The following is a 56,259-nucleotide window of genomic DNA, read 5'->3' as shown; positions in this document are numbered from 1 at the left end:
GCGTGAGCGGGATCGAGCGCGTTGGCAACTAGTTGGGCCACGGTCGGGTCGAAAGCCAGGCCGACGTGACCGACCGTGTCCAGCGGGCAGGTGTCCTGGACGTACTCGTTCGTCACACCGGGCTCGCGGATGAACGACGTCTCGTGCGGCGTCACCAAGGCGTCGAAGCGCGAGGCGATCATCGAGTACTTCACCCCTGGCTGCGCGATCGGGCCCTGGGTCAGCTTCGCCACCGCCGACCCGCCGACGATCAACTCGTCACAGGCCGGGCAACCGAACTGCCGCAGTACCTGGTCGACCAGCGGCCGGAGCCCCAGGTAGTCGCCCACGCTGACCAGCCCGCCGAACGTCGTACCGTGCGTGGGCGGCGCCAGCGCGACCACCTTGCCCACCTGGCCGGCGTACCCGCGGACCTTCGGGCCGTAGACCGACTGGAAGCCGCCCTCGCTGTGCCCGACGATGTCGACCTTCGCGGCACCGGTCGCCTGACGGACCCGCTGGACGAACGCGGCGACCTCGTGGGACGACTGCTCGATCGAGACCGTGCCGCCGACCGGGATCTCCGGCGTGGCCTGCCCGTAGGTGAGGGTGAAGGCGCAGTAGCCCTTCGCGGCCAGGAACGGGCCGAGGTAGGAGTAGTTGCCTGGGCCGTTGCCGCCGAGACCGTGCAGCAGGACGAGCGGGTTCGGATGCGCGGCCGACGGCTTGCAGGTCCAGTCGTCGAACCCGGCCGACGTGGCCGCGCCGGCAGGTGCGCTCAGCGTGGCGGTGAGCAGGGACGCGGCGAGCAGGACCGCGGCGGTCCGGCGGAGGCGGTGACGCATGACAACTCCCCGTATGGTGTCGTTCGGTGATCAGTAGATCACGGGTAGTGGAGCACGTCTCCGGGTTACAAACAAGAGTTTGTGTTCGAAACAAGATCTCTTGGTTACGACTCGGCCACGCGGGGTAGCGTCCACCGCATGGGCCGCACCATACGGGGACTGGACGCCGGGCAGCGCCGGGCCGAGCGACGCGAGCAACTGCTGGACGCGGCGCTCAAGCTGTTCGCCGACCACGGGTACCTCGGGACGTCGATCGAGCAGATCTGCAGCACGGCGTACATCGGGACGAAGAGCTTCTACGAGCTGTTCGCCAGCCGCGAGGAGTGCTATCTCGCGCTGCTCCGGCGGACCTCCGAACGCCTCGAGGAGCTCATGACCGGCGCCGCCGCGCAGGCGACCGGCAACGAGCGGCAGGAGGCGCCGCGGCTGCTCGCGACGTTCGTGCACGCCCTGGTCGACGACCCGCGGATCACCAAGGTCACCTTCGGCATGGCCTCCGGCATCTCCGAGTCGGTCGAGCGGCAGCGGCGCGCCAACCGCCGCTGGGCGGCGGGCTTCCTCGTCCAGCTCTGGGACCGGTACGACGGGCCGCAGCCCGACGACCAGCGCGCCGTCCGGCACGGTGTGGCGATCGGTCTGATCGGCGGCATGTTCGACCTGGTCTCGGACTGGCTGCTGGACGCCGACCTCACCGCCCCGCGGCAGATCGAGGCGCTGGTCGACGACCTGACCACGTTCTACATCACCGTCCGGCGGGGTCTCGCCAGCTAATCGAACACGAGCGTGCGGAGGGCGACATGCCCTTCCTCGTCGATGACGTAGTGGGCGTGGCCCTCGTGGTCGACCGCGACGCCCTCGACGCGGCGGATGTCGCCGAAATGGTGGATCACCTTGCTCCCGAGGACCCCGCCGCCGGGCGGCAGCTCGAACCGCACGTGCTCCGACGCGGCGAGGGCTCCTTCCGGGTGGTCGGCGAGCACCGTGGCGGACTTGCCGGACGCGTCGAGATCGCCGATCACCGCGTCGAACCGGTCGTCGCCGTGCGTGTCGAGACCGCGCAGCCCGGCCGGTGCGTCGACACCGCCGACGTCGCCGAGGATCCAGACGTCACCGCAGACCGGGACCGCGTCCGGGTCGTCGAACAGCTCACCGACATTCGTCAGCTCGACCAGCAGCGGGTGCCCGTCGGCGGTCACGGGGTAGCGCAGCCCCAGCACGAGGTTGCCGTTCGCGAGGAACTCGGCCGCTTCGATGTTCACCGGGTGGTCCGCCGGGTGGATCGTCCCACTCCAGCTCTTGGCCTTGGCCAGGCCGCGCTCGATCGTCGCGTCGACGTACGCCTGCTGCCCGAGCGGCCCGACCGGCACCAGCTCCACGTCCGCCAGCGCGTCATTGATCGCGCGGTGCAGGCCGAAGCGCAGCCGCACGATCTCCAGCTCCGCGGGCTCACCGGCGAGGATCGTCTCCTCCTTGACGCGCGCGATCCAGGACCGCTTGGCCGCCAATGGGCCGGCCTTCTTCCCGAACTGCGAACCCAGCAGGTACACGTACCCGTTGAAGGATGCGCACGCCTCGGCGTCCTCGGTCTTGCCGGCGTGCACCCCGGCGTCGGTCAGCACGCGGCGCGCCGACCAGCCTTCGTTCAGCGGGGCGCCGGCCGCGTGCACGAGCAGCGCCAGCGCGTCCTCGGCCGTCGCTTCGTCCAGGACCGTCACGAAGGCGCGGTCCCAGCCGTTCCGGGCCAGGACGTCGGGCCCGAACACGCGGCAGAGGTCGGAGGCTTCGTTGGGCTCGAGGTGCAGGTCGGTCTCATGCATACCCGGACAACGAGAGCGTGGGCCGCGGCGCTCCCGCCGCGGCCCGATTCCCGGGTAATCCCTGACTGGTCCCTAGCCCTGGTGCGGGTAGCGGTAGTCGGTCGGCGGGGCGAAGGTCTCCTTCATGGACCGCGGGGAGGCCCAGCGGATCAGGTTCCACATCGAGCCGGCCTTGTCGTTCGTCCCGGAGGCCCGCGCGCCGCCGAACGGCTGCTGCCCGACCACCGCGCCGGTCGGCTTGTCGTTGATGTAGAAGTTGCCCGCCGCGAACCGCAGGTACTCCGACGCCGCCGCCACCGCGTGCCGGTCCTGCGCGATGACCGCACCGGTCAGCCCGTACGGCGCCGAGTGCTCCATCCCCTTCAGCACGCTGTCGTAGTCCGCGTCGTCGTACACGTGCACGCCGAGGATCGGGCCGAAGTACTCGGTGCTGAAGATCTCGTCGGCCTGGTCGTCGGAGACCAGCAGCGTCGGGCGGACGAAGTACCCCTCGCTGTCGTCGTAGGTGCCACCGGCAACGACCTGGATCGCGTCGGTCGCCGCGGCCCGGTCCAGCGCGGCCTTGTGCTTGGCGAACGCGCGGTCGTCGATCACCGCGCCGATGAAGTTCGACAGGTCGGTGACGTCGCCCATCGTGATCGCCTCGGTCTCGGCGACCAGGTCGTCACGGATCCGGTCCCACACCGAGCGCGCGACGTACGCGCGGGACGCCGCCGAGCACTTCTGGCCCTGGTACTCGAACGCGCCGCGCACCATCGCGGTCTTCAGCACCGCCGGGTCGGCCGACGGGTGCGCCAGGATGAAGTCCTTGCCGCCGGTCTCGCCGACCAGCCGCGGGTACGTCTTGTACGACGCGATGTTCGCGCCGACCGTGCCCCACAGGGACTGGAACGTCTTGGTCGAGCCGGTGAAGTGGATACCGGCCAGGTCCGGGTGGGTGAGCGCCGCCTTGCTGACGTCGATGCCGTCGCCGGTGACCAGGTTGATCACACCGGCCGGCAGGCCCGCGGCCTCGAACAGCCGCATCGTCCAGTGCGCGGCGAACTGCTGCGTCGGCGACGGCTTCCACACCACCGTGTTGCCCATCAGGGCCGGCGCGGTCGGCAGGTTGCCGGCGATCGCGGTGAAGTTGAACGGGGTGATCGCATACACGAAACCCTCGAGCGGCCGGTAGTCCACCCGGTTCCACACGCCCGGCGAGGAGATCGGCTGGTCGCTGACGATCTGCCGCGCGAACGCGACGTTGAACCGCAGGAAGTCGATCAGCTCGCAGGCGGCGTCGATCTCGGCCTGCTGGATCGTCTTCGACTGGCCGAGCATGGTCGCCGCGTTGAGCGTGTCGCGCCACGGGCCGGCCAGCAGGTCGGCGGCCTTCAGGAAGATCGCGGCGCGGTCGTCGAAGGACAGCGAACGCCAGGACGGGGCGGCGGCCAGGGCCGCGTCGACGGCGGCCTTGCCGTCCGCCTCGGTCGCGTTACCGAGCGTGCCGAGCACGTGGGCGTGCCGGTGCGGCTGCACCACCTCGATCGGCGCGCCGCCGCCGAGCTTCTGCTCGCCGCCGATCGTGCAGGTCAGGTCGATCGCTCCCGCGGCGGTCAGCTCCTTGAGCTTCGCCTCCAGGCTCGCCCGCTCACCCGACCCGGGCGCATACCCCTTGACGGGCTCGTTGGCAGGCGTCGGTACGGCGGTGACGGCATCCATGGTGCAGGACTCCTCGATCGTGGGGTGGACCGTGTGGGCACGCCGGGTGCGGATGGCCAGGCGTGACACCAGCATGGTGCCACGCCAGCACCGTCAACCACGAACGCGCCTGAGCTGCTTCCGGCTTACTTCCGCCACGGCATGTGCTGGAGCGCCCAGGTGTTGCCGTCGGGATCCTCGAACCAGGCGTAGAACACCCCGCCGAGGTCCTCGGTCTCGCTCACGTCGACCCCGCGGCCGATCAGCTCCTGCCGCGCGGCTTCGATGTCCTTCACCACCAGGTGCAGCCCGCGCAGCGAGCCGGCCGCCATCTCGGTGGCGGGCAGCCCGGTGGTGAGGGTGATCGAGCAGAACGAGCCCGGTGGGGTGAGCTGCACGATCCGGACACCGTCGGCGGGCGAGACGTCCACATCCGGATGGAAGCCGCACTGCTCGGTGTAGAACCGCTTCGCCCGGTCGACGTCCGTCACCGGCACCGGGATCAGCTCCAGCAGGTACGCGCCCGGCTTCACCACCACGGCGCTGGGATCGTCCGGGATCTCCGAGGCGTCCTTCGGGATCTCGGTCGTCGTCGGCGGCGTCGGCAGGTCGCTCATGCGGACTTCTTGGTGGTCTTCTTGGCGGCCTTCTTGGCCGTCGTCTTGGCAGCTGTCTTCTTGGCGGCAGCCGCCTTCTTGGCCGGCGCCTTCTTGGCTGCGGCCTTCTTCGCCGGCGCCTTCTTGGCCGGCTCGGCCTCACCGGAACCGCCGCCCGCACGCCGTGCCTTCGCGGCCTCGACCGAGGCACGCAGCGCGGCGACCAGGTCCACGACCTCGGCGCCCTCCGGCTCCTCCTCTTCGGACTCCGGCAGCGGCACACCCTCGGCCTTGGCCATCACGACCTTCTCGAGCGCCTGGCGGTACTCGTCGTGGTACTGGTCCGGGTCGAACTCACCGCGCAGCGTGTCGATGTACGACGACGCCATCGCCTTCTCCTGGGTGCGGATCTCGACGTCCTCCGGCGGCGCCGCGAACGACTTGTCCCGGATCTCGTCCGGCCACAGCATCACCTGCAGCACCAGCACGTCGTCGACGGTCCGCAGCAGCCCCAGGCTCTCCCGGGACCGCAGCGCGACCTTGACCAGCGCATACAGTTCGGAGCCGTCGAGCGCGTCCCGGAGCAGCACGTACGGCTTCGCGCCGGGGCCGCCGTCCGCGGCCAGGTAGTACGACTTGCCCAGGTACAGCGGGTCAACCTGATCGGCCGGCACGAACTCCAGCACGTCGATGACCTTCTTGCTGGACAGCGGCAGGTCCGCGAAGTCGTCGGAGTCCAGCACCACCATCCGGCCGTCCGGCATCTCGTACCCCTTGCCGATGTCGGAGTACGGCACCTCCTCGCCGTCGACCGAGCAGATCCGCTTGTACCGGATCCGGCCCCCGTCGGCGACGTGCACCTGGCGGAACGAGATGTCCTTCTCCTCGGTCGCGGAGAACACCTTGATCGGGATCGTCACCATCCCGAACGAGATGGCTCCCTTCCAGATCGCCTGCATCGCCATCAGCTCCCTGTCAGCTCAGCCCGCTACGCGGCCCCTCCGCCGCGAGCAGATCGGGGATCTCCTGTGTCGCGTACCACAGCAGGTCTTCACCCTCGCACGAATCCAGGGCAAAGATCGCGTCGTCGTCACCGCTCTGCGCCGCCTCCCACAGCTCGGCGGCCTTGCCGATCACCGCGGTCGCCTGCGGGGCGTCCAGGTGCACGGAGGCCACCGAGCGCCACGGGATCACCACGTGCAGCTCCAGCCGGGCGTCACCGAGCTCCACCGACCCGTCGGCCGGCGGCACGGCGCTCACCTCGGCCGCGATCACCACCCGCCGGCGCACCGTCGCCGGATCCGCGGCCAACAGCCCCACCGAGGCGCGGGCCGCCTGCGCCATCGCGGCGAACTCCAGCTCCTCGTCGTCGCCCTCGGCGTACCACTCGCGCAGCGCCGGTGTCACGGCGTACGCCGTCAGTGGGGCCGGGCCGATCTCGCCGGCGTTGCACGCCGCCGCCAGCAACCCGAGCGTGGACGGTACGTAGACCCTCATGAGCCCGCCTTCTTGGTGGTGCCGCGGGGTTTCTTCCGGCCCCGGGAGGCGCGGTTCCGGCTGCCCCTGGTCGTTTCCAGCAACTCGTCCAGCGCGTCGGTCACGCACTGGGCGAAAACAGCGAGGTCCGGCATGGCGGTGCGGTCCGCGTTCAGACCGTAGTACACCTGGCCGTCGTAGGACGTGACGCCGACCGAGAGACCCTGGCCGGGCATCAGCGGAACGACCGGGTACGACGCGAGCATCGGCGCGCCCTGCGCATACAGCGGGAACTGCGGACCCGGGACGTTGGTGATCACCACGTCGTCGATCGGCCGGACCGTGGCGGTCGCGACCCGCGCCGCGAGCGCGTGCAGCGTGGTCGGGGCGAACCCGGCGATGCCGACCAGCGAGCGGGCGCTGACCGCGCGGCCGGTGTCCTTGTGCACCTTGGTCTGGTACGAGATCTGGTGCAGCCGCATGACCGGGGAGTTCTCACCGACGGGCAGGTTCACGCTCGAGGCGATCACCCGGGAGCCGAGCGAGGTGGGCTCCTCGTCCTCGTCGTCGCGGATGCTGACCGGGACCACGGCCCGCACGCTCCGGGTCGGCCCGACGCCCTCGCCGCGGGTCATCATCCAGGCCCGGAACGCGCCCGCCACCACGGCGAGGATCACGTCGTTGACCGTGCCGCCGTGCGCGGCGCGGATGGTCCGGTAGTCCTCCAGGTCGGTCTGCACGGTGGTGAACCGGCGCTGCCCCGACGTCTTCACGTGCAGTGAGCTCTCCTGCGCGTGCCGCTGCGCGGCCAGCGATCCGACCACGCCGCCGAGCGCCTCGCGCACCGACATGGCCCCTGTCAGGCTCGCCATCTCGGCGCGCGCCAGCTCCAGCACCGCGGTCGGGTGCCGGGTCGCGTCGGAGAACACTCCGGCGAGCAGCTCCAGCGCGGACGGCGGGTGCTCCGGCTGCCAGGTGTCGGTCGGCGTGTCCCTGGGGTGCGCGGTCGAGTCCAGCACGACCTGGCCGATGTCGACCGTGCTGTTGCCGTCGACAAGCGCCTGGTGGGACTTCGCGATGATCGCGAACCGGTCGCCCTGCAGCCCCTCGACGAGATACATCTCCCACAGCGGGCGTGCCCGGTCCAGCCGGCGCGACATGATCCGCGCGACCAGCTCGAGCAGCTGCGCGTGCGTGCCGGGGCGTGGCAGGGCGGACCGGCGGACGTGGAAGGTGATGTCGAATTCTTCGTCGTCGACCCAGACCGGCCCGGCGAACCGCCCGGGCACCTGCTGGACCCGCTGCCGGTACCGCGGCACGAAGGCGATCCGGTCCCGGATCAGCGCGACCAGACTCTCGTAGTCGAAGCCCTCGTCGCCGTGCACCGGCGGCTCGAAGATGTCCACCGTGCCGACGTGCATCGGAGTGGCCGGCGACTCGGCCTTGAGGAAGGTGAGGTCGAGCGACGTCAACCGGTCCGGCATCTGGCCACCTTCCTCTCAGTTCGACGGATTCTCACCCTAGCGGCCTCCGCCGACAGTGGGCTGCGACACTGGCCGTACGGGAACACTGAGGTATCCGTGTTCGTCAGGCAAGAGGGTGTGTCCCGCGCCCTGAGAACTCGTTCGAATCCCCGAAAGGCTCCTGGACCGATGCGTTCGACGCTCACTCGCGGTGCCGCCACCGCTCTCCTGCCCACCCTCGGCCTGCTGCTCCTGGTCGGCTGCGGCGGGGACGACACCAGCGGCAGCAGCACTCCCTCGCCGAGCGCCCCGGCCAGTACGCCGACGTCGACCCTGCCGGCCAACACGCCGACCCCGGGCTCGCCGAACACCAGCGCCCCGTCGAACACCGCGGACCCGTCCGGCGAGCAGGCCGACGTGACCGTCGACGTCACCGTTGCCAACGGCAAGGTCAACCCGAGCGGTGCGACCGTCAAGGTGAAGGCCGGCCAGACCGTGCTGATCAAGGCCGTCAGCGACGCCGAGGAGGAACTGCACATCCACGGCTACGACAAGGAGCTGGAACTCACCCCGGGCAAGGCGGCATCGGTCAAGTTCACCGCGAACATGAAGGGCACCTTCGAGGTCGAGACCCACAAGAGCGGCAAGCTCGTCGTCAAGCTCGTCGTCTCGTGAGCGTGCCGCTGCTGCTGCCACTGATTCTGCCGCTGCACGGGATCGGCGGGCGGCAGGACCTGCCGGTCCCGTTCGGGCTCGCGGTCGCCGGCGCCGCGGTCGCGGTCGCGCTGTCCTTCGTCATCCTCGGCGTCGCCTGGCGCACCCCGAAGTACCGCGGCAACGCGTCCGGCGTACCGTTGCCCGCCGCAATCAGCCGGGTGATCGACGCAAGCTGGTTCCGCTGGCTCGTGCGGCTGTTCGGACTGGCGACGTTCCTCTACGCGATGGTGGCGCTGCTGTTCGGCGTCGACCGGCTGACGAACCCGATCTTCGGGTTCATCTACATCCTGGTCTGGGTCGGGCTGGTGCCGATCTCGCTGCTGTTCGGCCCGGTGTGGCGGACCCTGAACCCACTGCGCACCATCCATCTCCTGCTGTCGAAGCTCCTCCGCCAGCCGCCGTCGAAGGGCCTGCTCGAGCTCCCGTCCTGGGTGGGCCTGTGGCCGGCCGCGCTCGGCATCTTCGCGTTCGCCTGGCTCGAACTGGTCGCGCCGGACCGCGCGACGATCCCGGTGCTGCAGGCCTGGATCGCGCTGTACGTCGTGATCACGATGTTCGGCGCGGTGCTGTTCGGCGACCGCTGGTTCGCGCAGGGCGACCCGTTCGAGGCGTACGCGACGCTGATGTCGCGGCTGTCGCCGTGGGGCCGCCGGACCGACGGGCGCCTGGTGGCGCGGCGGCCGCTGGAGAACCTGGACGGCCTCCGCCCGCTGCCGGGACTCGTCGGCCTGGTCGCGGCGCTGCTCGGCTCCACGGCGTACGACGGGTTCTCGAACTCGTCCGCGTGGATCGGGTGGGCGCAGAACCAGGACATCTCGATAACCTGGCTCGGCACCGCCGCGCTGATCGTCTTCATCCTGTTCGTGCTGGTCACGTATTCCGGGGCGACGATCCTCGCCGGCCGCCTGTCCGACAGTTCGCGGACGGCACTACCGGGCCTGTTCGCGCACTCGCTGGTACCGATCGTCTTCGGGTACGTCGTCGCGCACTACCTGACCCTGTTCATCCTGGAGGGCCAGCGGACGCTGATCTACCTGAGCGATCCGCTGAGCAACGGGGCGAACGTCTTCGGCACCGGTCTGCTCGCGGTGAACACCGGCATCACCAACCACAGCGCGACGATCGCGGTCGTCCAGGTCGCGGCGGTCGTGTTCGGTCACCTGCTCGGCGTCGTCTCCGCCCACGACCGCGCCGTCGCCCTGTTCCCCCGCGCGAAGGCCCTGGCCGGCCAGATCCCGCTCCTGGTGGTGATGGTCGGCTACACCTGCGGCGGCCTGCTCCTGCTGTTCTCCTCCTGAGGCTTCGCGAGGCCGCGGCTGGTGATCAGGAGGAGGACGAACGCGATCATCCCGACGATCAGGTGGGAGTTGCCGGGGATCGACTGCCAGAAGCTCCAGCTGAGCTCGCGGTCATCGCGGAACGGCACCCACCAGATCGAGCGCAGGACGAACAGGCCGTAGAACAGGACGCCGGTGACGACCGCCGGGTTGAGGCCCCAGACACGGTTGACGCCCCGGATCACGCTGACGCCGAGCGGGATGATCCACACCCAGTGATGGCTCCACGAGATCGGCGACGCGTACAGCACGGCCAGCGCCATCACGGAGATCGCGGTCACGCGCTCGTCGGCGAGCCAGTACTTCCGGGCCAGCCACAGCACGAGCAGGCCGAACACGGCCGAGATCACGAACCAGGCCGGCTGCACCCAGCTCGCCTCGTCGCCGATCCGGTGCAGGAAGCCGTTGAACGACTGGTTGCCGGTGTACGCGATCCCGCCGACCCGGTTCGCGTCCAGGATCACGTCGGTCCAGTACCGCCACGACTGGTGCGGCACGATCGCGAACCCGATCGCCATCGTGGCCAGCAGGCCGAGGACGGCGTTGCGCAACGCCCGCCACTGCTTCGTCACCACGAGCAGCGCCAGGAACGGCAGCGGCGTCAGCTTGATCCCGATCGTCACGCCGAGCCAGAACCCGCGCAGGCGCGCGTCGTTCGGCCGGATCAGGTCCAGCAGGATCATTGCGGTCAGCAACAGGTTGATCTGCCCGAACTGGATGGTCTGCCAGACCGGCTCGAGCAGCAGCGACAGCGCGGTCAGCGCGACCAGCACCGCCGTCCGCTTGCGCTGGGTGATGAACGACCAGAACGTCTTGGTCAGACTGGCCCGCCACAGCGCCGTGATGCACAGCACCGAGATCGTCGTCCACGCCACCAGCGCGACCGCCCACGGTACGGCGGCCAGCGGGACCATCGCGATCGCTGAGAACGGCGGGTAGGTGAACGGGAGGTTCGAGCCGCCGGGCAGCTTCGCGTCGTACAGCGAGTCGCCGTGCAGCAGGACCGAGCCGCCCATCCGGTAGACGCGCAGGTCGATCATTCCGCCGTACAGGTGGGTGATCCAGGCGCCGACGGCGACCAGGGCCGCGCACGCCAGGACGGCGATGACGATGCCACGGCGGCCGGCGGGACGGATCGAGGAGGATGCGGGGGTGGTCACGGTCACGTCAGGTCGGCTCCGAACAGGGTTTCCAGCGCTCGCCGGGTCTCGTCGTACTCGGTGTGCAGAATCGCGGTCATCCCGACCGCCAGGGCGCCGTCGACGTTGAGTTGCAGGTCGTCGACGAACACGCACTCGGCCGGTTCCAGTCCGAGCCGGCCGGCCGCCAGCCGGAAGATCTCCGGCTCGGGCTTGCGCAGGCCGACCTCGCCGGAGATGACGATGTCGTCGAACATGCCGTCCCAGGTGTCGCGCGGATAGGTGTTGCCCCAGGAGTTGGACAGCAGCGCGGTCCGGATCCCGCGCTCGTTGGCGCGCCGGACGAGTGCGGACATCGCGGGCTGGTGCTCGAAGTGCGCGAACATCCGCTCGATCAGTCCCTCGGCGGGCACCGGCGTCCCGTCGTGGCGGACGAGCATCGAGGCGAGCTTGCGCTCGAAATCCGGGACGGCGAGCTGGCCGCGTTCGAGCGCGTGCACCGGGTTGAGCTCGGCGGTCACGGTCTCGCTGGGCAGCCATTTCATGACCGCCGCGAGGTAGGAGTCGAAGTCGAAACCGTCCAGCTCGGCCCAGCGCCGCAGCGCCGGCTCCAGGCCCGAGGTGAGCACTCCGCCCCAGTCCACCAGCAGACCTCGGGGCACCGCCCGCACCTCAACCATGCGCGCAAGCCTACTCAGACGGCGGAGGCCCTCACCCTCCCGGCCCTCGCCCTCACGCCCTGTGTTCAATGGTTGTGGTTCAGTGGCTGTACTCGATGCTCACATCGCCCGAGGAGGTCTTCGCCCGGATCGTCCGGGTGGCGTTCGGATCGATCTTCACGTTCGCCGACTCGTCACCCGAGGACGTGTCGGTGTCGACCTTGTACGACTCGGTGCCGGACGGGATCCGGATGTCGACGTCGCCCGAGCTCGTCTTCGCGTCGACCGTCTGCGGCGCGACGGTGAAGTCCAGCGCGACACTGCCGGAGCTGCTGTGGGTCGTCACCGACGTCGCGGTCAGACCGTCGCCCTCGACATCGCCCGAGCTCGACCGCAGCTCCAGCGGTCCGCCGACGTCGTGCACCTCGATGTCGGCCGAGCTCGTCTTCAGCACGGCCCCGCCTTCGATCCCGGCGACCGTCACCTTGCCGCTGCTGTTCTCGACCGTCAGCTTCACGTCCCGCGGCACCGTCAGCACGTAGCTCGTCTTGCACCCGAACGACAGGAACCCGCAGCCGCCGCTGTCCAGCTCGAGCTTGCCGTCGCCCTGGTCGTACCTCTCCTTCGGGTCCGAGCCGAACACGTTCCGCTCCGACTGGCGGTCGACCCGCACCTCGGTGCCGTCGCCGGGACGCACCTCGATCGACGCCGAGCTGCCCTTCACCAGCAGGGACCCGCCCTGCACCGGGTAGCTGCTCTGGCTGCTCTTGGTGCCCTCGGTCAGGCCGGTGAGCGCCCAGTACACCCCGCCGAGGATGAGTGCGACGGAGATGGCGATCCCGTACCGCCGCTCGACGCTCATCGAGCTCCGCGGTCGGCCTTGGACATCGGACATGCCCCAACCCTGGCACATCGCGGCCCCGCTGTCGGTGGGGTTGTCCCCCGAATCAACCCTGAGTGAGCGGTCAGGCGGGGACCGAATGCAGGTCGTCGGCCACCGCGCCGGCGAGTTGCTGGAACGCCTTGCGGAGCTTGCTCGACCTGGCGGCCTCGGACAGGCTGCGCCCGTGCGCCACGGCGGTGTCCACCGCACCCAGGTCGTACGGCAAAAGGGCGGCGCGGTCGACACCGGCATACTGCCGGAGCGCGTCCAGGGCCGCGTCGGCGGGCGATCCGCCGAGCGAACCGGAGCGCAGCCGGTTCACCACGACGCGGGTGGTGACGGACGGTACGACGGCGTGCAACTCGTGGACCGCCCGGATCAGGCGGGTCAGGCCGACCGGGTCCGCCGTACCGACCACGACGACCTCGTCGGCCTCCTCGAGCGTGGCGATGGTCGCCCCGTTGCGGCGCGGCGCCAGCGAGTCGAACGAGATCTCCTCGTCGGTCTCGACACAGAACCCGGCGTCGATCACCGTGATCGGCGCCAGCGAGCGCGCCGTCGACCAGATCGCCTCGACGGCCGCGGGCCGCAGCTCGGTCCAGCGGTCCGCGCGGCTGAGCCCGGTCAGGACGAGCAGGTGCGGGTTCAGCTCGCGGGCGTGCCGCGCGAGCGTCGTCACGTCGAGCGAACCGTTCGACGCCGAGCGCGCCGCGGCGGCCAGGCCGGAGGTCTCGTCGAGCATGCCGAGCATCTGGGCGACGGTCCCGCCATACACGTCGACGTCGGCGAGGAGAGTCGGCACGCGGCGCACCGCCAGCTCGCAGGCCAGGTTCACCGCGACGGTCGTCCGGCCCGGCGCGCCGGTCGGGCCCCAGACCGCGACCAGCCGGCCGGTGCCCTGCGGGAAGGCGGGCGGTTGCGGGTTGGCCGCGGCCTCCGGGGTGAGCGGCACGAAACCGCCCGCGAAGTGCGAGCTCGTGATCGGAGGGCCGGATTCGACCGCGTCGGCCACCGCGCGCCCGAGGTCGGCCGGGCTCACGTCGGCCGGCAGGATCCGCTCGATCCCCATCCGGCTGAGCCGGTCCTCGGCGCCGAACGGCGCTCCGGTCTCGGTCGGGTCGACCAGGGCGAGCACGGCGATGCCGCGCGCGTGCAGCGCGGCGACCGCGTCGGACGACAACCGCGGCAGCGCGTCGGCGAGCAGGACGGCACGGGCCTGACCGCTCGCGGCGGCCGCCATCACGTCCGCGATGTCGACGCAGCGCCGGACGACGCGGATCCCGGGCGCTCGCTCGGTACGCCGGACGACGTCGGCCTCCCACGGCGCCCCCGTGACGGCCAGCAGGACTGGGACCGACATCAGCCGTCCTTCCGGACCAGGGTCGGCTCGCCCGCGCTGATCGCGGTGAGAGCGGCCGGAATGCGTGGCAGGTCGGTCGAGGCGAGCGCGATCGTCACCTGCCGGCGCGCCGTGCTGCCCGCGACCCCCTTCACCGAGTCGATCTGCAGCACGCGAACGCTGCTCCACAGCGGCCGCGCGGGCTGTCCTTCGGTCTTCGGCACCACCCAGACGTCGACCACGTCGCCCGGCGCGGTGTCGGACGGCAGGCGGCCGGAGGCCACCGAGAGCGGGAACTCGGTGCGGTCCTGATCGGACGCGGCAACGGCGGCGTCCTTCGGCACGAACTCGCCCTGGCCGACCGTGCGACCGACGACGAGCCCCTTCAGATCGGCGTCGGCCGACAGATAGCGCTTGGAGTCGTCCCCGCTGGTGAACCGGACCCGGACCGTGGTCAGGTCGTCGTCGGTCAGCGGGGTGCCGGTCTTCAGCTCGTGCTTGGCCGCCCAGATCGTGGTGGTGTCATCGGCGGACGACAGCAGTTTGGCGCCCGCCAGCGCGGTGACGGCGACCAGCAGCACGCCGAGCACCAGGCGGCCGTCCTTCCAGCGCGCCTTGCGGTTGCGCTGGGCCGGGGCGGACGGCGCCCCGAAGCCACTTCGCACTGCTGTCTCGACCACGTCGTCTCCCCAGTCGGTGGATCGGTGTCGGCCGACATTCTGCCTGGTCGCCGATCGCACGGTGAACGGTCATCCACAGGCTGTCACAGCCTGGGGACAAACTCGGTCATCCGTTCGCCAACCGTGGCAAACTGAAGGAACCAGCCACTATCCGAAGGAGACGACGATGCCGGGACCGCGGTTCCTCCAGCTCGCCGACGTCGCCGAGGTCCTGAACATCTCCGCGAACCAGGTCTACGCGCTGGTCCGGCGCGGCGACATCCCGGCGGTGAAGATCGGCGGCCGCGGACAGTGGCGCGTCGAGGCCACCGAGCTCGAGAAGTACATCGAGCGGCTCTACACCGAGACCAAGCAGTTCATCGACACCCATCCGTTCGGCGAGGAAGCCGACGCCACGGAGGACGCCCACCTCTGACCCCAAGCTCTCCCGGCGGGCTGGCGCCGGGGGGCGACGAGAGTCAGCGGCGGCGGAGGGCTCGGAGGGCCTGGGTGGGGACCAGGCGGACGTTGTAGACCTCGGTGCGCCGCCGCGGTGCGTCGAGCGGGTGCTCGGCGATCTCCAGGAAGTCGGCGCCGACGCGGTCGATGGTGCCGGTGACCGGACCGCCGCCGCTGCAGAAGAGCGTGACCGGTGAGCGATCCCGGGCGATCCCCCGCAGCAGGTGCGCGAGACCGAGCTTGCCCTCGACAGCCCCGACCGCCGGCTCGGCCCACGGTCCGAGCCGATGGACCGCGATCAGCGCGTCGACCGGGATCAGCCACTCCTCGTAGCGCTCGGTCTCGATCAGCAGGCAGTCCTTCCCGACCCGGCTGAGCTGTCCGCGCACCGGGTCGGCGTCGTTCAGCTCGACGCGGACGACGGTGTCCACCGCGCCGCGGAGTCGGTCGAGCACGGTGATCTTCCCGACCTCGGCCCGGATCCGATCGGCCACCTCGCCGTACAGGTCACTGTCCTGGAGCGCCTCGAACTGCGACTCCAGGTCCGCGAACAACGCATCCCACCGCATGACCGTGAACCTACCGGTCGCGGGTGCCGCCCGGCCGTCACTGTCCGCAGTGGAAACCGACGCTGCGTGGGTTAAGGACTTGCAAAGGCGGCGTAGAACCGGTCTATAGTGGTCAAGCCCAAGCAAACTAACGCAAACTCAAAGGTCGGGAGCGAAGCGGGATGAACGCGATGATCCGGGTGGTCAAAGGCACGCTCGCGATCGTCGCGCTGGCCGGCGTCGGTCTCCTGCTGCGGTGGATCACCGCGGGCTCGATCACCGGCCTGCGGACGTACGACCTGGATTCGCTGACCGTCCTCGCGGTCGGGACGATCGCCTGGATCGCGTACGGCTGGCTGGTGCTGGCCGTCCTGCTCACGGTCCTCGAACAGGTCCCCGGCACGATCGGCACCCTGTCCGGCGCCGTAGCCGGCCGGATCACCACCAAAACCGCCCGGGCCCTCCTACGCTCCGGCCTCGGCGTAGCCGCCGTCACCCCCCTCACCGTCGGCGTAGCCCAAGCCGCCCCCACCGACACCGCCCACGTTCGCCAGTGGACCCAACCCGCCGCAAACTTCCGCGCCACCGAACCACGCTCGACCGTCGAACTCGGCAGCTCCGGCCAAGCCCACACCGACTACCGCGCCACCGAACGCTCCTCGACCGTGCACCTCGGACCGGACACCAGCACCCGCCACACGAACACCGGCAACACCACAGCCGACCAGGCCACGGACAACGACCGCGCCACGGAGCCACGCTCGACCGTCGAACTCGGCAGTGCCGACCAAGCCCACGCCGACTACCGCGCCACCGAACGCGCCTCCACCGTCCGGCTCGGACCGGACACCAGCACCCACCACACCAACGCCGGCGACACCACAGCCGTCCAGGCCACGGACAACTACCGAACCACCGAACCTGCCTCGACCGTGCAGCTCGGGCCGGACGCCGACGCCCACCGCACGAGCACCAGCAACACCCCAGCCGACCACTCCGCCGACGACTTCCGAGCCATGGAGCCACGCTCGACCGTCGAGCTCGGTAGTTCCGATCAGGCTCACACCGACCGCCGCGCAACCGAACCGCCGTCCGGAGTCCGCCTGAGCTCCACCCCCACCCCGCCGGACGACCTCACCCCGAACCGCCCAGTCGATCCCAGCAACTCCAGCAGCACGACGCAGAAGCCGGGCAGGACGGAGCGACCGACGGGCGGGGCGCGGGTGGGAGTACCGGATCGGCCGGCCGACGGTGCGCCCACCCGGTACACCGAACTGCGACCGACCGTCCCAGTACGCGTCGTCGTACGGGAAGGCGACTCGCTCTGGAAGCTCGCCGCCCGCGAACTCGGGCCAGACGCGACGGCGGAAGCGATCGCCGCACGCTGGCCGGCCTGGTACGCCGCGAACCGCCACGTGATCGGGAACGACCCCGACCTCATCTACCCCGGGCAGGTCCTCCGCATCCCACCCACGCCGACCGGCGACCACCTCCCGCCCCATCACCAGGAGCAGTGACATGAGCCAGCCCCACAACCTCCAGCCGGAAGATCTCCCCCTGGACGCCGTACACCCCGCTGCTCCCCTAACCGCCGTCCCCACCCCCACGACGGACCCCACCGACACCGCAGACACGCCCGACACCACCGAGGCCCGCCCAGCCCCGACACCCACCCGCGACCTACGCCCGGCTGCTCCACTGACCGCCGTCCCCGCCCGCACGACGGACACCCCAGACACCGCAGGCACCACCGACACCACCGAGGCCCGCCCGGCCCCGACGCCCACCCGCGGCGTACGCCCTGCTGGTCCACTGACCGCCGTCCCCGCCCGCACGACGGACACCCCAGACACCGCAGGCACCACCGACACCGCAGACACGGCCGGCGCCGCAGACGCCCGCCCGAAACCAACGCTCACCCTCGACGTACACCCGGCTGCTCCGCGCACCGCCGTCCCCACCCGTACGACGGACACCGCAGGCACCGCAGGCGCTCTCCAAGACCCGACGCTCACCCGCCCGGACACACCGGAGGTTCAGATGGCCGTCACCCCGACCACGCCGACCACCTCAACCACGCCGACAGCGCGGCCCGCGCGGGCCGTCGTGGGAACCGCCGGGGACGCTCGGCAGATCCTTGCCGAGGTCGGACGTCCTCGCCTGGCGTCGGTCGGCGGCGACGCGCACGTCGTGCCGGCCACGACGCGGTACGCCGATCAGCTGACGGACGGGGCTCTCGCGCTGCGCCTGGAGGCCGTACGGCGGCTGGGCATCGCATCGACGCCGGTCTCAAATGAGCCGAGCGACGCAGACGCGCCGGGTGTCGCCGGTGAGCGAGAGAAGGGCCGGAAGCTCAGCGTGGTGCCGGAAGCTGCTGGCGCCACGCACGCGGTCGCGGCGCCTGGGCAACCTGACGGGGCCCAGGCGCCGCTCAAGACAACCGCCGGCGCCAAGGCAACCTCCGTCAAGACAACCGCAGCCGGCACGACTGCCCGCACGACACCCGGCACGACACCCGCCACGACAGCCACCAAGGAAGCCGTCGCCAAGGTCGCGCGGCCGGGCGGGGTTCCGGGGAGGGAGGCGCCTCGGCTGCCGGAGGTGCGGGCTTGGAGTGCCCGGTTGGCTCAGGCGATTTCCGAGGTGCTGGCCGGCGACCGGCCGATCTCGCAGCTGGTGCGGTTCGCCGATGATGCGGTCTTCATGGAACTGAACCGGCGGGTGCGGCTCCTGGGGCTGAACTCGACCGCCGGCACCCGCGGGGCGAAGGAGAAGAGCGTCGTGCGCTCGGTGCGGGTGTTCATGCCCGAGCCGTTCATCGCCGAGGTCGCCGCACACGTACGCCACGGCAGCCGCTCCCGCGCAGTCGCCTTCCGCCTGGAAGTCCGCCGCAACCGCTGGGTCTGCACGGCCCTCGAACTCGGCTGACCCGAGCATGCGTGGCCGAGCACCTTCGCGAAAGTCGACTGACCCCAACGGGCAGCTGCTCCCGCGCAGTCGCCTTCCGACTGGAGGTCCGCCGCAACCGCTGGGTCCGTACGCGCCCTCGGACTCGGCTGATCGCCGAACATGCGGGGCCGACCACCCGCGCGAAACCCAGCCGGACTCCACGGCAACCGCTGCGGCGCGCTCGTCTTCCCGCTTGAGGTTCGCCGCAACCGCTGGGTCTGCACCGCCCGGCTGATCGTCGAGCTCGGAATCAGCCGTGTGAAAGTCGGCTGAACTCGCGGCTCCACCCCGGCGTCATACCGGGCGCAATTTGATTGTGGTGGTTCTGTCATGTGGTTGGAGTCCTGGCCGCGTACGGTGGCCGGGGTCGTCTGGGTTCGGGGGAACGAGGATGTCGGAGAGCACAACCGCCACGTCGGCGTGGCAGGTCGGTGTGCGGGAGTTGAGTGTGGCCGAGCAGGCGCGCATTCTCCCGGCGGTACGGCGGCGGCGCTGGAGTGAGCGTGTGCGTCTGCTGTACCCGTTGGCCGTTCGCTACCACCGCGCCGTGAAGCGCCTGGACTGGATGACGTCCAGCACGCCGTACGCCGCAACGCACGACGTGAAAGACCTGCCGGTGCGGATCAAGCGGCACAAGTCGTTGCTGCTGCGACAGCTCGGCGAGACCGAGATGTGGATGCAGCACAACAAGGTCGCGAACCTGAAACTCGCCTGCGCACAGGTCGACAGCCTGTTGATCCGCCCCGGAGAGACGTTCTCGTTCAACAAGGTCGTCGGCAACGCCACCCGTCGCAAGGGTTATCTGAAAGGCATGCGGCTGTCGAACGGCCAGGCCAAGCCAGGCATCGGCGGCGGCATCTGCCAGCTCGCGAACCTGCTGCACTGGATGGTCCTGCATTCGCCGTTGACCGTGACGCAACGGTCCACGCACAGCTTCGACCCGTTCCCCGACAACGGCCGGGTGCTGCCGTGGGGCGTGGGCTGCAGCATCGTCTACAACTATGTGGATCTGCAGTTCCGCAATGACACCGACCAGACGTTCCAGTTGCGGGTCGGCGTCGGCGACCGCTACCTCGAGGGCGAGATCCTGGCCGAGGTCCCGGCCGCGTCGTCGTACCGGGTGTTCGCCAAGGACGAGCGGTTCCTCCGGGTCGGCGCGGAGTACTTCCGCCGCAACGAGATCTGGCGCACGGTCATCGACCGGCGCACGGGGACGGCGGTCCGCGACGAGCTGGTCCGCGAGAACGTTGCCCTGGTCAAGTACCTGCCGGTCGACGTACCGGTCCTGGACGTCCTCGTCTGAATCACTCGAGCAGCGCGCACCCGTACTTCTCGAACAGCGCCGCGACGTCGCCGGAGAACCCGCCGTGCAGCTCGCGCAGCATCGCGTGCGTGGTCGCCGACATCACCAGCACGTACCGCGCCGGCTCCTCGCCCGGATTCCCGAACGTGTGCGGCACCCCGCGCGGCCCGATGATCCCGGACCCGGCCGGTACGTCGTAGTCCTCGCCGTCGATCCGCATCCGCATCGTCCCGGAGAGCACGTACCAGGCCTCGTCGTCGGTGTGGTGGACGTGCAGCGGCGCCTGCCACGCCACCTCGTCCGACGTGCGGCCGTCGGCCTCCCACTCGGCGAGCACCAGACCAGACCCCTCGGGCGCGATCGTACGGCCGAGCAGCGGAACCCCTGACAGATCGTCTCGACGCGTCACACCATCTCTGATGCCCGAACACACCGTCGCCAAACTGTCGGCGGCGCGTTGCAGACTGGAGAGGTGACTGTGGCCGTCGAGCCGTACCGGGAGCGCCCCGCGCGCATCGCCGGCGCCGACCTGTGGACACGGACGGCGGAAGGCGGTGAGTACCGGATCCTCCCCGACGGCTGCATGGACCTGCTGCTGATGGACGACGACCTGATCGTCGCCGGCCCGGACAGCCGCGCCTGGACAGGCTCCGCGCCGCGCGGCACGCGGTATGCCGGGATCCGGTTCGCGCCGGGTGCCGCGCCGGGCTTCCTCGGCGTCCCGGCCCGCGAGTTGCTGAACCAGCGGGTCCGCCTCGCCGACCTGTGGTCGCCGAACCGGAGCCGGCGCCTGCTGGACCGGATCCGATCGGCCCCCGATCACGCGACAGCGCTCGACCTCGAGGTCGCGAGACTGCTCGAGGAGCCGACGGACCGGCTCACCACGCACGTACTGCGCAGTGTCCGCGGCGGTCTGCTGCGTGGCACGGCCGGCGTGGCGCGGCTGGCCGGGACGATCGGCCTGAGCGAGCGGCAGCTGCACCGCCGCTGCCTGGACGCATTCGGGTACGGGCCGAAGATGCTCGACCGGGTCCTGTGGATGAACGTCGCCCTCGACCACGCCCGCACCGGACTCCCGCTCGCCGACGTCGCCATGCTCACCGGGTATGCCGACCAGGCCCACTTCTCCCGCGATGTGAAAGCCCTCACCGGTCTGCCACCGAAGATCCTGCTGGGCTGAGACACTGCTCTGCATGACCGAAGTCGGTACGACGACGTTGCGGCACAATCCGCTCAACGCGGTGACGGCGAACGTCGAACGGGTGACGTACGCCGACGGCCGGACCGCCGTACGCAAGGAGCTCCGGCGGCCCGCCGACTCGTCCGGCCCGTGGGCCGCGTCGACCGACCCGCGGCACTGGAACTACTGGCGCCGCGAGCTCGAGGTCTATCGCGACGACGAGCTCCGCGAACAGCTCGCCGACGCCGGGCTGGTGCTGCCCGCGGCGCAGACCGAGGACCAGCAGGACGGCGCCGTCCTGCTGATGGACGACATCGACGGTACGCCGGGCACGCACTTCAGCCTCGCGGAGCACGCGGCGCTCGCCCGGGCCTGCGGTCGCTGGCAGGCGCGCCCCGCGCCCGAGCGGCCGTGGACGTCGATCGGTTTCCTCCGCGACTACTCGACGACCCGCGACGTGCCGTGGCACCTGATGACCGACGACGCGGCGTGGCAGCAGCCGCTGATCCGCGAGACCTGGCCGGCCGGACTCCGCGAGGCCTGGACCGGACTGCTGGTCCATCGCGACGCCCTGCTCGACCTGGTCGCGAGTCTCCCGCGGGCCCGCTGCCACCTCGACTTCTGGGTGTCGAACGTGATCCAGCGACCGTCCGGCGAGCTCGCGCTGTTCGACTGGTCGTTCCTCGGCGACGGCGCCCTCGGCGAGGACATCGGCAACTACATCCCGGACGCGGTGTTCGACCTGTTCTGGCCGGTCGAGCGCCTGCCCGAGCTCGCCGAGACGTGCATCGCCAACTACCTCGACGGCTTGTACGAGGCAGGCTGGCGCGGCGACCCGGACGACGTACGGCTCGCGGTGATGGCGTCCGGCGTGAAGTACGCGTGGCTGCTGCCGGGCCTGCTCGGCCGCGCCTCGGACGCGACGCACAACGCGTACCACCGCCAGGTCGACAGCCGGTATCTGTTCCACCAGCGCGGCCAAGCACTGCTGTACCTGGCCGACTGGTGTGCGGAGGCGCTCAGCCGAGCACGACGGTGAACCCACCAGGTACGACGAGTGGGGTGCCGCGGGCAACCAGCCGGCCGCTGGAGTCATACGAGTACGCACGCTTGCCGGCATCGACCACCCGCGGACGAGTGTCGACGCTCACCAGAAGCGTCGCCGATCCGATCCTGAGGCTGCTGATGGTCGGAAGCAGCAGTACTGCATCCACCTGAGCCGTGCCTGTCGACTGCGCGCTGAGCGTGGTCGCGTCGGCAGGCAGCGGTTTGGTGAGTGTCAGCGGTTGAAGAGCACCGGGTGCCGCGGAGATTCCTTGCGGGCCGCAGCTGTGGGTCAGCGTGCCGAGCGTCAGCCCAGCGCTCGTCCAGGTGGTCTTCGCCGGGTCGGGTGTGTCGACGAGATTGACGACCGGGAGCACCAGTCGCGGCTGCGTCGACGCCGGCAGCGTCCAGGTCGCCGTGCCGTCGAGGGACAGGTAGGCGCCGTTGCTCCACTGGGATTCGCCCGTCCAGGCCGAAGGTGGAGTGACGACCACGCCGCCGGTGGCCGATTCCGCCTCGACGACGCGCAGGCCCTCGTACGCCGTTTCGCCCGACAGGCGAGCGACGTCTGGATGGGCGTCGAGGGCGAGCATCGAGAGCTGGCCGTGGATCGTGGACTCGGCGCCGGAGTTGCGGTTGATCACGCCGTCGCCGGAGATGCCGTCGTACGTGCGCCCGGTGGCCGCGTCGTACATCGGTTCGGCGCCGCGGTTGGCGCCGAAGTACCAAGCGGCGGCGAAGGCCGCGAGGTGTTTCTGGCCGGGGCGGTCGATCGCGAGCAGTGCCTGCAGGCGCGCGTCGACACCGTACGCGATCTGGGTGCGGTCGATCGGGACTGGTAGCCAGCCGTTGTCGGCGCCGCCTGCCGTGAGCAGGAGCGGCGTGAAGCCTGCCGTATCGCCGACGGCCCCCGTGAGCAGGCCGGGATCACCAAGGGCGGCAGCGGCGGCAGCGAGGGCCGAGGGCATCTGGGCGCCCCACGCGTGCCAGTCCGAGATCGACTCGCCCCAGGGGAGGATCGCCCGGAACGGCCATTCGCGGGTCGATCCGGCCTGCATCTCTGCGATGCCTTCGGCGAAGCGGCTCAGGGCCCGACGCGCTCCCGGCGATCCGCCCGCCTCGACGTACGCCGACAGTCCGAGGACCGCTTCGGACGTGGCGTCGGCGCCGTTCACGATCAGCCAGGCAGGGAGCCTGCGGCCGTCGACCACGTTGTACTGGCCGTAGCGGGTCAGGACCTGACGCTCCAGCGCGGCGATCGCCAGCTCGAGCCGTTCGCGGAGGAAGCCCGCGAAGGCCCGGTCGGTGCGGCGGAAAACGCTGTATCCCTCCCCCAGGGCCCAGACCGTGCGGGCCAGCCAGTACGACGGGCCGGAGTCGGACGGATCGGGCAGCTCGACCGGTTCGGCGCTGGGGTTGAGGGCGCCGTCGGGTTGCATCCACAGAACGACGTTTCCGTTGGGCGACTGCAGGAAAGCGAGTGCCCGCAGCAGGTCGCGGGCAGCCAGGAGCGAGCTCGCCTCGTGGAACAGCGTCCAGTGCCGCAGGTAGACGACGGCCGCCCGGGCGATGTCGTCCGCGTTGTACGCGCCCTGCCCGTAGGTGTTCGTCGCGGGATCGTAGGTGCCGCCACCGATCCGCTGGTAGGAGCCGTCGGCCTGGCGGTCGGCGTACGTCCACAGCACACCGAGCGGAGCCGAGCCGTAGGTGGTGTGGCCGGCAGCGGGCGGTGGTGAGACCGACGTGCGGAGATAGTCGAGGTGGGCGAGGTTGGACAGGCGGGTGGGCGTGGCCGCAGCGGGGACAGTGACCGCCGAGGCGGCGGCCACCGCGAGTGCCCCGCCGAGGACGGTGCGGCGGGTCGGGTTCATGGCAGGCGATCCAATCTGGCCACGCCGATCGCGGCGTCGGCCATGCCGTAGAAGACGTACCGCACGCCGTCGACCTCCTCGATCGCGGTCGGGAAAACGACGTTCCCCACCGTTCCGACTTTTTCCTCCTCGGTTTCCGGGACGAGCAGGGGTTCGGTGCTGCGGGCAACCACCCGGGTCACATCGTCGGCGTCGAGAATGAGTGCGCCGGCCGCGTAGCAGACCTTCTGCGTCGTGGGGTCGAAGCCCTCCGGCTGCTCGCCGGTGACGCCGTGGTGGATCACCAACCAGCCCTCGGGGATCCGCAGCGGCGCCGGCCCGGCGCCGATCTTCAGCTCCTCGAAGGGGTACTCCGACATCGCGACCAGCCGGTGCTGCCGCAGATGGACGAGGTTGCGCAGGTCCTCCTCGACCGCCGACACCGGGACGAACGAGACCCAGATCCCCGGGCGGTCGTCGGTGACACCGGCCGGCAGGTGGACGCCCTCGCCTTCGCGGAACCAGCCGAGGTCCCACATCGGCCGGTGCAGCATCGCGTACGCCGGTTCGCCGTCCGGACCGGGCACCGGCTCAGGGAAGAAAACGGTGTCCTTGTTCGGGAACAGGTTCAGGTCGGTGTCCAGGTCCGGCTGGTACTCGAAGTGCAGCGGCCCCAGCCGCCGCCAGTCCCGCAGGTCCGACGAGACCGCGAGGGCCGGCTTCGGCCCGAGTGGACCGTAGGCGACGTACGTCATCACGTGCAGGTCGAGCGACGGGACGAACGTGACACGGGGATCCTCGACGCCCGCGTTGTTCTTGCCGCGCTCCCAGCCTTCGTCCGGCGCGAGCACGACACCTTCGCGCCGGACGCCGACCGGGACGCCGTCGGTCAGCTCGACCTCGGCCAGGCCGACGCGCGAGATGTTGCCGCTGGCAACCAGCCGCGGCAGCAGGTACAGCCGGCCGTCGGGGGTGTGCCCGGTGGCGGGGTTCAGCACCCCCTCCGCCTCGAGCTCGTTGCCCGGCTCGGCCGTCATCAGGACTCCGACACGGGTGAGGGTGTAAGGAACAGTCACGGAAAAGCCCTTTCAGAAGATCAGCACTGCGGTTCTAGCCTTTGACGCCGGACGACAGGTTCGTCGAGATGAACCGGCGCTGGAAGACGATGAACAGGGCGACCGCGGGCGCGGCGAGCACGCAGGCGCCCGCGAGCACGGCGCCGAACGGGTTCGCGGCGCGGGCGGACACCGTGGTCAGGTAGTTGGACAGCGAGACCGCGAGCGGCTGCAGGTCCTGCTGCTTGGTGATCAGGAACGGCCACAGGAACTCGTTCCACGGCCCGATGAACGTGAGCAGCACGCCGGTCAGCAGCGCGGGCCGGACCAGCGGTACGGCGACCCGCCAGAGGATGCCCAGCTCCGACGCACCGTCGATCCGGGCGGCGTCGAAGAGCTCGGCCGGCAACTGCAGGAAGTACTGCCGGAACACGAAGACCGCGGTCGAGTTGATCAGGAACGGCAGGGTCATCCCGAGATAGCTGTCGGCCAGCCCGTAACTGCGCACGATCAGCACGTAGAGCGGGATCGTCAGCAACTGGAACGGCACCACCTGGATGAGCAGCATCAGGTTGAACACGAGCCCGCGGCCGCGGAACCGCAGCCGCGCCAGCGCGTAGCCGGCGAGGACCCCGAACACGAGGGTGCCGAGGATGACGCCGCCGGTGAAGATGCCGGAGTTGAGCAGCGACCGGCCGAGGTCGATGGCCTTGTTGATCTCGGCGTAGTTGTGGCCGGTCAGGTTGCCAGGTGACGGAAATGCTCCGGAAACCGTCGGATCCGGTTCGGCCTGCAGGGAGCCGATCAGCATGTAGTAGAACGGAAACAGGAAGACGAACGCGCCGATCAGCAGCGCGACGAACTTGAGCTTCATCAGTCCTCCTCCCGCCCGACGAACCGCCGTTCGAGCAACGCGAGCACCAGCACCCCGATGACGAGCAGCACGCCGATCGCCGACCCGATATCCGGATTCCCCTGCTCGATCCCGCGCTGGTACATGATCAGCACCGGGGAGGCGGACGCTCCGTCCGGTCCGCCGCCACCGGTCAAGAGGTAGGGCTCGGTGAAGAGGTTCGCGCCCGTCACCGTCGCGACGAGCACGACCAACGTGGTCGCCGGCCGCACCCCCGGAACGGTCACGTTGAGAAACGATTTCCACCGCCCGGCGCCGTCCATCGCCGCCGCCTCGTAGAGGTCCTTCGAGACGTTCTGCAGCGCGGCGAGGTACAGCAGGATGAAGAACCCGAGCTGTTTCCACGTCACGTAGATCGCGACCGTCGGCATCGCCAAGGACGAGTTCACCAGCCACGACGGATCGGGAGCCAACGGCCCCAGCAGCGAATTGACCAGCCCGTTCGAGTTGAACAGGAAGAGCCAGACGCCGACCACCGCGACCGACGCGGTCACATACGGCACGTAGTACGAGACCCGGAAGAACGTCCGCCACCGGATCGCCGCGTTCAGCGCGTTCGCCAGCCCGAGCGACAGCACGACGGTCAGCGGAACATTGATCACCAGGAAGACCAGCACGTTGCCGAACGCCCGCCGGACCGCCGGATCCGACAGCACCGCCACGTAGTTGTCGAACCCGACGAACGGCCGGTCCACGATCGCACCGGGCGCGGCGAAGAAGTAGTCGTGGAACGACATGTACACCGCGAACCCGAGCGGATACGCGAACACCGCGGCCAGGAAAACGACGTACGGCGTGACGAACGCGGTCCCGACCGGATGCTCACCGAGGATCCGGCCGAGCGGACCACGCGACCTCATGACTGCTTGATGAGTTGGTCGACCTTCTGTGCGGCGCCGTCGAGGGCCTGGCCGACGTCCTCCTGGCCGAAGATCACCGACTTGGAGTAGGCGTCGCGGAAGGTCTGCCAGATCGTGATCGAGTTCGGCACGTTCGGGACCTCGACGGTCCGCGACGCCTGGTCTGCGAACGTCTTGTAGTCCGGGTTCTTCGCGAAGTAGTCCGCGTACGTCGAGGCGACGTCCTTGCGCAGCGGCATCTGCCCGGTCGCGGCCAGGAACTTGCCGTCCTGGTCCTTGCTGGTCGCGAACTTCAGCACGTCCGCCGCCGTCCCGCGGTTCTTGCAGGCCGAGTACATCGCGACGTTCTTGGCGTCGGAGAACGTGTGAATCTCGGCGGCCGGCTTGCCCGCGGACGTCGGCACCGGGACGACGCCCCAGTCGACCTTGCCCTTGTACGTCGCGATCGCCCACGGACCGACCACGGCCATCGCCGCGGTGCCGTCCACGAACGCGTCCCCGGTGTACTTCTCCGGCGACGCCAGCTTGTCGGCGTACATCGTCCGCCAGAACTGGGCGACTTTCTTGCCCTCGTCGGACGCGAACGTCGCCTTGCCGTCGGCCACCAGCTGCTTGCCGCCGCTCTCGGCCGCGTACAACGGGTAGAAGTCGAACCAGGACTGGTAGAACTCGTTGCTCGGCGCCGGGTAGATGGCGAACTTCGCCGCCTTCGAAGCCACGATCTTCCGCGACGTCGCGAGGAACTCGTCGTAGGTGGCCAGCGACGGGTTCGTGATGCCGGCCTTCGCGAACACCTTCTTGTTGTAGAAGATCATCACCGGGTTCGACTTCCACGGCAGCTGGTAGTACTTGCCGTCCGGTGACTTGTACTGCTGGGCGACGTCGCCGGAGCGCTCCTCGATGTAGGACGCGTCCAGCGGCACCAGTCCGCCCTGCTTCTGGAACTGCGACACCGACGCCGGTGACGTGTTGAAGATCAGGCACGGCGCGTTGCCTGCCGTGATCGCGGCGCCGATCACCTCCTCGGACGACTTGCCCGTCGGGATCTCCTGCGCGGTGATCTTCTGGTCGGCGTGCTCGGCGTTCCAGGCCGCGACCATCTGCTTGCCCCAGGCCACTTCCTCGGCGTTGTTCGAGTACCAGATCGTGATCGGTCCGCGGGCCTTGGCCGCGGCGTCGGCGTCACCAGCGCCGTCACCGCCGCTCCCGCACGCGGCGAGTGAGCCGGCGAGAACGACGGCCAGCAGTCCAGCTTGCAACTTCATCAGGGGTTCCTCCTAGGCAGGGGGTGCAGCAGTGGAGCGCCGTACGACGAGTTCCGCGGGCGGGAGCTCGACGTCGGGTACGTCGGTCTCGCCGTCGACGACCCGGTTGAGGGTCCGGGCCGCCGTCTCGCCGAAGCGGAACGGGTCGGCGCGGACCGTGGTCAGACCGGGATGCACGTACTCGGCGAGCTCGCTGTCGTCGAAGCCCGCGATGCTCAGGTCGTCCGGCACCGTCAGGCCGGCGGCCTGGGCGGCGCCCAGACCGGCGATCGCCATCCGGTCGTTCGCATAGACGATCGCGGTCGGCGGCTGCGACAGCGCGAGCAACCGCCGCGTCGCCTCGATACCGCCGGCCGCGGTGAAGTCGCCGTTCTCGACCGCGACCGGCTCCAGCCCGGCGGCAGCCAGCGCCTCGACGAAGGCCGTGGAGCGGGCCGTGGCGTGCACGAACGCGGGTGGCCCGGCGACGTGCGCGATCCGGGTGTGCCCGAGCTCGACCAGGTGCTCGACGACCGCCCTTGTGCCGGGCCGGTCGTCGAGGGTGACCGCCGGGAACGGCGAGTCGCCGTCCGGCCGGTTCAGCGTGACCGCGGGCAGGCCGAGCTCGACGAGCAGCTCGATCCGCGGATCGTCGTGCCGGAGGTCGGAAAGGAACACCCCGTCCACCCGCGCGTCCTGCGCGAGCCGCTGGTAGCCGTCCGCCTCCGAGCCGTCGGCGACCACCTGCAGGACCAGGGCCTGGCCCTGCGTCGACAGCACGCTCTCGACCCCGGCGATGAACGCCGGGAAGAACGGGTCCGACGACAGCACGGCCGGATCCCGGGTGATCACCAGGCCGAGCGCGAACGCCTTCGAGACCGACAGCGACCGGGCCCGGTTGCTCGGCCGCCAGCCCAGCTCGTCGGCGGCCGCGAGGATCTTGTCCACGGTCGCCTGCGCCAGCCCCGGCCGCCCGTTGAGCGCGAACGACACCGAGCCCTTGGACACGCCGGCCCGGCGCGCCACATCCGCGATTGTCGGCCGCTTGGTCACCCGAGATCTCCTTTAAACCGGTTTAAAGAGCATCTAAACCGGTTAAAACCCAGGCTGTCAAGATCGCAATCGATGCGCAGTACCGCAATCTGCGGGCAGTTCCGCGCACTCGTTTGCAGCCGATCGCTTGACGGCCGCGGCCGGCGAGGGATTGACTGGTCGGCAGCGACGCACCCAGCCGGTACCAGGCCGACGGCCTGAAGTCCGGTTTTCCGGCGCCAGGGTGGTGAGAAACCCGAGGCGGGGTCGCGTCCCCGGGACCGATGGAGCAATCGTGTCCAGACTCACCCGCCGCCTGCTCGGAGCAGCCGCGGCCACCGCCCTCGCAGTCGCCGTCACCATCACCGCCTCCACCCTCACCCGAACCTCCGCCGACGCGGCCGTCACGCTGCCGCCGGCACACGCGAAGTTCGACTACCAGATCGGCGGCGCGTACACCCCACCTGCCGGAGTCCAGGTGGTCACCCGCGACCGGACCGCCGCGCCCGCCGCGGGCCTCTACAACATCTGCTACGTCAACGCCTTCCAGGTCCAGCCGGGCGAACAGGGCCAGTGGGCCGCCGACCTGCTGCTCCGCGATGCCAAGGGCAACCTGGTGATCGACGAGGACTGGGGCGAGCCGCTGCTCGATCTCCGTACCGCCGACAAGCGGACCCGGATCGCCGCCAAGGTGAACGGCTGGATCGACGGCTGCGCCGCCAAGGGCTACCGGGCGATCGAGCCGGACAACTACGACAGCTACACCCGCTCGAAGAACCTCCTCACCGCCGGGCAGGCCAAGGCGTACCTGACCCTGCTGGCCACCCACGCCCACAGCAAGAACCTCGCGATCGGCCAGAAGAACACGGTCGAACTGGCCGGCGCGCGGACAGCGGTCGGCCTCGACTTCGCGGTCGCCGAGGAATGCGGCCAGTACGACGAGTGCGGCGACTACGTCGATGCCTTTGGCAACAACGTGATCGTGATCGAGTACACCGACAGCGGCCGGCGGACAGCGTGTTCGCAGTACGGCGGAACGCTCTCGATCGTGCAGCGCGATGTGGACGTCTCCGTCCCGGGCGACGCCGGGTACGTCCGCAAGACCTGCTGAACTCCTTTCGTCCACACCTTTCTGGAGACCGTCATGTCTCAGCATGCTCGAAACCTGTCCCGCCGTGACGTCCTGCGCGCGGCCGCCGCCGTGGCGGCCGTCGGCACCGTGGGCGCCTGCGGCAAGAACGACGACGAGGGAGCCGATCCGAACGGCGTCGTGACGCTGGATCTGTGGCACGGCCAGGTTGACCTCGGCAAGGCCGCGATCGACTCACTGATCGCCGCGTTCAACCAGTCGCACCCGAAGATCAAGGTGGTCGGCGGCGGTGGCGGCGTGACCGCGGACAGCATGCTGCAGAAGGTCACCGCGGGACTGGCGGCGGGGTCCTACCCGGACATCGCGTACATCTTCGGGTCGGATCTCGCCAGCCTCACCAAGAGCCCCAAGGTCGCCGATCTCACCGGGCAACTGACGGTCGACGGCTACTGGCCGGCCGTGAAGGACGCCGTCAGCGTCAAGGGCAAGGTCCGGGCCGCGCCGGCCCTGCTCGACTCGCTGTGCGTGGTCTACAACAAGAAACTGTTCGCGGCCGCCGGGGTGGCGCCGCCGGCGGCAGGCTGGACCTGGGACGACTTCGTGGCCACGTCGAAACAGCTGACCGATCCGGCGAAGGGCGTCTTCGGCACCGGCTGGCCGGGTGTCGGCGACGAGGACACGGTCTGGCGGATCTGGCCGATGATCTGGGACCTCGGCGGCGATGTGGTCAGCGGTGACGGTAAGAAGGCGGGCTTCGACGCGGTCGGCACGAAGGCCCTCGAAACCCTGGACCGGCTGCGCACCGACAAGTCGCTGTACGTCGACCCGAAACCGGGCAGCGAACAGCTGTACCAGGTGTTCCTCGGCGGCCGGATGGGAATGGTTGCCACCGGCCCCTGGCAGCTCCCCGAGCTGAAGGACGCCGGCCTCGACTACGGCGTCGTCCCGCTGCCGTCGTACTCGGGGAAGCCGATCACGATCTCCGGGCCGGACACCTGGACGATCTTCGACAACGGCAAGGCCAAGGTGAAGGCCGCCACCGAGTTCGTCAGCTGGCTGGCCGATCCGGCGCAGGACCTGCAGTGGGACATCAAGGGCGGCAGCCTGCCGATCACCAAGGCCACCGCGGAAATGCCCGAGTGGAAGAAGCATTCCGCGGCGACCCACGGGCTGGACGTGTTCGTGACCGCGCTCGACACCGCGAAGGTGCGGCCGACGATCTCGACGTACCCGCAGATCTCGCAGCACGTCGGCGAGGCGATCGCCGCCGTCCTGCTGGGCAAGCAGAGCCCGGCGGACGCACTCGAGCAGGCCGTCGACCAGTGCAACCAGGTGCTGGCGGTGCCGAGCTGATGGCCAGCGTGGTCGGGACGTTCACCGTCGATCCGCGGAGCCGGGCGGCCAAACGGCGGGCGCGTGGTGAAGGTGCGACCGGCTGGGCGTTCGTGAGTCCGTCGGTGGTGCTCATCCTCGGCCTCGGTGTCGTCCCCGTGGTGTGGTCGCTGCTGTTGTCGTTCCAGGTGAACGATCTGGTGTCCCCGAGCCAATGGGTCGGACTGGCGAACTACCAGGCACTGGTGAAGGACCCGGCGTTCGGGTCGGCGGTCGTGCACACGCTGATCTACACGGCGCTCTACGTCCCGTTGAGTGTGGTCGCCGGGTTGGCGATCGCGATCGCGCTGGACCGGAAAATCGCGTTGATCGGGCTGTACCGGACGCTGGTGTTCGTGCCGTTCGTGGTGTCGGCCGCGGCGCAGGGTGTGCTGTTCTCGTTCGTGCTGGATCCGGAGTTCGGTGTCGCGAACTCCCTGCTGCACAAGGTCGGGCTGCCGGCCCAAGGCTTCTTCAGCGATCCGGGGCAGGCGCTGTACCTGCTGGTCGCGATCTCGTTGTGGAGCGGCACCGGGTTCTGCGTGATCGTCTATCTCGCCGGTCTGCAAGGGGTTTCGACCGATCTGGTCGAGGCCGCGCGGATCGACGGCGCCGGCCGGTGGGGCGTCCTGCGGCATGTGACGCTGCCCGCGCTGACGCCGGTGACGATCTTCCTGCTGCTGTTCCAGACCATCAACGCGCTGCAGGTGTTCGACCTGGTGTTCGTCACCACCAAGGGCGGGCCGCTCGGCTCGACGACGGTGATCGTGTACTTCATCTGGGAGAAGGCCTTCAAGACGTTCACGGCCGGCTACAGCGCGGCGGCCGCGTACACCCTGGCGGTCGCCTTGCTCGTGATCGGTGTCGCCCTGCAGCTCTACCGGAAGCGGGTGGCTGCTCGATGAGGCGGATCAGCGGTTGGCACTTCGTCCTCGCGCCACTGGCGCTCCTGTTCGCGTTGCCGCTGGTCTGGCTGCTGGTCAGCTCGGTGATGAGCAACGCGGAGATCAACCGTTTTCCGCCGGCGCTGTGGCCGCACGGGATCAAGCTGGACGGCTACCGGTACGTGCTCGGAAACGCTCTGTTTCCGAGGTGGTTCCTGAATTCCCTGGTGGTTTCCGCGGTGGCGGTGACCGCGAACCTGGTGCTCGGCTCGCTCGGCGGGTACGCCTTCGCGCGGATCCGGTTCGCCGGTTCGAAGCTCGTGCTCGGGCTGATGCTCGCGACGATGGTCGTCCCGTTCCAGCTGACGATGATCCCGACGTTCCTGGTGATGAAACAGCTCGGCCTGATCGACACGCTCGGCGCGCTCATCGTGCCGTCGCTGGTGACGCCGCTTTCGGTGTTTCTTTTCCGGCAGTTCTTCGTCTCGCTCCCCCGGGAACTCGAGGAGGCCGCCTGGCTGGACGGCTGCGGACGGCTACGGATCCTGGTGTCGATCGTGCTGCCGCTCGCGCGGCCGGCGTTGAGCACCGTCGCCGTCCTCACGTTCCTCGCGACCTGGAACGACCTGACCTGGCCGTTGATCGCGATCAACAGCGACTCCACCTACACCCTCCAGCTGGGACTGACCACGTTCCAGGGACAGCACCACACCCAGTGGTCGGCGGTGATGGCCGGCAACGTCATCACCGTGCTGCCCGTCCTGCTGGGCTTCCTCCTGGCCCAGAAGGCGTTCATCCGCTCACTGGCCTCCACCGGACTCAAAGGCTGAGACAAACATGTTCGATCTGCTAGTGATCGGCGACGCGAACCCCGACGTGGTCGTCGGGCCCGTCGACCAGCCGATCCTCTTCGGCCAACGGGAACGCCTCGTCCCCGGCGGCTCCCTGGTCCTCGGCGGCTCCGCGTCGATCATGGCCTGCGGCGCGGCCCGGCTCGGTCTCCGCGTCGCCTTCGCAGGCCGCGTCGGCGACGACCCGGCCGGTGACTTCGTCCGTACGTCGCTCGCGGACCGGGACGTGAATGTCGACGCGCTGGTGGTCGACCCATCGCTCCCGACGCCGCTGACCACCATCCTCACCTCGGGGGACGATCGCGCGATCCTGACGTCCCCCGGGTGTTTGCCGAGTACTGTGGCGGAGGATGTCCCGACATCCCTCGTGCGGTCGGTGCGGCATGTGCATGCCGCCTCGTTCTACTTGATGCCGGAACTGGCGGCAGGGCTGGCGGGGATCTTCAAAGAGGCCAAGGCGGCCAAGGCGTCCACCTCATTGGATCCGAACGACGATCCGGCCGGTAAGTGGGACCGCATGATGCTCGACCCCGTGCTGCGGGTCACCGACTACTTCCTGCCCAACGCGGCCGAGGCTCTGGCCCTCACCGGCCACCACTCGGTCGAGGACGCGGCCGGCATCCTGGCCCGGCGCCTGGCTCGCCGCGGCACCCACGTAGTCGTCAAGAACGGCCCGGACGGCGCCTTGGCTCACGACGGGACCAGGGTGATCACCGCGCCGGCGTTGAAGGTGGACACGGTCGATGCCGTCGGCGCGGGCGACAGCTTCGACGCCGGCTGGGTCGCCGCCGTACTGCACGGCTCGAAACCCGAGCGTGCGCTGGCGATCGCGGCTGCCTGCGGCTCCCTCTCGACGCGCGCGGCCGGCGGTACAGCTGCCCAACCCGACTGGGACCTGGCCCTCGGGAGTGTGGCGCCATGACCAAGATCGCGTTCGTCGGGGCGGGCAGCGTGGTGTTCACGCAGGGATTGCTCGCCGACCTGTTCGCGCTCGAGCTGGGTCCTGTGCACATCGCGTTGCACGACATCGACCCCGAGCGGCTCGACACCGCCGCGGCCGCGGCCTCGTACATCGCGCGGGAGAGTAGCGTCGACCCGCGGATCACCACGCATCTCGAACGGCGGGCGGCGCTCGACGGCGCCGACTTCGTCATCAACATCGTGCAGGTCGGGATGAACGCGGCGACCCACGTCGACTTCGAGATCCCCGCTCGGTACGGAATCCGGCAGACGATCGGCGACACCCTCGGCGTCGGCGGCGTGTTCCGCGCGCTGCGGACGTTCCCGGTCCTGCGGGAGCTCGCGAAGGACATCGCCGAGGTTTGCCCGGACGCCTGGCTGCTCAACTACACCAACCCGATGGTGATGAACGTCTGGTACCTGAAGGCGCTCGGGGTCCGCAACGTCGTCGGGCTCTGCCACTCGGTCTACTGGACGATGCAGGGGCTGTCCGAGCTGGTCGGCGTACCGTACGAGGACGTCGGCTACCTGGCCGCGGGCGTGAACCACCAGTCGTGGGTGCTGCGGTTCGAGCGCGGATCGGAGAACCTGTACGACCGGCTGGACGCGGCGATCGCGGCGGACCCGGAGCTGCGCCGGCGGGTCCGGGTGGACATGTACCGCCGGCTCGGCTGCTACCCGACCGAGACGAGCGAACACTCCGCGGAGTACGTCCCGTGGTACCTCGGCCACACCTCCGAGATCGAACGCCTCCGCCTCCCGATCGGCGCCTACCTCGACATCGTCGCGGACAACCTCGCGTCCTACGAACACACCCGCGATGCCCTGAAGGTCGGCGATCCGGTCGACGTCGAACCCACCATGGAGTACGCCCCCCAAATCATCCACAGCATCGTCACCAACACCTCGCGCACCATCTACGCCAACCTCCCGAACACCGGTGGCTTGATTGCCAATCTGCAGGCCGAGGGCGTCGTCGAGGTTCCTTGCCTGGTGGATGCTTCGGGGCTCCGGCCGGTCGCGGTCGGCGAGCTTCCGGCGCAGTGTGCGGCGCTCAACCGGTCGTACCTCAGCGTCGCCGAACTCGTCGTCCAGGCAGCGATCCAGCAAGACCCGCGCGCGATCCGGCAGGCGGTGATGGTCGACCCGGCGACCGCGGCCGCGCTACCCGTCGAGCGGATCTGGGAGCTGTGCGACGAGATGGTGCTTGCTCATCGCAACTACTTGGACCCGCCGTTGAGGGCGGCGCTCAGGTAGTCGCGGTACGTCGCGAAGCCGTCGAGGACCTCGGCGGCTGTCGGCTGACCGGTGAGAGCGCCGACGCCCTGGCCCGCGTAGATCGACGCGCGGGCCGGGTCGGCGGCGCTGGTTCCGTCGACGTACTCGGCATGACCCGCGTCGTCCGACTTCAGCTCCTGCTCGCGCCCCTCCCAGTTGTCGTAGTACGCGTTGCGGAGCGCCCGGCCGCCGAACTCGTCCGGCCAGCCCGCCCGCGACGCGGCGTCGAACACCGTGCCGTACACGGTGTCGGTCTCGTCCGCCTCGATGATCCGCTGCCGCACCGGCTCCTTGGTCAGCGCCTCGACGCAGGTGAGGAACGCAGTACCGATCCAGCCGCCCGCCGCACCCGCCGCCAGCACAGCGGCCAGCCCGCGCGGACCGGAGATCCCGCCGCCGGCGAGCACCGGCAGGTCGGTGAGGTCGAGGATCGCCTGCAGCAACGGCAACGTGGCAACGGCGTTCCGCCCGTGCCCGCCGGCTTCGGCGCCCCGGGCAACGATCACGTCCACCCCGGCCGCCACCGCCTCGCGGGCATCGGCGACGGTGCCCGCCTGGGTCGCGACGACGATCCCGGCCGCCTGCAGCGTCTCGACGTACGGCTGGTAGTTCCCGAAGCTCAGCGACACCAGTGCGGGCTTCAGCTCCAGCATCGCCTCGAGGTGCTCCGGGTGATCCTCGACGGACCAGGCCATCAACCCGATCCCGTACGGCGCCCCGCCGGCCGCGGCGATCGCGCCCTCGGTCCGGATCCAGTCGGCCGAGACCGCGGACCCCGCGCCGAGCATCCCCAACCCGCCCGCGGCCGAGATCGCCGCCGTCAGCTTCCCGCCGCTCACATTCGCCATCGGCGCCCCCACCACCGGCACCGCGAGCCCGAACCGCTCCGTCAGCCACATACCCCCAGCGCACCACACTCGCCGCCCCCACACCATGTCCCGCGCCACACCACGCCAGACACAGAACGGCCGGCCCCGGGATGGGGACCGGCCGTCGATGGATCTGCGTCAGAACTTGTAGACGTCCGACTGGGGGTCGCCGTGGCAGCGCTTGTACTTCTTGCCGGAGCCGCACGGGCAGGCGGCGTTGCGCGGCGTCCCGGCGTACTCCAGCTTGCCGTCCTCGACGGCGTCGGTGTGCATCGCGACCTCGTCGTCACCGTCGATGGTCGGCGCCGAATACGTCAGGCGTTGCGGCCGCGGCTCGTTGGTGAGCCCCTTGGCGCGCAGGCGCGGCGTGTCCCGCGGCCGCGGGGTGTCCTGCGGCCGCTCCTCGTCGGCGGTCCGGCCGGCGAACTCCGCGATCGGTGCGCCCGGAGTGAGGATGTCCTGGATCCGCTTGCCCTCGAGGCTGTCCTCGTCGGCCAGCGCCGCCTCGTTCGCGAGCTCCATCTCGGCGCGCATCGCCTCGACGTCGACCTCGACGTTGAAGATGAAGCCGACCGACTCCTCCTTGATGGACTCCATCATCGCGGCGAACATGTCGTACCCCTCGCGCTGGTACTCGACCAGCGGGTCACGCTGCGCCATCGCGCGCAGGCCGATGCCCTCGCGCAGGTAGTCCATCTCGTACAGGTGCTCGCGCCACTTGCGGTCCAGCACGCTCAGGACGACGCGACGCTCCAGCTCCCGCATCGCCTCCTCGCCGAGCAGCTCTTCACGCCGCTCGTACGCCGCGGTGGCGTCCTCGATGAACCGCTCGATCAGGAAGTCCTGCGTCAGGCCGGCCTTCTCGCCGCCGGCCTCCTCGATCAGCTCCTCCTCGGTGAGCTCCGTCTGGTACAGCGTCTTCATCGCGGTGAACAGCGCGTCCAGGTCCCAGTCCTCGGCGAAGCCGTCCGCGGTCGCGCCCTGCACGTAGCCGGTGACGGTCTCCTCGAGCATGTCCTGCACCTGCTCGCGCAGGTCGGCGCCCTCGAGCACGCGGCGACGCTCGTCGTACACGACGTGCCGCTGGCGGTTCATCACGTCGTCGTACTTGAGGATGTTCTTCCGGGTCTCGAAGTTCTGCGCCTCGACCTGGCCCTGCGCGGACGCGATCGCCTTGGTGACGACCTTGTTCTCCAGCGGCTGCGAGTCATCGTTGTTCCGCGACATCGCCCAGTCGACCATCTCGCGCTTGAACAGCCGCATCAGGTCGTCCTCGAGCGACAGGTAGAACCGGGACTTGCCGGGGTCGCCCTGGCGGCCGGAGCGACCGCGCAGCTGGTTGTCGATCCGGCGGGACTCGTGCCGCTCGGTACCGAGCACGTACAGGCCGCCGAGCTCGCGGACCTCGGTCTGCTCCTCCTTGACCTGCTTCTCGAACTGCTCGAGCATCTCCGGGTACTCGGACTCGTACTGCTCGATGTCCTCGGCCGGGTCGATACCGCGGGCGCGCAGCTCCTTGTCGGCGAGGAACTCGGGGTTGCCGCCGAGGATGATGTCGGTACCACGGCCGGCCATGTTGGTGGCCACCGTGACCGCACCCTTGCGGCCCGCCTCCGCGACGATCGCCGCCTCCCGCGCGTGCTGCTTCGCGTTCAGCACCTCGTGCTTGATGTTCTCCTTGAGCAGCTGACGGGACAGCCGCTCAGACTTCTCCACCGACGTCGTACCGACCAGGATCGGCTGACCGGTGGCGTGCACGTCGACGATGTCCTTGACCACCGCGTCGAACTTGGCGTCCTCGGTGCGGTAGATCAGGTCCCGCTCCTCGACCCGGATCATCGGCTTGTTGGTCGGGATCGGGACGACGCCGAGCTTGTAGACCTTGGAGAACTCGTTCGCCTCGGTCATCGCCGTACCGGTCATGCCGGCCAGCTTGTCGTAGAGGCGGAAGTAGTTCTGCAGCGTGATCGTCGCGAGGGTCTGGTACTCCTCCTTGATCTCGACGCCTTCCTTGGCCTCGATCGCCTGGTGCAGACCCTCGTTGTAGCGGCGGCCGTGCAGCGTCCGGCCGGTGTGCTCGTCGACGATCAGGACCTCGCCGTTGTCGACGACGACGTAGTCCTTGTCCCGGTGGAACAGATCCTTGGCCTTCAGCGCGTTGTTCAGGTAGCTGATCAGCGGGGTGTTGGCCGACTCGTACAGGTTGTCGATGCCGAGCCGGTCCTCGACCTTCTCGATACCGCGCTCGAGGATCGCGACCGTGCGCTTCTTCTCGTCCACGTCGTAGTCGGCGACCCGGCGCTTGGTCTCGTCGATCTCGAGGTCGGTGACCCGGGGGTTCTTCCGCTTCAGCTCCGCCTCGTCGGCCAGCGTCCAGGCCTTCAGCGCGTTCGCGATCCGGGCCATCTCGACGTACCAGCGCTGGGAGTCCTCGGCCGGACCGGAGATGATCAGCGGGGTCCGGGCCTCGTCGATCAGGATCGAGTCCACCTCGTCCACGATCGCGTAGTTGTGCTCGCGCTGGACGCAGTCCTCGATGCTGCCCGCCATGTTGTCGCGCAGGTAGTCGAAGCCGAACTCGTTGTTGGTGCCGTAGGTGATGTCCTTGGCGTAGGCGATCCGGCGCTCCGCGGGCGACATCTCCGGCAGGATCACGCCGTAGTCGAGCCCGAGGAAGTGGTACACCCGGCCCATCCACTCGGCCTGGTACTTGGCCAGGTAGTCGTTCACCGTGACCACGTGCACGCCCTTGCCGGACAGCGCGTTCAGGTACGTCGGGAGCGTGCCGACCAGCGTCTTGCCCTCACCGGTCTTCATCTCGGCGATGTTGCCGAGGTGCAGCGCCGCGCCGCCCATGATCTGGACGTCGTAGTGCCGCTGGTGCAGGGTCCGCTTGGCCGCCTCCCGGACCACCGCGAAGGCCTCCGGGAGCAGCGCGTCGAGAGACTCCCCGTTCTCGTGGCGCTCCTTGAACTCCGCGGTCTGCGCGCGCAGCTCCTCGTCGGACATCGTGACGAAGTCGTCCTCGATGGAGTTGACCATCTTCGCGATGCCCTGCAGCTGGCGCAGGATCTTGCCCTCGCCGATCCGCAGGACCTTGTCGACAACCTTCATGGTGGGGAGTTCACTCCTTGCTGCTGAAGCCTGGGTTGCGGCCGAACGCCGACAGGGCGCGCCGACCCCTCCCGGGAAGGCGTGCGTCCCCCCATCGTACGGGGCCGGGTGTGCCAAGCCACGCCCGCAGCGTGCCTCGAGCCCTACCGGACCCACGCGTGAGCGCGCCGGAAAGTTCCCGCGATCTCCTCAGGAGCCTCGCAGGGCGTCACTGAGCGCTGGCGAAAGGTCACCGCCGCCGGCCACCCGGACCTGGTCCAGCCCGAGCCATCCGGCCAGCTGGACCAGCTCCGCGGCCAGCTCCTCGGCGGTCTCCACCGGCGCCTTCGGCTCCGCGTGCGCCGACTGGACGAGCAGCACGCCGCCGGGGCGGTCGGCCTTCAGGTCCACCCGCGCGACCAGCCGGTCGCCGAGCAGGAACGGGAGCACGTAATACCCGTGGATGCGCTTCTCGGCCGGCACGTAGATCTCGATCCGGTACCGGAAGTCGAAGAGGACCTCGGTCCGGGTGCGCTCGAAGACCAGCGAGTCGAACGGGCTGACCAGGGCCCGGGTGTTCACCCGGCGCGGCAGCCGCGCGTCGCGGTGCAGGTACGCCGGGCGCTTCCAGCCGTCGATCTGCACCGGCAGCAGCTCGCCCTCCTCGACCAGCTCCGCGATCGCCTGCAGCGTCGGCTCGGGCGCGGTCCGGAAGTAGTCCCGCAGGCACTGCGCGGTCGCCACCCCGTGCGCCCGGGCCGCGATCGACACCAGCCCGCGGTGCGCCTCGTCGAGCGTCGGCGTCGGCGTGTCGACCACCGCGCGGGGCAGCACCCGCTCGGGGACGTCGTACAGCCGCTCGAACTGCTGGTTGCGCCGGGCGACGGTGATCTCCCCGGCGAAGAACAGGAACTCCAGGGCGCGTTTCACGTCGGACCAGTTCCAGCCCCAGTTGTCCCGCGCCCGCTCCACGTCGTCGTCGATCTCGCGGGCGGTCAGCGGGCCGTGGGTCTGCACGTCGGCGAGCACCTGCTTGATCAGGTCCGGCCGCTCCTTCGCGATCGACCGCGGGCCGCCCCAGGCCTCGGTCGTCGCGCGGGCCATCCGCCAGCGCATCAGCGGATGCGTCTCGACCGGGATCAGCGACGCCTCGTGCGCCCAGTACTCCACCAGGCGGCGCGGGGCCTTGCCGGCGGCGCGGTCGAGCAGCTCCCGCGGATACGGCCCGAGGCGCGAGTAAAGCGGCAGGTACTGCGTGCGGCTCAGGACGTTGACCGAGTCGATCTGGATCAGCCCGATCCGGCCGAGCACCCGGGACAGCGCCCGCGCGTCGGGAACGCCCTTCGGCCGGGGGTCCATGAACCCCTGCGCCGCCAGCGCGACCCGTCGCGCCTGAGCCGTAGACAGCACCTGAGTAGTCACGTCCCGCATTGTGCCGGGCCCCACCGACATTTCCCCCCACCTTGGGCACCCACCAACCATTTCGACGGCTCGAAACCGGTTGGTGTGGGCTCAAGGTTGGCTCTGGAGCCGTGGGCATAACTCCGGAGTTACCGAAAGTGGGAGGTGCGCTACGCATGGTGTTCGGGAGAACCTGCCAGGAGGCCGTCCGCCCGTGCGGCCCCTATCACCCTGGAGTGAGGCATGACAGGAAAGAAGCAGGTGGTCCGCGCTGCCCTCGCGGCCGGCGTACTGACCGCGGCGTCCCTCGGTGCGGTGGCCGTAGCAGGCTCCGCGTCGGCCGCGCAGTCGCCGGACGGACCCAAGACCCGGATCGTCGGCGGCACCATCGCCCACACCGCCGACACGCCGTGGGCCATCCAGCTGTCGAACAGCAACTCCCCCGACCCGACCGGCGAGTACTGCGGGTCGACGCTGGTGGCGGCGAACAAGATCGTCACCGCGGCACACTGCTCCACCGAGGCCGCGTCGACGTACACCGCGATCCAGGGCCGCGACGACCTCGCCGACAAGTCCACGGGCAAGGAGTCCAAGATCAGCAGCATCTGGGTGGACCCTGAGTACGGCAAGTCGCCCGGCCACGACGTCGCCGTGATGACGCTGGCGACCCCGTTCGAGGGTGTCGACACGCTGGCGCTGGAGACCGACAAGGCGGCCGACGCGGCCGGCGCCGCCTCGATCGTGTACGGCTGGGGCGAGACCGAGGGCACCGGCCCGGCGGCCACGTTCCAGAAGGTCGACGTACCGGTCCTCGGCGACGCGTATTGCGAAAAGGCGTACGCGAGCGAGGGCTACACGGCCGACGGCGAGATCTGCGCCGGGTACGAGGCGGGCGGCAAGGACTCCTGCCAGGGCGACTCCGGCGGCCCGCTGGTCCTGAACGGCCGCCTGTTCGGTGTCGTGTCCTGGGGCATCGGCTGCGCGGACGCCGGCAACCCGGGCGTGTACGCCGAGGTCGCGACGTACGCGGCGGAGCTGCAGCAGCAGATCGACAGCTAAACGGAACCGAAGCGTTCGGTGTGGATCCGGCGCAGCGGAACACCGAGTGCGGCCAAGTCGTGGCTGACCGAGGTCACCATGGGCTGCGGGCCGCACAGGAAATAGTGGAGCCGGTGGTACCGGCGCGGGAGATTGCGGCTGAGTACGTCGTGATTGATCCGCCCGGTCTCACCGGTCCACTCCGGTCCGGGTTCGCTCACCACCTTGACGACCTTGAGGTGCAGCCGTGCCCGGACCTCCTCCACTTCGGGGAGCAGCATCAGATCGTGCTCTCGGCGGGCTGCGAGGATCAACCGGACCGAACGCTGATCGCCGCGGTCGGCCATCGTCCGGAGCATGCTGAGCAACGGCGTGACCCCGACCCCGGCCGCGATCAGCACGAACCCCGGCGCGCTGTCGAGGCCCGCCATGGTGAAGCCGCCGTACGGGCCGTCCAGAAAGACGCGCCGGCCGGGCCGCAGGCCGACGAGCAACTCGGTGAAGTCCCCGAGCGCCTTGATGGTGAACTCCATTCGGTCCGGATGCTCGGCCGTCGAGGCGATGCTGAACGGATGCTCCTCGAAGACGAACGGCGTCGACCCGATCTTGAGCCAGACGAACTGTCCCGCGGCGAACGGCAGCCCAGGATGCCCGTCCGCCTGGATCACCAGCGTGACACCGTCGCCCGGCACCGCGCGTACCGAAGCCACGACGTAGGCGTACCGGCGGGCGCGCAGCGGCAGCACGATCCACCGGCGCGCAGCCAGGCCCGCCACGAGCAGTCCGGAGAGGACGAACCAGGCGGCCAGCAGCGTGTGCGAAACGAGGTGCCGGAGCCACCAGACATGCAGCCAGGCGGTGACCAGCACCACCGCGACGAGCCCGTTGTGCACCAGCCGCCAGCCCTCGTACCGCGGCTGGCGCCGAGCTCGCCGCAGCGCGAGTACGACGATCAGCACCAGCGCCACCGTCGACGTGACCGCGGCCCGGGCTGCCCAGGTCGTGTGCCAGAGCGCGAGGATCGACAGATGGCGCGGATCGAAGACCAGCACTGCGACCAGGTGTACGACCACGAGGACGACGGCGATCGTCGCGATCAACCGGTGCACCGTGAGGATGGTCTCGATCCCGAACGACGAGATCAGCCACGGCAGCCGCGCGGGGAGGACGACGGCCACCACCAGCGCCGAGAACGCGACCAGTCCGGCGCTGAGCTCGATCGCACCGCCCGCATCCGACTCCGCGACCCCGATCGCTCCCCAGGCGAGGAGCAGGGGAATCACCAGGACGTCGAGGTAGAGCACGAACCACGCGAATCGCGACAGCGGACCGTGCAACCGCGCCGAGACGCGGTGCCGGACCATGACGGCCCGGCTTCCGGGGACGAGGGGCTCCTTCGGCACCCTGGGAAACTACGCTGTCGCGCGCGGGCCGGGAAGGGAAAAGCTGCGCCAGGAGCTGACCAATTCGCCCATTCTGGACCGAGCGTCAGTCAGGCGTAAAGAAGCCGCGGGCCGGGTTTGCCCGGCCCGCGGCTGCGGTATCTCCTCCCGAATCTCGCGAGGCTCGCCACCAACGAGCGAACGGTTCAGACGGCCAGCCTGATCACGCCGTAGTCGTAGCCGCGACGGCGGTAGACGACGCTCGGCTGGTTCTCGTCCGCGTCGACGAACAGGTAGAAGTCGTGCCCGACCAGTTCGAGCTCGTAGAGCGCCTGGTCCAGGGTCATCGGCTTGGCGGTGTGGGTCTTCTCGCGCATCACCAGCGGACCGTCGCCGGTGACCGTGAGAGATCCGTACTTGTGCGTCGCCACCTCGTCCTCGGCGACTGGTTCCTCCACTAGAGGTGCGTTGCCGGCAACCGGCTGCTTCGCGTTCACGTGCCGCAGGCCTTCCGGCGTCCGCTCACCCCGGTGCACCCGGCGCCGGTCGGCCGCCTTGCGGACCTGGGACCGGAGCCGGTCCAGGCAGACGTCGAACGCCGCCTGCTTGGTCTCGCCGCACGCCTCTGCGCGGACCACCGGACCCTTGGTGTACATGGTGAGCTCGACACGCATCGCCCGATCGTGCTGTCGCGGGTTCTTCTCCTGGCTGACTTCCACCTCGCACCGCAGTACCCGATGATCGACTTTCTCGATTCGCTCGAGTTTTTCCTCGACGTACTGCCGGAAGCGGTCACTGACCTCGCAGTGATGACCCTTGACAACGACGTCCACGGAAACCTCCATCGATCGGCGACTTCTTTTACGTGTTCGGACCCCCGTACTCGTGGTGACGGTGCCCGAAACGAGAACACCCGCTGTCGAACCCGTCGGACCCGGTGGCAAGGAATCCGGCTGATCCGGTCCTCCGCCACTCCACTGCCCGACAAGCCCTAGCGGGTGTCATGGGCCAACGCTAGTCGGCTTCGGCGAAAACCGGTAGGGAAGTTCTCATGAACCAGACGTCCGGTGTCTCGCGGTCGCGGCCAGCAGCGCGCAGCCGAGCACCCGGATTCCCCGGGATTCCAAGGCGCGGCAGGCTTCGGTGAGCGTGGATCCGGTGGTGATCACGTCGTCCACCAGCAGGACCGGTTGATCGATCAGCGTTTCAGCCCAGCGCGAACGCACCCCGAAAACCCCGTCCAGGTTGGCGGTCCGGCGTTCCGCGGACAGGCCGGCCTGGTCGTCGGGGCGCCCGACGACCCGCAGCGCGCCGGCCGTGCGAGCGTCGATTCCCTGTCTGCGCAGGGATCTGACGGCAGCTTTCGTAATCCGCAGCAGCGGGTCGTGCCCCCGTGTGCGGACGGTTGCCCGCGGCGACGGCACCGGACACACCCACGACGCCTGCCGGTCCCCGAGCGCGGTCCGTACGACGTCGGCCAGCAGCCGCCCGAGCGGCCGGGCCAGGGCGTAGCGGGCGTGCTCCTTGTGCGCGAGGATCAGGTTGCGGAGCTCCCCGGCGTACGGCGCGGCGGCGGTCGGCGGCGCCAGCCCGGGCGGACTCGGGTCCGGCCAGGCACGGAACGGAGTCATCCCCGTCAGTAGCCGACGGCAACCACCACAGAGAGTGACCCCCGGCCGCTCACACCCGGCGCACCGCCCGCCCAGCACCAGGTCCGCGACCCCGTCCCACCCCCGCACCACCTCACGGTCCCCGGTTTCTCCGGTCCCGCGCAACCAGGCCCACGCGTCCCTGTGGACAACCCGCTGTCGCCACAGGTTGGCGCAGCGGGATCAGCCAGGGTAGGTGGGCTCGATCGGGCCCTGGATGTCGCCGGAGTCGGGAGAGACCCAGATCAGGTCCTTGCTGAGCCAGTGGATGCGGCCGGTGTCGTCCTGGATCACCGGGAGGGTGTCCTTGTTCGGGTTCGACGCGACGCGCTGCGGGACGAAGTCGGGCGACGACCCGGGCAGCAGCTGCAGGCTGGAGCCGTCAGGGCTGGCCAGCCAGGCCTGACGTGCCGAGCTGGCGTTGCCGCCGGAGCCGATCACGATGATGCCCTGCTTGTTCCAGGCCGCGTCGGTGATGTTGGTCAGCGCCAGCCGGAGCGGCCGGAACGCGCCGAGCACCCGGCGCTTGCCGTCGGGAGCGGTCTGGATCGCGGCGGTCTGGACGTAGTTCTGCTTGCTGCCGGCCGCCTGCATCACGAGCAGCACCCGTACGCCGTCGGGGGCCATCCGCAGCGCGACCGGGGTGTCGCCCTTGAAGTCGGTGTCGATGACGTCGAGCGGCCCGTCGTGGTTGCGGAGCCGCAGCCGTGGGTGGTCGCGGTCGGCCCGGTCCAGGAACCACAGGTTGTCCTGGTCGTCGAAGCTCGGCGGCAGGGTCTTCCCCTCGAGCCCGATCTTCGCCTGGTCGACGTCCTTGTCGCCCGGGTCCAGCTTGCCGTAGACGAGGTACTTCCCGTCGGCGGTGACGATCGCCCCGGCGTCGCCGGCCAGCGTCACCGCGAGCGACTGCGCCTTGTACAGCGCAAGTGGCCCGGCGTTCAGCGGCTGGGCGGCGATGTCCGACGCCCCGTCCAGGCCGACGATCCGGTGCGGCTTCTGTTTCAGCAGGCCGAAGAGCTTGGTCGCCGTCCCGGCCGGCACCTGCGGGTCGTACGGGCTGAAGTTGGCGAACGGCAGGACCTCGGGGTCGTCAGGCAGCAGCGGTGCGCCGCCGACCGTGATCTTGGCCCGCAGGTTCAGCTGGTTGAGGGTCCAGACGATCTGCGCGGCCAGCAGCCGTCGTTCCTGGTCGCGGAGCGAGCCCGCGGCGTCGTTCAGCGCCACGGTCGCCACGCCGAGGTCCACCGGGACGGAAACCTGCACTTCGGTGCCGGGCGGCGCGATGGACACCACGCCGTTCCCGAGCCGGCTGGTCGGGCCTTTCAGCAGCTCTTGGACGAGCTGGGTCGCGGCCTGGCCGGACGGGAGGTTCTGCGGCAGCCAGACCTGGTCCGGTACGAGCAGGTCGCGGGACTGGTTGAAGAAGTACAGGTCCCGGGATGCGAGCTTCAGGTCGACCTGGTTGCTGCCGAGGTACGCCCCCGGCGGCGGTGTGTCCACGCGGAGCTGTCCATCGATCTTCTTGAGCCTGAAGAAGAAGTCGGCCGGCTCGTCGGCCTTCGCCGGGATCCACTCGCCGCGCGCGCCGATGGTCGCGATCTTGCGGGCGGTCAACTGGATGCCGCCGGGCTTCCGGGTCAGCGAGTCGGCGCTCTGCTCGTACACCACGGTCCGCGAGTCCGGTCGCCACTCCCCGGCCGCGGCCGGGGTCATGTACTGCCGCGCGACGTCGTACGCCTGGGAGTCCGACATGGCCTCCAGGAAGCCGCTGACGATCGCCATGTCGCCGACGTTCGCCCGCGGCGGCTTGGCCTCGACGCCGACGCCGCCCAGGTCCGGCGCCAGCCCCTGCCGCTCGCCGTTGCGGATGGTGCCCTTGGTCGGCACGGCCGCGCAGCCGCCCAGCATCATCACGGCCAGCACGGCCGCGACCAGCCTGCGCTTCATCGCTCCTCACCGCCGCTCAGCTTCTGGTACGGCGCGCCGACGTCGACGAGTTCGGTGACCACGCGGGTCGCGTCCGCCGGCCGCGGCGGCAGCGGCGAACCGGTGAGCGCCACGTCCGGGCGGCGCGGCAGCGTCAGCCGGAAGTACGCGCCGTCGCCGGGCGAGCCCCACGCGTCCAGGCGGCCGCCGTGCAGCCGGGCGTCCTCGAGTGCGATCGACAGGCCGAGGCCGGTGCCGCCGGTGGTCCGGGCCCGGGCCGGGTCGGCCCGCCAGAACCGGCTGAACACCATCTCGGCCTCCTCCGGCCGGAACCCGACGCCGTGGTCGCGGACGGCCACCGCGGCGGCCTCCTCGTCGTACGCCGTGCTGATCCGGATCGGCAGGCCTTCGCTGTGCTCGATCGCGTTGCCGATCAGGTTCCGCAGGATCCGCTCGATGCGCCGGGAGTCCACCTTGGCCCGGCACGGCCGCGGCATGTCCAGCTGGACCTCGCAGCCCTTCCGCTCGACCAGGGTCTCGTGGTTCTCCAGCACCCGGTTGACGATGTCGCGCAGGTCGACGTCCTCCAGGTCCAGGGCAGCCGCTCCGGCGTCGAACCTGCTGATCTCCAGCAGGTCGGCGAGCAGCTCCTCGAACCGGTTGAGCTCGTTCTGCAGCAGCTCCACCGAGCGCCGGCTGATCGGGTCGAACTGGTCACGGCTCTCGTGCAGCAGGTCAGCGGCCATCCGCACCGTGGTGAGCGGCGTCCGCAGCTCGTGGGACACGTCCGACACGAACCGGCGCTGCAGCCGCGACAACTCCTCCAGCCGGCGGATCTGGCGCTGCAGGTTGGACGCCATCTTGTTGAACGACACGGCCAGCCGGGCCAGGTCGTCGGTGCCGCGGACCTGCATCCGCTCCTCGAGCTTGCCGGCCGCCAGCCGCTCGGCGATCCGGCGGGCCATCCGCACCGGCGTCACGACCTGCCGGGTGACCAGCCAGGCCACCGCGCCGAGCAGGACGATCAGCAACAGCCCCGCGGTCACCAGTGCGCGCTGGACGACGTCCAGCGTCTCCTGCTGCGCCGTGAGCGGGAACAGGAAGTAGATCGCGTACTTGTCACCGGTCGAGTCGATCCGGATCTGGGAACCGATCACCAGGCCCGGGACGCTGGGGCTGTCGCGGTAGTTGATCAGCGTGTACGTGTCCCAGAGCTTGGAGCCGTCGCTCACCACGGACGAGGACAGCGGCTGCGGGATCGAGTCGCTGTTGACCAGTCCGGTGTAGCGGATCGCGTTGGACGCCGCCTGGTCCGTCGGCACCAGCAGGACGTCGTACAGGCCTGGGCGGTTGGAGCCGAGGACCAGCTCGGACAGCTGCTGGTTGACGAGGTTCGGGTTGGCGGCGTCGAGGCTGACGGACAGCTGCTGGAGCTGGGCGCGCACCTCGGCCTGGGCGCTCATCCGGCGCGACTCCAGGACACCGTCGGTGACCTGGCTCATCATCACCCAGCCGACCAGGATCAGCACGAGCGTCGACATCAGCAGGGTGCCGGTGACGATCCGGGCCTGGATGGACCGCCGCCAGATGTCGGGCCAGTGCTTGGGGTGCGTCCGCCACAGCGGCTGCGGCTGGGCAGCCCAATCCGCCGCGGCGGCGGTCAGCTCCAGCTCCGTCCCGCGGGACTCGGCCACCTCCTGCTCGGGAGGTGCCGACGGCTGCCCGCTCCGGTGATCAGTGATCTGACCGGTGTGCACCTCGTGACCGGGGTCCACCACCTGGTCGCCGGCGGCAGCCTGCGGCTCTTGGCCGCGTCCGTACTCGATCAGTCCGCACCCGCCTTGTATCCGACACCGCGGACCGTGACCACGATCTCCGGGTGCTCAGGGTCCTTCTCGATCTTGGAGCGCAGCCGCTGGACGTGCACGTTCACCAGCCGGGTGTCCGCGGCGTGGCGGTAGCCCCAGACCTGCTCCAGCAGCACCTCGCGGGTGAACACCTGCCAGGGCTTCGACGCCAGGCAGACCAGCAGGTCGAACTCCAGCGGCGTCAGCTGGATCGTCTCGCCGGCCCGCTTCACCGAGTGGCCGGCCACGTCGATGGTGAGGTCGCCGATGGTCAGCGACTCCGGGCCGGGCTCGTCCATCCGGCGCAGCCGGGCCCGGATCCGGGCCACCAGCTCCTTCGGCTTGAACGGCTTGACCACGTAGTCGTCGGCCCCGGACTCCAGCCCGAGCACGACGTCGACGGTGTCGCTCTTGGCGGTCAGCATCACGATCGGCACGCCGGACTCGGCCCGGATCGCCCGGCAGACGTCGATGCCGTCCATCCCGGGCAGCATCAGGTCGAGCAGCAGCAGATCGGGCTTGAACTCCCGGAACGCCGGCACCGCCTTGTCACCGGTCGCGCACAGATAGGTGTCGTAGCCCTCGTTGCGCAGCACGATGCTGAGCATCTCCGACAACGCGGTGTCGTCGTCGACGATGAGGATGCGGCCCCGCATCGTCCGGTTACCGTCTGCCACGCCCTTAGCTCCTCGCTGCTCCGTTGGGTCCGAGTCCGACCGGTCGGTGTGCGCCCGGCGGGGTGCCAGGCCGTACGCACTACGGATAGTGTCCCATTCCCCTGGTAGTGCACACGCCGGATCGCCGTGTGACCCCCGAGTTGGGCTGTGATCATCCGGGATCATGGTGCACGGCCGGGGTTCACCACAACTCACGTGCCCGCTGGTACGACGGTTCACCGGGAGAGGAGCAGTCAGTGGCCGACCACCGTATGCAGTCGAGTATGCGCCTGCACGACGACGTGGCGACCGAGCCGCTGCGGCCGTGGCTGCCGGCGGACCTGCTCGACAACGCCGCCCGGACGATCTCCGACAACAAGACGATCATGCTGGGCCTGCCGGTGCTGGCCGGGATCGCACTGGTCGCGGTGCAGGCCGTTCTGACCGAGGTCGCCGTACCGGGCGGGCTGGGCGGCTTCTTCGGGGCGGAGGACCCGTTCGGGCAGGCCGGTGCGGCCCTCCTGCTCACCTACGGCGTACAGGTGGTGCTGTTCTCGGTGGTGTCGAGCATGCTGTCCGGCATCATCGCCCTGGCCGCGGTGCGGAGCCAGCTGGCGCACAGGGCCGGCCCGCGCGAGCTGATGCGTCTGGTGCGGCCCGCGGTGCCCGCGCTGGCGGCTGTGGGTCTGGTGCAGTCGCTGTCGTTCATGCTGCTGATCGGCGGCTGGGGGCTCGCGGTGTTCGGTATCGGCGCCGGGGCGGACGCGGCGATCTCCTCCGAGGTCGCCGGAGCCGCGGCGCTCGGGATGATGCTGGTCGGCGGCGTCCTGGTGCTGATCTTCGGCATCCGGCTGGTGCTGGCCGGGACGGTGGTCCTGATGGAGGGCCGGCACGCACCGGACATCGGGCTGCACATCCCGGTGCGGGTGGGGGTCTGGGGTTCGCTGCGGCGGTCGTGGCAGCTCGTGAAGGGCAAGTTCTGGCGGGTGTTCGGGATCCTGCTCTTCGGGGGACTGGTGGTGAACATCATCGGGTACGCGCTGCAGTTCGGGGTCAGCGCGCTGATCCTGACCGTCGGCGGGTGGGCCGGCTCCAGCGACAGCACCGGGGCCGTCGTGGTGACGATCGTGCTCGGTGTGGCGGTCGGCATCGCGACGCTGATCACGCTGATCGCCAGCCTCGCCTTCATGTCCGCCGTCCAGGCCCTGATCTACCTCGACCTCCGGGTCCGCCGCGAAGGTCTCGACCTGTGGATGCGGCCGGCGCTGCGGTTCGAGGAGACGGCGTGATCCTTCTCCCGCTGGAGCCGCCCGTCGACATCGACCGGGACCAGGCCGCTCAGGAGGCGGCCAAGGAGCTGTCCAAGTCCGCGTACCGGGACTCCGGCTCGCTGATCGAGCGGGCCGTCGGCAAGGTGCTGGACTGGATCCAGGACCTGCTGGACAGCCTCACCGGCTCGTCGCCCAACGGTCACGCCGGTCTGGTGATGCTGATCGCCCTGCTGGTCCTCGTCGTGGTTGTGGTGCTCTGGCGCTCCGGCGTACTGCGGACCAGCCACAGGGCCAAGTCGCAGGCGGTCTTCGACACCGCCCGGCCGCAGAGCGCCGCGGAGTACCGCGCACTGGCCGAGCGGGAGGCCGCGTCCGGCGACTTCGCGTCGGCGATCCGCAGCCGCTTCCGGGCGTGCGTGGCGGAGCTGACCGAGCGGACCGTCCTGGACGAACGGGCCGGACGTACGGCGTACGAGGTCGTGGCCGATGCGTCTCGCGCGGCGCCGATACTGCGCGAACCGCTGCAGCCTGCCGCACTGGTGTTCACGGAGGTTGTCTACGGCAACCGTCCTGGGACCCCGCAGCGGTACGCCGCTGTCGTCGCGGCTGACGACGCCGCGCGGACCGCACGGGTGGTTGTATGAGCACGCCTGTCGGACGCAGTGTCAGTGAGGGCTGGCGGGCGTTGCGGACGCCGCTGCTCGTCACAGGGCTGATCGTGCTGGCCGCGATCGTTGTGCTGATCGCGACCTCAGCCCGTACGTCGGGACCGTTCAGCCCGGACTCCACCGAGTCGGACGGGGCACGGGCGCTCGCGGCGCTGCTGAAGAACCACAACGTCGACGTCCACGGCACGGAGTCGCTGGACGACGCCTTACAACCAGGCGCCGGCAAGGCGCTGGTCATCGGCCCGGGCGGTTCACTGAACGCCTCGGACTGGCAGCGGATCGGGGGTGCGCAGTGGAGCCACATCATCCTGATCCGTCCCAGCAGCCGGGCTCTCGAAGCTCTGGCGCCGGGTGTGCGCCCGACAGGCAACTCACTGGCAAGCCGTAGCCGCCAGCCCGGCTGTGAGCTTCCAGCCGCGGTGAAGGCCGGCACGGCCACAGTGAGCGGGCCGACGTACTCCGCTCCCGACGGCGCGACCACCTGCTATGGCGACGGCATCAACGCCACCATGGTCCGGTTGGACCTCGGCGACCGCCTCGTCGACGTGGTCGGTGCCCGGGCGACGTTCACGAACGCCCAGCTCGCCGACGACGGCAATGCGGCCTTGGCGCTCAATTTGTTCGGCACGCATGAGGATCTGACCTGGTACCTGCCGCAGTGGGAGGCGACGTACAGCGACTCGGGCGACGACACTCCCCCGCTGATCCCACCTGATGTCCGCTACATCGGCTGGGCGGTCGCGTTCGCCGTACTGGTGGTGGCGATCTGGCGCGGGCGGCGCCTAGGCCCTGTGGTGGCAGAGCGGCTACCGGTGATCGTGCACGCGGCGGAGACGACAGAGGGCAGGGCACGGCTCTACCGACGCTCACGAGCCCGCGACCGCGCCGCGGCCGCGCTGCGCGAGTCGGCGCTCGGTCAGCTGCACAAGGCGCACGGGATCCCGCGGCGGGCCGATCCGTCGGCCGTGATCGCGACTGTCGCCGCACGGACCGGCCGCCACCCGGCCATGCTGTACGAGCTGCTCTACGGTCTGCCGCCGCTGACTGACGAAGCTCTGATGTCCTTGTCCCACGAACTCGACGTACTGACGCAGGAGGTACGACACCCGTGACGACTACCGAGGTCACCGCGGACCAGGCCCGGCAGGCGCTGGTGGCGCTACGGACCGAGATCGGCAAGGCGGTGGTCGGCCAGGACACTGCGGTGACCGCACTGGTGCTCGCCCTGCTCTGCCGCGGCCATGTGCTGCTGGAGGGCGTCCCCGGTACGGCGAAGACCCTGATGGTGCGGGCGCTCTCGATGGCGCTGCGGCTGGACACCAAGCGAGTGCAGTTCACACCGGACCTGATGCCGGGTGACGTCACCGGGTCACTGGTGTACGACGCGAAGACGAGCGAGTTCGAGTTCCGGCCGGGGCCTGTGTTCACGAACATCCTGCTGGCGGACGAGATCAACCGGACGCCGCCGAAGACCCAGGCCGCGTTGCTGGAGGCCATGGAGGAGCGGCAGGTGACCGTGGACGGCGAGCCGCGACGGCTGCCATCGCCGTTCGTGGTGGCCGCTACGCAGAACCCGGTGGAGTACGAGGGCACGTATCCGCTGCCAGAGGCCCAGTTGGACCGGTTCCTGCTGAAGGTGACGCTGGACATCCCGCCGCGAGACGCTGAGATCGCCGTACTCGCTCGGCACGCACAAGGCTTCGATCCGCGTGACCTGGCCGCTGCCGGTCTGCGTCCGGTGGCCGGTCCTGAGGACCTGCAGGCCGGGCAGGACGCCGTACGGCGGGTTGCGGTCCGCGACGACGTGCTGGCGTACGTCGTCGACCTGTGCCGCGCCACTCGTCAGTCGCCGTCGCTGCAACTGGGTGTCTCGCCACGTGGCGCCACCGCGCTGCTGGCGGTCTCGCGCGCCTGGGCGTGGCTGTCCGGCCGCGACTACGTCATCCCGGACGACGTGAAGGCGATGGCACGTCCTTGCCTTCGGCATCGGGTCCAGGTGCGGCCGGAGGCCGAGCTGGAGGGTGTCAGCGCGGACGCGGTGCTGGAGAGTGTGCTCGCGACGGTGCCGGTGCCACGCTGATGGTCCTGACTGGCCGAGCCGGCATCCTGGCTGCTGCTGGAGTGGTGTTCGTCGCTCTGGTGATGCCGTCGTGGGCCGGGATCGGCGTGGTCGTCGCTGCTGTGATGGTGGTGTCTCTCCTGGACATCCTGCTGGCTGGTTCGCCCCGCCGCCTGCAGTTCGAGCGGGAGGGCGACAACGCCGTACGGCTCGGTGAACCGGCCGCGGTGAATCTGCTGATCACCAACCCGGGCCGACGCGTGCGTGGGTTGCTACGGGACGCGTGGCCGCCGTCTGCCGGCGTACTGGACCCGCCGCACAAGCTGGACCTGCCGTCGGGTGAGCGACGGCGGCTGACGACGCATCTGGTCCCGACGCGCCGCGGTGACCGCAAGGCGTACCGGGTGACCGTGCGGTCCGTGGGGCCGCTGGGGTTCGCCGGCCGGCAGGGGTCGCACCAGGTCCCGTGGACAGTGCGGGCGCTGCCGCCGTTCAAGAGCCGCAAGCACCTGCCGTCTCGGCTGGCTCGGCTGCGTGAGCTTGACGGGCGGACGGCGTTGCTCGTGCGCGGGCAGGGGACCGAGTTCGACTCGCTGCGTGACTACGTGCCGGGTGACGACGTCCGGAGTATCGACTGGCGCGCGACGGCACGGCGCGGAAACGTCGTCCTGCGGACGTGGCGACCGGAGCGGGACCGGCAGGTCGTCATCGTGATCGACTCGGGACGGCTGTCCGCGGGGCGCGTCGGTGATGCGCCGCGGCTGGACCATGCGATGGACGCGGCCTTGCTGCTGGCCGCTCTGGCGACGCGGGCAGGCGACCGGGTTTCCTTGCTGGCGTGCGATTCCGCCGTCCGGGCCGACGTACGGCGGCCCGCGCCGCAGGACGTGCTGCCGTCGTTCGTGAACGCGCTGGCCAACGTCGAGGCCGAGCTCGTACAGACCGACTTCCGCGTCGTGGTGTCACAGGTGCTCGAACGGCTCGGGCAGCGCTCCCTCGTGGTCCTCCTCACCGGTCTCGATCCGGCGGTCATCGAGGAGTCCCTGCTGCCCGTGATCGGCCCGCTGCTGCGCCGGCACGTCGTAGTGCTCGCGTCGGTGGCCGATCCTCGGCTGACCGAACTGGAAGCCACCCGCGGCGATCTCCTGGACGTGTACGGCGCCGCCTCGGCCGCCCGGACACGCCTCGATCGGGAACGCCTGACCGCCACTCTCGCCCGAGCCGGTGTGACCGTCGTCGACGAACCTCCGGACCAGATAGCCCCAGCCCTCGCCGACACCTACCTCACCCTGAAGAAAGCCGGCCGCCTCTAGGCCAGCGCGCCTCGAAGACGCTGACAAGTGGCTAAGATCGTAAGAAGTTGACGAAATTGGCGCTATGCTAACGTTGTCGACGTTAGGATCCTCCATGCTCATCCGTTTCGAGGTCTCGAACTTCCGATCGATCAGGGAATCGGTCGAGTTGTCGATGGTCGCCGTCGACGCCGCTCGGGACGAGGCTCAGCGGATCGAGAATGTCGGCCTCAGCCTGCTGCACGTGACAGCCATCTACGGCCCCAACGCGTCAGGGAAGTCGAACATCGTCGCCGCCATGGCCTGGCTCTGCGATGCGGTCCGAACGTCACTGCGATCATGGGACGACAGCATCCCGATCGAGCCGTTCGCGTTCGGCGATTGGCGCCACCGGCCGTCCGAGTTCACGATCGAATCGGTCATCGACGGCATCCGGTTCGAGTACGTCCTGGAACTCAGCCAGGAGGGCGTCTCCTACGAGGGGTTGTTTCATTATCCGGAGAAGAAGCGTCGCCGGATCTTCGAGCGCGATACGACCGAACTCAAGCTCCAACGGGGATTGGGCAATCTGTCCGGCACCAGGGAACTGCTGACCGGCCGGACACTCGCCCTGTCCATCGCCAGGCGGTTCGACGAGCCTCTGGTGTCTGATTTCGCAACGGACTTGTTGCGGGTGCAAACCCTCGGTCTGCGCGATCCGGCGGGCCGCGCGCAATTGCTGCGGCATCCGACCATCTCGTTGTTCGAGGAGAGCGAGCCAGTTCTGTTCGAACTCGACACCGGCTTCACCCTGGCCGACCGTGCGCAGGCGCTCGCGTTGCTGAGGATGGCAGATCTCGGAATTGACGACGTACTGGTCGTCGACGATCCGCGGTCACGCCGTCCAGGGCGCCAGGCCCAACTGACCCACCGCAGCGCGCAAGGATCCGTGCCGCTGGACTTTCAGGCCGAATCGGCCGGAACACGCACTTGGTTCAGGCTGATCGGACCTGTCCTTGCGGCGTTGAAAGAGGGCTCATTGCTGCTCTTCGACGAGCTGGACGCGAGTCTCCATCCCACGCTGTCCCAGCAGCTGATCGGCTTGTTCCAGGATCCATTGACCAACCCCCGCCACGCACAGCTCATCTTCACCACACATGACACCAGTCTGTTGAATCACCTCAACCGTGACGAGGTCTGGCTTACGGAAAAGTCCGGCGACGGAGCGACCAGGCTGGGCGCACTGGCCGAATTTGCGGGTGAGCGCGTCAGAACCTCGGTGAACTTGGAGAAGGCCTACCTGCACGGCCGATTCGGAGCGCTGCCCGACACCGACCGAACTGAGCTACTCCGCGCTCTGGGCCTGATCGCCTGATGGCACCTCGACGCAGAGGCGGCAAGAACCTCACTCGCAGAACCGGAATCAGACCCGAACGAAAGACCATCCTCGTGTACTGCGAGGGCGAGGCTTCTGAGCCTGACTACATCAGCGCGCTCAAGCGCCTCCCAGAGATCCGGGGCAACACCGCGATCAACCTCATCATCGATGCCACCGCGGGCGTGCCCCTCAAGCTCGTGGAGAAGGCGGTCGCGCGGCAGCAGCGCGATACTGAGATCGATGAGTCCTGGTGCGTGTTCGACGTCGAGTGGCCACGCCACCATCCGAATC

The 56,259-nt window shown here is 69.7% G+C and carries 52 protein-coding genes (2 of these 52 cut by a window edge); 23 read left to right on the top strand and 29 right to left on the bottom strand.

The window, feature by feature from the left end:
* A protein-coding gene (locus tag ACWEOO_RS32205; protein ID WP_452146231.1) for an esterase/lipase family protein crosses the window boundary here: on the bottom strand, window positions 1-824 show its 5' portion. It extends 37 nt beyond the left edge of the window; 824 of the gene's 861 nt are visible here — the first part of the coding sequence; it begins with the start codon at window positions 822-824; the stop codon falls past the left edge of the window.
* 138 nt (window positions 825-962) lie between these two features.
* Here ACWEOO_RS32205 and ACWEOO_RS32200 point away from each other — a divergent pair, with 138 nt between their 5' ends.
* Entirely contained in the window at window positions 963-1,595 is a 633-nt protein-coding gene (locus ACWEOO_RS32200; protein WP_452146230.1) for a TetR/AcrR family transcriptional regulator, read from the top strand.
* On the opposite strand, the gene ACWEOO_RS32195 is transcribed toward ACWEOO_RS32200, so the two are convergent.
* The 6 genes from ACWEOO_RS32195 to ACWEOO_RS32170 all read right to left on the bottom strand — a co-directional run bounded on the left by ACWEOO_RS32195 (window position 1,592) and on the right by ACWEOO_RS32170 (window position 7,877).
* Complete coding sequence (locus tag ACWEOO_RS32195; protein ID WP_452146229.1) at window positions 1,592-2,641, bottom strand: hypothetical protein; 1,050 nt, start codon at window positions 2,639-2,641, stop codon at window positions 1,592-1,594. The two genes, ACWEOO_RS32200 and ACWEOO_RS32195, sit on opposite strands and share 4 nt — an antisense overlap.
* Before the next feature lie 72 nt (window positions 2,642-2,713).
* Window positions 2,714-4,417, bottom strand: coding sequence for an L-glutamate gamma-semialdehyde dehydrogenase (pruA, locus tag ACWEOO_RS32190; RefSeq protein ID WP_452146228.1), 1,704 nt, complete (start codon window positions 4,415-4,417; stop codon window positions 2,714-2,716).
* A gap of 50 nt (window positions 4,418-4,467) precedes the next feature.
* Window positions 4,468-4,938, bottom strand: coding sequence for a VOC family protein (locus ACWEOO_RS32185; RefSeq protein WP_355696772.1), 471 nt, complete (start codon window positions 4,936-4,938; stop codon window positions 4,468-4,470).
* Window positions 4,935-5,882, bottom strand: a complete 948-nt coding sequence (gene ku, locus ACWEOO_RS32180; protein WP_452146227.1) for a non-homologous end joining protein Ku — start codon at window positions 5,880-5,882, stop codon at window positions 4,935-4,937. Before ku ends, ACWEOO_RS32185 begins: the two co-directional genes overlap by 4 nt.
* A gap of 10 nt (window positions 5,883-5,892) precedes the next feature.
* The gene (locus tag ACWEOO_RS32175) at window positions 5,893-6,414 is read right to left on the bottom strand and encodes a DUF6912 family protein (protein WP_359935431.1); all 522 of its coding nucleotides are present in this window, start codon (window positions 6,412-6,414) and stop codon (window positions 5,893-5,895) included.
* A complete protein-coding gene (locus tag ACWEOO_RS32170) occupies window positions 6,411-7,877 on the bottom strand; it encodes a WS/DGAT/MGAT family O-acyltransferase (protein ID WP_452146226.1) in 1,467 nt (488 codons plus the stop codon). Before ACWEOO_RS32170 ends, ACWEOO_RS32175 begins: the two co-directional genes overlap by 4 nt.
* Before the next feature lie 168 nt (window positions 7,878-8,045).
* Between ACWEOO_RS32170 and ACWEOO_RS32165 the strand changes: the two genes are divergently transcribed.
* Together ACWEOO_RS32165 and ACWEOO_RS32160 are read left to right on the top strand one after the other, a co-directional pair.
* Window positions 8,046-8,531 (top strand): cupredoxin domain-containing protein, encoded by a 486-nt coding sequence (locus ACWEOO_RS32165; protein WP_452146225.1) that lies wholly within the window; start codon window positions 8,046-8,048, stop codon window positions 8,529-8,531.
* Entirely contained in the window at window positions 8,528-9,871 is a 1,344-nt protein-coding gene (locus tag ACWEOO_RS32160) for a hypothetical protein (RefSeq protein WP_452146224.1), read from the top strand. Before ACWEOO_RS32165 ends, ACWEOO_RS32160 begins: the two co-directional genes overlap by 4 nt.
* Here ACWEOO_RS32160 and ACWEOO_RS32155 read toward each other — a convergent pair.
* The 5 genes from ACWEOO_RS32155 to ACWEOO_RS32135 form a co-directional block, all read right to left on the bottom strand.
* Complete coding sequence (locus ACWEOO_RS32155; protein WP_452146223.1) at window positions 9,832-11,076, bottom strand: glycosyltransferase 87 family protein; 1,245 nt, start codon at window positions 11,074-11,076, stop codon at window positions 9,832-9,834. The two genes, ACWEOO_RS32160 and ACWEOO_RS32155, sit on opposite strands and share 40 nt — an antisense overlap.
* A complete protein-coding gene (locus ACWEOO_RS32150; RefSeq protein WP_355696758.1) occupies window positions 11,073-11,729 on the bottom strand; it encodes an HAD family hydrolase in 657 nt (218 codons plus the stop codon). Before ACWEOO_RS32150 ends, ACWEOO_RS32155 begins: the two co-directional genes overlap by 4 nt.
* 79 nt (window positions 11,730-11,808) lie before the next feature.
* Complete coding sequence (locus tag ACWEOO_RS32145) at window positions 11,809-12,603, bottom strand: DUF4097 family beta strand repeat-containing protein (RefSeq protein WP_452146222.1); 795 nt, start codon at window positions 12,601-12,603, stop codon at window positions 11,809-11,811.
* A 70-nt stretch (window positions 12,604-12,673) separates the two neighbouring features.
* Window positions 12,674-13,951: an AAA family ATPase gene (locus ACWEOO_RS32140; RefSeq protein ID WP_359935418.1), complete on the bottom strand. Its 1,278-nt coding sequence runs from the start codon at window positions 13,949-13,951 to the stop codon at window positions 12,674-12,676.
* Entirely contained in the window at window positions 13,951-14,610 is a 660-nt protein-coding gene (locus ACWEOO_RS32135) for an SAF domain-containing protein (RefSeq protein ID WP_452146221.1), read from the bottom strand. The genes ACWEOO_RS32140 and ACWEOO_RS32135 overlap by 1 nt, the downstream gene beginning before the upstream one ends.
* A 166-nt stretch (window positions 14,611-14,776) precedes the next feature.
* Here ACWEOO_RS32135 and ACWEOO_RS32130 point away from each other — a divergent pair, with 166 nt between their 5' ends.
* The gene (locus ACWEOO_RS32130; protein WP_359935415.1) at window positions 14,777-15,025 is read left to right on the top strand and encodes a helix-turn-helix domain-containing protein; all 249 of its coding nucleotides are present in this window, start codon (window positions 14,777-14,779) and stop codon (window positions 15,023-15,025) included.
* A gap of 43 nt (window positions 15,026-15,068) precedes the next feature.
* Here ACWEOO_RS32130 and ACWEOO_RS32125 read toward each other — a convergent pair whose 3' ends face one another.
* The gene (locus ACWEOO_RS32125; protein WP_355696749.1) at window positions 15,069-15,617 is read right to left on the bottom strand and encodes a hypothetical protein; all 549 of its coding nucleotides are present in this window, start codon (window positions 15,615-15,617) and stop codon (window positions 15,069-15,071) included.
* Between the two features lie 161 nt (window positions 15,618-15,778).
* Here ACWEOO_RS32125 and ACWEOO_RS32120 point away from each other — a divergent pair, with 161 nt between their 5' ends.
* The 3 genes from ACWEOO_RS32120 to ACWEOO_RS32110 all read left to right on the top strand — a co-directional run bounded on the left by ACWEOO_RS32120 (window position 15,779) and on the right by ACWEOO_RS32110 (window position 19,848).
* The gene (locus ACWEOO_RS32120) at window positions 15,779-17,113 is read left to right on the top strand and encodes a LysM peptidoglycan-binding domain-containing protein (RefSeq protein WP_452146220.1); all 1,335 of its coding nucleotides are present in this window, start codon (window positions 15,779-15,781) and stop codon (window positions 17,111-17,113) included.
* Window position 17,114: 1 nt separating this feature from the next.
* Window positions 17,115-18,524, top strand: a complete 1,410-nt coding sequence (locus tag ACWEOO_RS32115) for an Rv3235 family protein (protein WP_452146219.1) — start codon at window positions 17,115-17,117, stop codon at window positions 18,522-18,524.
* A gap of 412 nt (window positions 18,525-18,936) precedes the next feature.
* The gene (locus tag ACWEOO_RS32110) at window positions 18,937-19,848 is read left to right on the top strand and encodes a VanW family protein (RefSeq protein WP_452146218.1); all 912 of its coding nucleotides are present in this window, start codon (window positions 18,937-18,939) and stop codon (window positions 19,846-19,848) included.
* Window position 19,849: 1 nt separating this feature from the next.
* Here the strand turns inward: ACWEOO_RS32110 and ACWEOO_RS32105 are convergent, their stop codons facing one another.
* Window positions 19,850-20,257, bottom strand: coding sequence for a cupin domain-containing protein (locus ACWEOO_RS32105; protein ID WP_359935407.1), 408 nt, complete (start codon window positions 20,255-20,257; stop codon window positions 19,850-19,852).
* A 63-nt stretch (window positions 20,258-20,320) separates the two neighbouring features.
* Here ACWEOO_RS32105 and ACWEOO_RS32100 point away from each other — a divergent pair, with 63 nt between their 5' ends.
* Window positions 20,321-21,028 (top strand): helix-turn-helix domain-containing protein, encoded by a 708-nt coding sequence (locus tag ACWEOO_RS32100; protein ID WP_452146217.1) that lies wholly within the window; start codon window positions 20,321-20,323, stop codon window positions 21,026-21,028.
* 13 nt (window positions 21,029-21,041) lie between these two features.
* The gene (locus ACWEOO_RS32095; protein WP_452146216.1) at window positions 21,042-22,067 is read left to right on the top strand and encodes an aminoglycoside phosphotransferase; all 1,026 of its coding nucleotides are present in this window, start codon (window positions 21,042-21,044) and stop codon (window positions 22,065-22,067) included.
* Here ACWEOO_RS32095 and ACWEOO_RS32090 read toward each other — a convergent pair.
* The 6 genes from ACWEOO_RS32090 to ACWEOO_RS32065 are packed head-to-tail and all read right to left on the bottom strand — an operon-like array spanning window position 22,048 to window position 29,047.
* Window positions 22,048-23,943 (bottom strand): hypothetical protein, encoded by a 1,896-nt coding sequence (locus tag ACWEOO_RS32090; protein ID WP_452146215.1) that lies wholly within the window; start codon window positions 23,941-23,943, stop codon window positions 22,048-22,050. The genes ACWEOO_RS32095 and ACWEOO_RS32090 overlap by 20 nt on opposite strands.
* A complete protein-coding gene (locus ACWEOO_RS32085; RefSeq protein WP_452146214.1) occupies window positions 23,940-24,998 on the bottom strand; it encodes a glycoside hydrolase family 130 protein in 1,059 nt (352 codons plus the stop codon). Before ACWEOO_RS32085 ends, ACWEOO_RS32090 begins: the two co-directional genes overlap by 4 nt.
* A gap of 34 nt (window positions 24,999-25,032) precedes the next feature.
* Window positions 25,033-25,851 (bottom strand): carbohydrate ABC transporter permease, encoded by an 819-nt coding sequence (locus tag ACWEOO_RS32080; RefSeq protein ID WP_452146213.1) that lies wholly within the window; start codon window positions 25,849-25,851, stop codon window positions 25,033-25,035.
* Complete coding sequence (locus tag ACWEOO_RS32075; protein ID WP_452146212.1) at window positions 25,851-26,750, bottom strand: carbohydrate ABC transporter permease; 900 nt, start codon at window positions 26,748-26,750, stop codon at window positions 25,851-25,853. The genes ACWEOO_RS32080 and ACWEOO_RS32075 overlap by 1 nt, the downstream gene beginning before the upstream one ends.
* Window positions 26,747-28,015: an extracellular solute-binding protein gene (locus ACWEOO_RS32070; RefSeq protein WP_452146211.1), complete on the bottom strand. Its 1,269-nt coding sequence runs from the start codon at window positions 28,013-28,015 to the stop codon at window positions 26,747-26,749. The genes ACWEOO_RS32075 and ACWEOO_RS32070 overlap by 4 nt, the downstream gene beginning before the upstream one ends.
* 12 nt (window positions 28,016-28,027) lie before the next feature.
* Entirely contained in the window at window positions 28,028-29,047 is a 1,020-nt protein-coding gene (locus ACWEOO_RS32065; protein WP_452146210.1) for a LacI family DNA-binding transcriptional regulator, read from the bottom strand.
* 274 nt (window positions 29,048-29,321) lie between these two features.
* Here ACWEOO_RS32065 and ACWEOO_RS32060 point away from each other — a divergent pair, with 274 nt between their 5' ends.
* Genes ACWEOO_RS32060 through melA form a run of 6 tightly spaced genes read left to right on the top strand, consistent with a single transcriptional unit; the run spans window position 29,322 to window position 35,439 of the window.
* Window positions 29,322-30,137 (top strand): endo alpha-1,4 polygalactosaminidase, encoded by an 816-nt coding sequence (locus ACWEOO_RS32060; RefSeq protein WP_452146209.1) that lies wholly within the window; start codon window positions 29,322-29,324, stop codon window positions 30,135-30,137.
* Between the two features lie 33 nt (window positions 30,138-30,170).
* On the top strand, window positions 30,171-31,469 hold the full coding sequence (locus tag ACWEOO_RS32055) for an ABC transporter substrate-binding protein (RefSeq protein WP_452146208.1): 1,299 nt from the start codon (window positions 30,171-30,173) through the stop codon (window positions 31,467-31,469).
* Window positions 31,469-32,392: a carbohydrate ABC transporter permease gene (locus tag ACWEOO_RS32050; protein ID WP_363718082.1), complete on the top strand. Its 924-nt coding sequence runs from the start codon at window positions 31,469-31,471 to the stop codon at window positions 32,390-32,392. The genes ACWEOO_RS32055 and ACWEOO_RS32050 overlap by 1 nt, the downstream gene beginning before the upstream one ends.
* Window positions 32,389-33,201 (top strand): carbohydrate ABC transporter permease, encoded by an 813-nt coding sequence (locus tag ACWEOO_RS32045; RefSeq protein ID WP_355696722.1) that lies wholly within the window; start codon window positions 32,389-32,391, stop codon window positions 33,199-33,201. Before ACWEOO_RS32050 ends, ACWEOO_RS32045 begins: the two co-directional genes overlap by 4 nt.
* Window positions 33,202-33,208: 7 nt before the next feature.
* The gene (locus tag ACWEOO_RS32040; RefSeq protein WP_452146207.1) at window positions 33,209-34,144 is read left to right on the top strand and encodes a carbohydrate kinase family protein; all 936 of its coding nucleotides are present in this window, start codon (window positions 33,209-33,211) and stop codon (window positions 34,142-34,144) included.
* Window positions 34,141-35,439 carry an alpha-galactosidase gene (gene melA, locus ACWEOO_RS32035; RefSeq protein ID WP_452146206.1) on the top strand — a complete coding sequence of 433 codons (1,299 nt, stop codon included), beginning with the start codon at window positions 34,141-34,143 and terminating at the stop codon, window positions 35,437-35,439. The genes ACWEOO_RS32040 and melA overlap by 4 nt, the downstream gene beginning before the upstream one ends.
* Here the strand turns inward: melA and ACWEOO_RS32030 are convergent.
* The 3 genes from ACWEOO_RS32030 to ACWEOO_RS32020 all read right to left on the bottom strand — a co-directional run bounded on the left by ACWEOO_RS32030 (window position 35,403) and on the right by ACWEOO_RS32020 (window position 40,781).
* Entirely contained in the window at window positions 35,403-36,359 is a 957-nt protein-coding gene (locus ACWEOO_RS32030; RefSeq protein ID WP_452146205.1) for an NAD(P)H-dependent flavin oxidoreductase, read from the bottom strand. The two genes, melA and ACWEOO_RS32030, sit on opposite strands and share 37 nt — an antisense overlap.
* A gap of 108 nt (window positions 36,360-36,467) precedes the next feature.
* Window positions 36,468-39,443: a preprotein translocase subunit SecA gene (gene secA / locus ACWEOO_RS32025; RefSeq protein WP_452146204.1), complete on the bottom strand. Its 2,976-nt coding sequence runs from the start codon at window positions 39,441-39,443 to the stop codon at window positions 36,468-36,470.
* A gap of 189 nt (window positions 39,444-39,632) precedes the next feature.
* A complete protein-coding gene (locus ACWEOO_RS32020) occupies window positions 39,633-40,781 on the bottom strand; it encodes a winged helix-turn-helix domain-containing protein (RefSeq protein WP_452146285.1) in 1,149 nt (382 codons plus the stop codon).
* 285 nt (window positions 40,782-41,066) lie between these two features.
* Between ACWEOO_RS32020 and ACWEOO_RS32015 the strand changes: the two genes are divergently transcribed.
* Window positions 41,067-41,882, top strand: a complete 816-nt coding sequence (locus ACWEOO_RS32015; protein WP_452146203.1) for a S1 family peptidase — start codon at window positions 41,067-41,069, stop codon at window positions 41,880-41,882.
* Here ACWEOO_RS32015 and ACWEOO_RS32010 read toward each other — a convergent pair.
* The 6 genes from ACWEOO_RS32010 to mtrA form a co-directional block, all read right to left on the bottom strand.
* Window positions 41,879-43,264, bottom strand: a complete 1,386-nt coding sequence (locus ACWEOO_RS32010; protein WP_452146202.1) for a ferredoxin reductase family protein — start codon at window positions 43,262-43,264, stop codon at window positions 41,879-41,881. The two genes, ACWEOO_RS32015 and ACWEOO_RS32010, sit on opposite strands and share 4 nt — an antisense overlap.
* Before the next feature lie 185 nt (window positions 43,265-43,449).
* A complete protein-coding gene (gene hpf, locus ACWEOO_RS32005; RefSeq protein WP_359935366.1) occupies window positions 43,450-44,076 on the bottom strand; it encodes a ribosome hibernation-promoting factor, HPF/YfiA family in 627 nt (208 codons plus the stop codon).
* Between the two features lie 216 nt (window positions 44,077-44,292).
* Complete coding sequence (locus ACWEOO_RS32000; RefSeq protein ID WP_452146201.1) at window positions 44,293-44,874, bottom strand: ComF family protein; 582 nt, start codon at window positions 44,872-44,874, stop codon at window positions 44,293-44,295.
* Window positions 44,875-45,075: 201 nt separating this feature from the next.
* On the bottom strand, window positions 45,076-46,839 hold the full coding sequence (locus tag ACWEOO_RS31995; protein WP_452146200.1) for an LpqB family beta-propeller domain-containing protein: 1,764 nt from the start codon (window positions 46,837-46,839) through the stop codon (window positions 45,076-45,078).
* Window positions 46,836-48,512 (bottom strand): MtrAB system histidine kinase MtrB, encoded by a 1,677-nt coding sequence (mtrB, locus tag ACWEOO_RS31990; RefSeq protein WP_452146199.1) that lies wholly within the window; start codon window positions 48,510-48,512, stop codon window positions 46,836-46,838. Before mtrB ends, ACWEOO_RS31995 begins: the two co-directional genes overlap by 4 nt.
* Window positions 48,513-48,643: 131 nt before the next feature.
* Window positions 48,644-49,321 (bottom strand): MtrAB system response regulator MtrA, encoded by a 678-nt coding sequence (gene mtrA / locus ACWEOO_RS31985; protein WP_141859693.1) that lies wholly within the window; start codon window positions 49,319-49,321, stop codon window positions 48,644-48,646.
* Window positions 49,322-49,578: 257 nt separating this feature from the next.
* Here mtrA and ACWEOO_RS31980 point away from each other — a divergent pair, with 257 nt between their 5' ends.
* The 7 genes from ACWEOO_RS31980 to ACWEOO_RS31950 form a co-directional block, all read left to right on the top strand.
* On the top strand, window positions 49,579-50,610 hold the full coding sequence (locus ACWEOO_RS31980; protein WP_359935358.1) for a hypothetical protein: 1,032 nt from the start codon (window positions 49,579-49,581) through the stop codon (window positions 50,608-50,610).
* Window positions 50,607-51,236 carry a DUF4129 domain-containing protein gene (locus tag ACWEOO_RS31975; protein WP_452146198.1) on the top strand — a complete coding sequence of 210 codons (630 nt, stop codon included), beginning with the start codon at window positions 50,607-50,609 and terminating at the stop codon, window positions 51,234-51,236. The genes ACWEOO_RS31980 and ACWEOO_RS31975 overlap by 4 nt, the downstream gene beginning before the upstream one ends.
* Entirely contained in the window at window positions 51,233-52,372 is a 1,140-nt protein-coding gene (locus ACWEOO_RS31970) for a DUF4350 domain-containing protein (RefSeq protein WP_452146197.1), read from the top strand. Before ACWEOO_RS31975 ends, ACWEOO_RS31970 begins: the two co-directional genes overlap by 4 nt.
* Window positions 52,369-53,340, top strand: coding sequence for an AAA family ATPase (locus ACWEOO_RS31965; RefSeq protein WP_359935352.1), 972 nt, complete (start codon window positions 52,369-52,371; stop codon window positions 53,338-53,340). Before ACWEOO_RS31970 ends, ACWEOO_RS31965 begins: the two co-directional genes overlap by 4 nt.
* Window positions 53,340-54,632, top strand: coding sequence for a DUF58 domain-containing protein (locus ACWEOO_RS31960; protein WP_452146196.1), 1,293 nt, complete (start codon window positions 53,340-53,342; stop codon window positions 54,630-54,632). Before ACWEOO_RS31965 ends, ACWEOO_RS31960 begins: the two co-directional genes overlap by 1 nt.
* 94 nt (window positions 54,633-54,726) lie before the next feature.
* Window positions 54,727-55,965 (top strand): AAA family ATPase, encoded by a 1,239-nt coding sequence (locus tag ACWEOO_RS31955; RefSeq protein WP_452146195.1) that lies wholly within the window; start codon window positions 54,727-54,729, stop codon window positions 55,963-55,965.
* Between the two features lie 74 nt (window positions 55,966-56,039).
* Window positions 56,040-56,259 carry the 5' portion of an RloB family protein gene (locus ACWEOO_RS31950; protein ID WP_452146194.1) on the top strand. Its footprint extends 326 nt past the window's final position, so the window shows 220 of its 546 coding nt (coding positions 1-220); its start codon is at window positions 56,040-56,042; its stop codon lies off the right edge, out of view.

This window comes from Kribbella sp. NPDC004138, from assembly GCF_053603655.1.
The sequence above is the reverse complement of the archived record's forward strand: the minus strand, read 5'-3'. Positions and strand labels throughout refer to the sequence as shown.

Bases quoted from the DNA above. Each gene is read 5' to 3' on its own strand.
- ACWEOO_RS31995 (WP_452146200.1), bottom strand. From the start codon at position 46,839: ATGAAGCGCAGGCTGGTCGCGGCCGTGCTGGCCGTGATGATGCTGGGC.
- ACWEOO_RS32145 (WP_452146222.1), bottom strand. From the start codon at position 12,603: ATGTCCGATGTCCAAGGCCGACCGCGGAGCTCGATGAGCGTCGAGCGG.
- mtrA (WP_141859693.1), bottom strand. From the start codon at position 49,321: ATGCGGGGCCGCATCCTCATCGTCGACGACGACACCGCGTTGTCGGAG.
- ACWEOO_RS32070 (WP_452146211.1), bottom strand. From the start codon at position 28,015: ATGAAGTTGCAAGCTGGACTGCTGGCCGTCGTTCTCGCCGGCTCACTC.
- ACWEOO_RS32000 (WP_452146201.1), bottom strand. From the start codon at position 44,874: ATGACTCCGTTCCGTGCCTGGCCGGACCCGAGTCCGCCCGGGCTGGCG.
- ACWEOO_RS32130 (WP_359935415.1), top strand. From the start codon at position 14,777: ATGCCGGGACCGCGGTTCCTCCAGCTCGCCGACGTCGCCGAGGTCCTG.
- ACWEOO_RS32195 (WP_452146229.1), bottom strand. From the start codon at position 2,641: ATGCATGAGACCGACCTGCACCTCGAGCCCAACGAAGCCTCCGACCTC.
- ACWEOO_RS32095 (WP_452146216.1), top strand. From the start codon at position 21,042: ATGACCGAAGTCGGTACGACGACGTTGCGGCACAATCCGCTCAACGCG.
- ACWEOO_RS32140 (WP_359935418.1), bottom strand. From the start codon at position 13,951: ATGTCGGTCCCAGTCCTGCTGGCCGTCACGGGGGCGCCGTGGGAGGCC.
- ACWEOO_RS32165 (WP_452146225.1), top strand. From the start codon at position 8,046: ATGCGTTCGACGCTCACTCGCGGTGCCGCCACCGCTCTCCTGCCCACC.
- ACWEOO_RS32015 (WP_452146203.1), top strand. From the start codon at position 41,067: ATGACAGGAAAGAAGCAGGTGGTCCGCGCTGCCCTCGCGGCCGGCGTA.
- ACWEOO_RS32055 (WP_452146208.1), top strand. From the start codon at position 30,171: ATGTCTCAGCATGCTCGAAACCTGTCCCGCCGTGACGTCCTGCGCGCG.
- ACWEOO_RS32150 (WP_355696758.1), bottom strand. From the start codon at position 11,729: ATGGTTGAGGTGCGGGCGGTGCCCCGAGGTCTGCTGGTGGACTGGGGC.
- ACWEOO_RS32050 (WP_363718082.1), top strand. From the start codon at position 31,469: ATGGCCAGCGTGGTCGGGACGTTCACCGTCGATCCGCGGAGCCGGGCG.
- ACWEOO_RS32030 (WP_452146205.1), bottom strand. From the start codon at position 36,359: ATGTGGCTGACGGAGCGGTTCGGGCTCGCGGTGCCGGTGGTGGGGGCG.
- ACWEOO_RS32110 (WP_452146218.1), top strand. From the start codon at position 18,937: ATGTCGGAGAGCACAACCGCCACGTCGGCGTGGCAGGTCGGTGTGCGG.
- ACWEOO_RS32020 (WP_452146285.1), bottom strand. From the start codon at position 40,781: ATGGACCCCCGGCCGAAGGGCGTTCCCGACGCGCGGGCGCTGTCCCGG.
- ACWEOO_RS32090 (WP_452146215.1), bottom strand. From the start codon at position 23,943: ATGAACCCGACCCGCCGCACCGTCCTCGGCGGGGCACTCGCGGTGGCC.
- ACWEOO_RS32170 (WP_452146226.1), bottom strand. From the start codon at position 7,877: ATGCCGGACCGGTTGACGTCGCTCGACCTCACCTTCCTCAAGGCCGAG.
- ACWEOO_RS32175 (WP_359935431.1), bottom strand. From the start codon at position 6,414: ATGAGGGTCTACGTACCGTCCACGCTCGGGTTGCTGGCGGCGGCGTGC.
- ACWEOO_RS32185 (WP_355696772.1), bottom strand. From the start codon at position 4,938: ATGAGCGACCTGCCGACGCCGCCGACGACGACCGAGATCCCGAAGGAC.
- secA (WP_452146204.1), bottom strand. From the start codon at position 39,443: ATGAAGGTTGTCGACAAGGTCCTGCGGATCGGCGAGGGCAAGATCCTG.
- ACWEOO_RS32120 (WP_452146220.1), top strand. From the start codon at position 15,779: ATGAACGCGATGATCCGGGTGGTCAAAGGCACGCTCGCGATCGTCGCG.
- ACWEOO_RS32080 (WP_452146213.1), bottom strand. From the start codon at position 25,851: ATGAAGCTCAAGTTCGTCGCGCTGCTGATCGGCGCGTTCGTCTTCCTG.
- ACWEOO_RS32125 (WP_355696749.1), bottom strand. From the start codon at position 15,617: ATGCGGTGGGATGCGTTGTTCGCGGACCTGGAGTCGCAGTTCGAGGCG.
- ACWEOO_RS32040 (WP_452146207.1), top strand. From the start codon at position 33,209: ATGTTCGATCTGCTAGTGATCGGCGACGCGAACCCCGACGTGGTCGTC.
- pruA (WP_452146228.1), bottom strand. From the start codon at position 4,417: ATGCTGGTGTCACGCCTGGCCATCCGCACCCGGCGTGCCCACACGGTC.
- ACWEOO_RS31955 (WP_452146195.1), top strand. From the start codon at position 54,727: ATGCTCATCCGTTTCGAGGTCTCGAACTTCCGATCGATCAGGGAATCG.
- ACWEOO_RS32075 (WP_452146212.1), bottom strand. From the start codon at position 26,750: ATGAGGTCGCGTGGTCCGCTCGGCCGGATCCTCGGTGAGCATCCGGTC.
- ku (WP_452146227.1), bottom strand. From the start codon at position 5,882: ATGGCGATGCAGGCGATCTGGAAGGGAGCCATCTCGTTCGGGATGGTG.
- ACWEOO_RS31960 (WP_452146196.1), top strand. From the start codon at position 53,340: ATGGTCCTGACTGGCCGAGCCGGCATCCTGGCTGCTGCTGGAGTGGTG.
- ACWEOO_RS32200 (WP_452146230.1), top strand. From the start codon at position 963: ATGGGCCGCACCATACGGGGACTGGACGCCGGGCAGCGCCGGGCCGAG.
- ACWEOO_RS32045 (WP_355696722.1), top strand. From the start codon at position 32,389: ATGAGGCGGATCAGCGGTTGGCACTTCGTCCTCGCGCCACTGGCGCTC.
- ACWEOO_RS32115 (WP_452146219.1), top strand. From the start codon at position 17,115: ATGAGCCAGCCCCACAACCTCCAGCCGGAAGATCTCCCCCTGGACGCC.
- melA (WP_452146206.1), top strand. From the start codon at position 34,141: ATGACCAAGATCGCGTTCGTCGGGGCGGGCAGCGTGGTGTTCACGCAG.
- ACWEOO_RS31970 (WP_452146197.1), top strand. From the start codon at position 51,233: ATGAGCACGCCTGTCGGACGCAGTGTCAGTGAGGGCTGGCGGGCGTTG.